Genomic DNA, 56,212 nt, shown 5'->3' on the forward strand with positions numbered 1-56,212 from the left:
GTAATTGGTCTTGGCCTGGGCGACGGCCTTCTCGGCGAACTCGCGCAGAGCCGCCGGGATCTCGGCTTCGGTCAGCGCGGTGACGTCGAACTTGGGAACGTCGAACTTGGGCAGGTCGAAGGTCGGGAACTCGAACTTCGGCAGGTCGAACTTGGGCAGCTCGAACTTCGGGAACTCGAACCCGGCGAAGGGCGCGGCCGCCGCCTTGGGCGCGGCCGCGGCGGGAGCCGCGACGACCGGAGCGGGCGCGGGCACGGGCGCCGGCGCCTCGACGGCCTCGGGGGCCGGGGCGGCGGCGGAGACTTCCGCCGGCTTGGCGGCCGGAGCGGCCTTGGTGGTGCGCTTGATCGGGGTCTTCGCCTGGGTCGTCATGCCTCGTCTCTCCTGAATGTCGTTCTGGTTCGGGCTCGGTGATCGGATCGTCCGCCGCCGGACGTCGTCGGAGGGGGCGCCCGCTGGGGCACGCCGGGCGTCGCGAGCCCGTTCATCCGCGCGAGGAGAACCGAGCTCCTCGAGGACGGTCGGATTCTACGGCAACCAATATTGCGTTGCAACAATATATTGCATCGCAATATCTACATCCGGGTTACTCCGTATTCGGAACGACCCGCCGAAAGACGTGAAGGGCGGAGGCATCCGCGATGCCCCCGCCCTTCCGAAATCCCCCGAAGGGACCGGCAGAACCGAGAGCCTCAGCCCTTGGTGACCTTCTCGGTGATCGAGGAGACGGTCTTGGCGGCGGCGTCGCCGATCTGACGGACCTGCTCGCCGAAGGAGGCGGCCTGGGCCTTCAGGAACTCGCCCTGGAGGGTCAGCAGTTCCTGGGCGTCCTTGGCCTTGATCAGCTTCTGCGCATGGTCGAACGCGGCCGAAAGGTTGGCCTCGGCCAGCGACAGGACCTTCTTGTTGAGATCGAGCGCGCCGGACTGAACTTCCGCGGACGAGGTCTCGACCTTGTCGACCGCCTTGTGGGACGCGGCGAGGAACTCGTCGACCGCCTTCTTGGCCTGCTCGACGCTCTTCTCGGCGAAGGTGCGGATCTGCTCGGGGATCTCGAAGGTCTTCTCAGCAGCCATGTGTCTCTCCTCGGCCGGTCTCCGCCGGCGCGCGTCCCGGGTTCGAAACACCGTTCGAACCGATCGTTTTCGTTCGGCGGTCTCGATCCGCCCGTCGCTCGCGAAGCCTACGCCCCGACCGACGGGAAGATCACTAGCAGATCTCATGCTGCAGTGCAACATAATCTTCCGTCGGGGCGTATTTTTCTCGAGGCCCTCACGCCGATTAACCCTTCGACGCGAAGCTCGGGGGCGGACCGCCCTGCCAGGTGGACCCGACGGCGGTTTAGACTATATTAACGGGAGGTTAATGACATCATCATGATGGGCGGGACGTCTCGACGAGATCGCTCCCACCGACGTCTCGGCAGGCCCGAGACGTCTCGAGACGAAGGCGGCGACGTCTGTTCCGAACACTTCGGACCGGCCGCCGGTGTAGAGGCGTTGGCGACGATGGTCGATGGATTCGCTGAAGTGTGGCCGGTCGTCGCCCTCGAGGGGGTGGGCGCGTTGATCGGCGATGCGCGCCCCGGCTTCGTCGCCGTCGATGCCGGCCGCCGCCTCGCCTTCGCCAATGCCGCCGCCGGGGCGATCCTGCCCGGCGCGGTCTGGGGCGCGGCGCTCGCGCTCGACCCGCGTCTCGCCGAACGCCTCGCCCGCTTCGCCGACCGCGCCGCTCCGGCCGAGGAGGCGCGCGAGCTCCTCCGCCTCGCCGAGCACGGCCGGCCCGTCCTGCGCACCGTCGTCTTCCGCCGCCCGATCGACGACGACGACGCGGTGATCGTCACGATCGACGGCGTCCGCGCCGATCCGAGCACCGCCGGCATCGAGGCGAGCCTCGCGCCCTTCGTCGCGACCGGCGGCCTCGCCGCCCTGTTCGATGCCGACGGCGGCGTCCTCGGTGCCCTCGGCGATCACACCCTGGTCGACGGCCGTGAGGCCGAGATCGAGACCATCCTCGCCGAGGCCGACGAGATCGCCGTGATCGAGCGCCGCCTCGACGGTGCCGCCCGCCCACTCGATCTCGCCCTGGTGCGCTTCGGCGATCGCCCCGACGCCCGCCGCCTGCTGTGGATCTCCCCCGTCGCCACCGCCGAGCCGGCGCCCCTCGAGTCGAGACCCGTCGCGCCGTCCCCGGCGGAACCCGCTCGACTCGCCGAGCCGGCGCCCGCACCGGCCGCCGCGATCGCCGACGTCGCCTCCGAGGACGAGACCACGAGCGCGGCCCTGCCGCTGCTCGCCGCCGCCCTCGCGCCCGAGGCCCCCGCCGCCGAGGCGGCCGAGATCCCGCCGGCCGCGCCCGTGACGGCGCCCACCGAGATCGAAGCTCCGGCCGAGCTCGCCGACGACGACCTCTTCGTCGCCGCGCCGCCCCTGCCGCTCGATCTCTTCTCCGATTTCGACGACGGCGAGACCGAACTCGCCGACGCCTGGTCGGCGACCGTCGCGCCCCCCGCCGTGACGTCGATCGAAGCCGAGACCGGAACCCTCTCGGCGGAAGCCGTGACCACGCCGGACGTGACGGACGAGCCCCCCGCCGCGAACCTCGAGGCCGAGGTGCCCGCGCCGCTCCCGCTCGAGACGCCGATCGCCGTGACGCCCGCCGCGTCGACGGTGTTGCCGCGCATCGAGGAGCGCGAGACCGACGAGGCGGACCTCGCGCCGTCCTTCGACGCCGCCCCCCTGCCGCTCGCCGCCGCCGCGATGCCGCTGCCGCTCGCCGCCCAGCCGATCGAAGCCGAGCACGACGCCGCCCCCGTCGCGCCGGTGAATTTCGCCCTCCCCCTCCCCGAGACGGCACGCGAAGCCGCGACCGAGGCCGCCGAAATCGAGCCCGAGGTCGGGGAGACGGAGCCCGAGGCCGTCGAAGTCGAAGCCGAGCCCGCCGCTCCCGTCACGGACGTCGCCGCCCCGAGCGAGACCACCCCGGCCGCGGCCACCGCGCTCCCCCCCGAACCGGCGCCGGCGCCCGGCCGTCGTTTCCAATTCACGCCGCCCGAACGGGCGGTGAAGTTCGTCTGGCAGATGGACGCCGACCATCGCTTCACGCTGGTGTCGGAGGAATTCGCCGCCGTGGTCGGCCCCGCCGCCGCCGATCTCGTGGGACGCCGCTGGTCGGAGGTCGCCGAGGATTTCGATCTCGATCGCGACGGCACCATCGCCGGGGCGCTCGCCCGCCGCGACACCTGGAGCGGCCGCACGCTGCCGTGGCCGATCGAAGGCGAGGCGCTGCGCATCCTCGTCGATCTCGCCGCCCTGCCCGCCTTCGCGCGGGGCCGCACCTTCTCCGGCTTCCGCGGCTTCGGCACCTGCCGCACCGACGCCCCGCTGCCCGACCCGACCGGCATCGGCCTGAGGCTCGCCGCGCGCGCGCCGGACGAACCCGTCGCCGTCACGGACGAACCGCTCGTCCCCGTCGCGCCGACGTCCGAGGCGGCGCCGACGCCCGACGTGGAACCGACCGTCGCCTGCGTCGTCGAGACGCTGGCCGAGCCGCCGCTCTATCCGGGCGACGGCGAGAGCGCCACCTCCGAGGTCGATCACCCGATCGAACCGGCCTTCGCCGGCGACATCGGCGACGATCCGATCTTCCATCCCGAGGCCGAGATCGCTCCCGCCGAGGCCGAGCCCGAGACGGCCCCCGCCGCGACCGAAGACGCGACACCCGACCTCGGCGCGACGACCGCTCCGGTCGTGGGTCTCGCGTCCCTGCCCGTCGACGACGTCCCGGCCGAACCCATCGCCGCCGAGCCGGCCGCCCTCGCGGCGAGCGAGCCGGCGCCCGCCGCCCCGAGCGAGCCCGCGCCCGCCGCTGCGCCGACGACGCCGGCCGAGCCCGCCCCACCGCGTGCCGAGGCGCGGTCCTCCGCCCGGGTCGTCGCCTTGTCCGGTGTCGCCCGCGTCGCCACCGACGCCGACCACCTCTCCGGCCCAGAGCGGCTGGCCTTCCGCCAGATCGCCGAGGCCCTCGGCGCCCGTATCGAGGGCGAGACCGAGGCGCCCGCCCCGCTCGCCGCTCCGGCCCGCCCGTTGCCCGCCGCCGGACCGCTCGCCACCCAGCCACGCGGCCCCGCGCCGGTCCTCGACGCGCGCCTGCTCGACCGTCTCCCGGTCGCGGTGGCGCTGCTGCGCGACGACACGCTGATCCACGCCAACGAGCGCTTCCTGTCGCTGCTGCGCTACCCCGATCTCGACGCACTGCGCGCCGCCGGTGGCGTCGATGCCCTCTTCGCCGGCTCCCACGTCGCGCGCCGTTTCGAGACCGCGGCCGGCCGGATCACCCCGCTGATCGCCCAGGACGGCACCGTGGTGCCCTGCGAGGCGCGGCTGGCGACGGTGCCGGTCGAGGGCGGCTCGGCGGCGATGCTGACCCTGATCGAACGCCCGGCCGCCGCCGCCGCCGAACAGGATCGCGAGCGCATCGCCGAGCTTCAGGCGATCGTCGACACCGCCACCGACGGCGTCCTGATCCTCGACGCGAGCGGCCTCGTGCTCTCCGCCAACACCGCCGCCGAGGTTCTGTTCGGCGTCGAACGCCGCGCCATGGTCGGCCGCCCGCTGACGGAACGGCTCGCCCCGGAGAGCCGCCGCTCGGCGATCGACTATCTCGACGGCCTCGCCGCCAACGGCGTCGCCTCGGTCCTCAACGACGGCCGCGAGGTCATCGGCGCGGTCGCGCCCGAGGGGCTGATCCCGCTGTTCATGACCATCGGCCGGGTCTCGTCCGGGCCCGTCGCCAAATATTGCGCGGTGCTGCGCGACATCACCCAATGGAAGAAGTCGGAGGAGGAACTGACCTCCGCCCGCCGCCGCGCCGAGGAGGCGTCGATCCACAAGTCCGACTTCCTCGCCAAGATCAGCCACGAGATCCGCACGCCGCTGAACGCCATCATCGGCTTCTCCGAGCTGATGCTCGACGAGCGGTTCGGGCCGGTCGGCAACGAGCGCTACAAGGACTATCTGCGCGACATCCACGTCTCCGGCAGCCACATCATGAGCCTGGTCAACGACCTGCTCGACCTCTCCAAGGTCGAGGCCGGCAAGATGGACCTGCGCTTCGAGGCGGTGCCGCTCGCCGACGTGGTCTCCGAATGCGTCGCCATGATGCAGCCCCAGGCCAATCGCGAGCGCATCATCATCCGCTCGTCGCTGCCCGCCGGCGTGCCGCCGGTGGTCGCCGACAGCCGCTCGATGCGTCAGGTGGTGCTGAACCTCCTCTCCAACGCCATCAAGTTCACCCCCGCCGGCGGCCAGGTGATCGTCTCGATCACGGCGGAGGACAACGGCGAGGTGATCCTGAGGGTCCGTGACACCGGCTACGGCATGTCCGACAAGGAACTCCAGACCGCGCTCGAGCCCTTCCGCCAGCTCCACACCACCCGCTCGCGCGCCGGCGGCACCGGCCTCGGCCTGCCGCTGACCAAAGCGCTGACGGAGGCGAACCGCGCCGTCTTCCGGATCGATTCCACCGTCGGTCAGGGCACCCTGGTGTCGATCGCCTTCCCGGTCACGCGGGTCCTCGCCGGCTGAAAAACGATTTCTCCATCGGCCCGCTTCATGGAATTCATGACCAGGATTGATCGATCCAAGGCCTTTCGGAGTTTGATTTCTCGCGCGCCGAGGCACTAGATTCCTCGCCGAGACCCCCGTCTCGCCGAGGAACCGAGAGACCGACCCCATGCCCACGCTCGCCGACTTCGAGACCGCCGCCCGTCTGGTCGCGCGCCACGTCCCGCCGACCCCGCAATATGCTTGGCCGCTCCTCGCCGAGGCGCTCGGGGTCGAGACCTGGATCAAGCACGAGAACCACACCCCGACCGGCGCCTTCAAGGTGCGCGGCGGGCTGGTCTACGTCGAGCGCCTGCTCGCGAACCGTCCCGACGCGCGCGGCATCGTCTCGGCGACGCGCGGCAATCACGGCCAGTCGCTCGCCTTCGCCGCCCGCGCCCATGGGCTCGCCTGCACCATCGTCGTGCCGCGCGGCAATTCGGTCGAGAAGAACGCCGCCATGCGCGCCTTCGGCGCGGAACTGCTGGAGATCGGCGCCGACTTCGACGAGGCCAAGGCCGCCGTCCCCGCCGTCGCCGCCGAACGCGGCTTCGAGGTCGTTCCCTCCTTCCATCCCGATCTGGTGCTCGGCGTCGGCACCTATGCGGTCGAACTGTTCCGTGCCGTGCCCGATCTCGCCGTGGTGTTCTGCCCGATCGGCCTCGGCTCCGGCGTCTGCGGCCTGATCGAGGCCAAGGCCGCGCTCGGCCACGGCGTCGAGATCGTCGGCGTCGTCTCGACCCGCGCCGATGCCTACAAACAGTCGCTCGAAGGCACGACCCTGGTCGAGACGAGCCACCCCGCCGACACCTTCGCCGACGGCATGGCGGTGCGCTGCCCCTCGCCCGACGCGCTGGCGATCATGCGGCGCGGCCTCTCGCGCATCGTCGCCGTCGACGATGCCGCCGTCGCCGAGGCCGTGCGCCTCCTCTTCACCGCCACCCACAACGCCGCCGAGGGCGCCGGCGCCGCCGCCCTCGCCGCGCTGGCGGGCGAAAGGGAACGCTGGAAGGGCCGCCGCGCCGCCGCGATCCTCACCGGCGGCAACATCGATCGCGACTGGTATCGCGCGGTTCTGGCGGGGGAAATCCCCCGCCCCGCGCTCGGCTGATCGAACCGCACCAGCCCCGGCGAAACGCCCGGCGTGACCGCGAATCCTCGCGCGGAGCGGATAATCCGGTTCGCAACTCCGCCCGCCCGTTGCATCGCCCCCGCCGGCCGGTTAACCCGGTAACATGAACGATCTTCGCCCCCACGGTGGAGCCTCGCCATGAGGCGCGCGCTCCTCGCCCTGATCGTCCTCGCCGGTGCGATCGCCGCCGCGCTCTTCGTGCGCGGCGCCGTCGCTCCCGAGGTGGTGCGCGAACGCATCGAGGCGACGCTGTCCGCCTGGGCCGGAACCCCGCTGCGTCTCGGCGGAACCGTCGAGACCCATCTCCTGCCGACACCCGGTCTGCGCTGGAGCCGGGTCACCCTGACCGATCCCTCCGGCACCATCCTCGCCGACGCCGACGCGATCGACGTCGGCCTCGCCGTCCTGCCTCTGTTGAAGGGCCGGTCGGAGATGACCGGCCTCGCCGCCCACGGCGCCTCGGGGCGGCTGCGCCTCGCCGATCTGCCGGCGGCGACGGCCCTTCTCGCCCGCCTCGCCGCCCTGCCGCCGATCGACCTGCGCTTCGACGGCGCCGGCCTCGCCGTCGAGGCCCGCGACGGCGCGGTCGAGCGCCTCGACCGGCTCGAGGGGCGCCTCACGCGCGGCGACGGCGGCCGTCTCGATCTCACCCTCGCCGGTCGCCTGCGCGGCGAGACCATCGGCCTGAGCCTCACCCTGCCGACCGATCCCGCCACCTCGCCGCGCTGGCGCCTCGCCGCCACCGGCCCCGGCGCCGAGATCGAGGCCGGCGGCACCCGCGGCGTCGATGCCGAACACCGCTTCGGCGGCACCGTCTCGATCGACGCCACCGACCCCGCCCGCTTCGCCGCCTGGACCGGGATCGGCTCGATCGCCGACCTGATCCGCGCGCCGCTGCGCCTCGACGCGACCCTCACCGCCGGCGCCGCCACCACCACCCTGACCGACCTGCGCCTGTCGCTCGCCGACGCCGCCGCCACCGGCTCCCTCGTCATCTCCCACGGCGACGGCGAACCGGCGCTGAGCGGCACCCTCGCCTTCGACACGCTCGACTTCGCCGGCCCCACCCCGCTCTTCGGCGAGGGCTGGAAACGGATCTCCCTCGATCGGCGGCGCCTGCCGGTCGCGCTCGACCTGCGCCTCTCGGCCAAGCGGCTGAAGACCGCCCACCTCGACGTCGCCAAACTCGCCGCCTCCCTCAACCTCGCCGACGGGCGGCTCAACGCCGAGATCGGCGAAGCGGGCCTGTGGGGCCGCACCGTCTCCGCCGTGGTCGTCGGCGATCTCGACGACGCCGGCCTCTCCGGCCGCCTGCGCGCCGGCGCGAAGGACCTGCCCGCGACCGAATTCGGCACGCTCTTCGCCATCGAGGGGATCGAGGCGGGCACCGTCGGGATCGGGTTCGAGGGCGAGACCGTCTGCGCCCGGCTCGGAGACTGTGTCGACGCGATCGCCGGCCGCCTGCGCCTCTCCGCCCGGGCCCTCACCGTCACCGGCGCCTCGCCCTTCGGCGACGTCACCCGCTTCCACCCGATCGTCGTCGCTCCGAAGGCGGCGGCGCGCAAGGCGGTGTGGTCGCAGGCGGAAGCCGACATACGCCTCCAGGGCCGCGACGCCCGCATCGAGAGCCTCGAGATGACCTCGACGGACGCCCGCTTCGCCCTGCGCGGCGTCGGCGATCTCTCCACCGGCGGCGTCGATCTCTCCGGTCACGCCTTCTTCCGCAATCTCCGGGCGACCGCGCCCGGTGGGCCGGCCGAGGAGATCCGCATCCCCTTGAGCGTGCGCGGCACCCTGCGCAAGCTCGAGGTGACGCCGGCCATGCCCGAGGCGATCCCGGCCGACCCGATCGCCGTGCCGCTGGCGCCGATCCCGATCGTCCCGCCGATCGGCGCGCCGGCGCAGCGATGAGGTCCCGGGCTCGATCGAGCCCGTCGTCTCGACGGCCCGGCGGAAACGGTCAGGTCGCGATCGCGTAGATCTTGCGGCAGGGCTCCAGCGTCTCCCAGACGCCGGAAAAGCCCTTGGGGACGACGAAGGCCTCGCCCGGCCCATAGGTCTCGCTCGACCCGTCGTCCGATACCAGCCGCGCCCGGCCGGCCAGCATCACGCAGAGTTCGGTCTCCTCGTAGGCGACGCGCCAAGCGCCGACCTCCGATTCCCAGACGCCCGACCAGAACCCCGCCGCCTCGTCGTCGTGAGTGGCGCGAAACCCGGTCATCGGCCGGCCGGAGACGAGCTTCTCCGCCGCGATCGGCTGATCGAGGGGCGAGACCGGGCTGGTGTCCACGCGGATCGTCACGACCATCGTCTTCTCCTCATGCCAAAGGCCGGAGGTGCGGACGCACCCGGCCTTTGAAGACACGCGAATTTCTCATCTGCGTCGGAGGCATGAGAAATTCGCGTCGGGAATCCCATCGGTCATGTTCATTGGCCCGATGGGATCAGCCGCCGGCGAAGGCGGCGCGTTCGGCCTTCTCGCGCTCGACCTCCTGACGCTTGGTCAGGATCGAGGCGACGATGACGGCGATCGAGATGATCGCGATCACCAGGGTACAGACCGCGTTGATCTCCGGCTTCACCCCGAGGCGCACGTCCGAATAGATCTTCATCGGCAGCGTCGTCGCCCCCGGCCCGGTGGCGAAGGAGGCGATGACGAGATCGTCGAGCGACAGCGTGAAGGCGAGCATCCAGCCCGACACCACCGCCGGCCAGATGATCGGCAGGGTGATGCGGAAGAAGGTCGCCGTCGGCCGGCAGCCGAGATCCATCGCCGCCTCCTCGAGGCTCCGGTCGAAGCCGACCAGCCGCGACTGCACCACCACCGCCACGAAACACATGGTGAAGGTGATGTGGGCGAGCGTGATCGTCCAGAAGCCGCGATCGAAGTCGACGGCGACGAAGAGGAGCAGCAGCGACAGGCCGGTGATCACCTCCGGCATGACGAGCGGCGCATAGATCATGCCGGAGAACAGCAACCGCCCGGGAAACCGCCCGAGCCGCGCCATCGCCAGCGCCGCCATGGTGCCGAGCACCGTCGCCACGCTCGCCGAGACGAGCCCGACCTTCAGCGTCACCCAGGCCGCGTCGAGCAGTTGCTGGTCGTCGAAGACCTCGACGTACCAGCGCACCGACCACCCCTGCCACACCGCGACGTTGCGTCCGGCGTTGAAGGAATAGATCACCAGGATCAGGATCGGGATGTAGAGAAAGGCGAAGCCGAGCGTCAGCGACACCACGTTGAACCAGGAGAACCGTCTCATCGACCCGCCTCCTGCGCCTTGGCCTGAGCGTTCTGGAAGATCACGATCGGCACCACGAGGAGGAGCAGCAGCGTGATCGCCACCGCCGAGGCCGCCGGCCAGTCGCGATTGTTGAAGAACTCCTCCCACAACGTCTTGCCGATCATCACCGTGTCGGACCCGCCGAGCAGATCCGGGATGACGAACTCGCCGACGGCGGGGATGAAGACCAGGAACGAACCGGCGATCACGCCCGGGATCGACAGCGGGAAGGTCACCCGCCAGAACGCCTGGAACGACGTGCAGCCGAGATCCTGCGCCGCCTCGAGCAGGGTCTCGTCCATCTTCTCGAGGCTCGAATAGAGCGGCAGCACCATGAACGGCAGGTAGGAATAGATGATGCCGATATAGACCGCGCGCTGGGTCGCCAGGAACGTGATCGGCTCGTCGACGACGCGCAGCGACACCAGCAACCAGTTGAGCAGCCCCTCGTCGGCGAGGATGCCGATCCAGGCGTAGACCCGGATCAGGAAGCTCGTCCAGAACGGCAGGATCACCAGCATCAACAGCGTCGGCCGCCACGCCTTCGGCGCCCGCGCCATGCCGTAGGCGAGCGGATAGGCGATGAAGAGCATGATCACCGTCGAGGAGAAGGCGATCCACAGGCTGGAGAGATAGCTCTCCACATAGATGCTCTCCTGCACCAGCCTGAGATAGTTGAAGAAGGAGAATTCGCCGATCTTCCGCCAGAGGTCGGTCAGGCTCTCCACCACCGGGGCATAGGGCGGCAGCGCCATGACGCTGGTCGACAGCGAGATCTTGGCGACGATCAGGAACGGCACCAGGAAGAAGACCAGCATCCACGCATAGGGGATGCCGACCAGGAGGAAGCGACCGCTTCGGGATTTCTCCGTGCTCATGCGCCGATCTCCCCTCACGCGGTCAGAACCACACCCGCCGTCTTCGACCAGGTGAGCCACACCCGGTCGTCCCAGCCGATCGGCCGTTCCACCGTGCGGCTGACGTTGGCGACGGCGGCGCGGAAGGTGCCGCCGTCGTCGAGCTTGACGTGATAGACCGAGGTGTCGCCGATGTAGCCGATGTCCCAGACCTCGCCATGGACCGCGTTCACGCCGGTCTCGATCGGCGCGTCGTGCGAGATCCGCACCTTTTCCGGCCGCACCGCCATCCACGCCGTCGCCCCGACCGAGGTCGCCGCGTCGTCCTCCATGACGATCGAGACGCGGGGCGCCGCCGCCTCCATCCGGATCAGCCCCCCGTCGATCGCCGTCACCCGGCCCTCGACGATGTTGATGTCGCCGATGAAGTCGGCGACGTAGCGCGAATTGGGCTGTTCGTAGATCTCGGACGGACCGGCCACCTGGATCAGCTTGCCGTGGTCCATGACGGCGATCCGGTCGGCCACCGTCATCGCCTCCTCCTGATCGTGGGTGACGATCAGGAAGGTCATGCCGAGTTCCTGCTGCAGGTCCATCAGCTCGAACTGGGTCTCCTCGCGCAGCTTCTTGTCGAGCGCGCCGAGCGGTTCGTCGAGCAGCAGCACCTTGGGCCGCTTGGCGAGAGAGCGCGCCAGCGCCACGCGCTGACGCTGGCCGCCGGAGAGCTGATGCGGCTTGCGCTTGGCGAATTTCTCCAGCTTGACGAGCTTCAGCATCTCCTGGACGCGGGTCTCGATCTCGCCCTTCGGCATCTTGTCCATGACCAGACCGAAGGCGATGTTCTTCTCCACGCTCATGTGCGGGAAGAGCGCGTAGGACTGGAACATCATGTTGACCGGCCGCTCGTAGGGCTGCTTGCCGGCGAGACTCGCCCCGGCCAACCGGATCTCGCCCTCGCTCGGATGCTCGAACCCGGCGAGCATCCGCATCAGGGTCGTCTTGCCGCAGCCCGAGGGGCCGAGCAGCGCGAAGAACTCGCGCTCGTAGATGCCGAGAGAGACGTCGTCGACCGCGGTGAAGTCACCGAAGCGCTTGACCACGTTGCGGAACTCGATCAGCGGCTTGGCCGTCGGATCGTTCCAGGGCGAAAACTTGCGGCGGACCGGACCGAGTGTCTTGGCCATGGGAACCTCACTCCAAGAGCGAACGGGCGACGAGAACGATCGCGGGTCGGTGGAAACCGAGGCCCAGAACGGGCGAGGGGCGGTCTCGCCGCCCCTCGCTTCACCCCCTCGGGGGTCTCACTTGCGCTTCATGTCGCGCCACACCTGGGTGAGGACGCGCTGCGATTTCTGATCGAACGGCGAGATCACGTAGAGCTTCTTCATCGTCTCCAGCGACGGATAGACGCTCTTGTCCTCGAGCACCGCCTTGTCGACGTACTTCTGGGACTCCAGATTGCCGTTCGGATACTTGACGTAGTTCGACGCCTTGGCGATCACCTCGGGCTTCATCATGTAGTTGATGAAGGCGTAGGCCTCCTCGACGTTCTTCGCATCCTTCGGGATGACGAAGTTGTCGAAGAACATATAGGCGCCTTCCTTCGGGATGATGTAGCCGATCTCGACCTTCTTCTTCGGATCGGTGACGGTCTTGTTCTTCTCCTCGGCGCGGCTGGCGGCCTGCTTGATGTCGCCGGACCAGCCGATCACCAGACAGACGTCGCCGTTGGCGAGCGCGTTGATGTATTCGGAAGAATGGAACTTGCGGATCGCCGGGCGGATCTTCTTGAAGTATTCCGCGGCCTTCTTCAGGTCCTCGGGCTTCTTGCTGTCGGGATCGATGCCGAGATAGTTCATCACCGCCGGGACGATCTCGTCCGGGGCGTCGAGCATCATCACGCCGCAGTCCTTGAGCTTGAGGACATACTCGGGATCGAGCGCCAACTTCCAGCTGTCGAGCGGCGCATCCGGAATGCGCTCCTTGACCTTGGCGACGTTGTAGCCGATGCCGGTCGTGCCCCACATGTAGTTGACGGAATACTTGTTGCCGGGATCGTACTTGGCGAGGATGTCGGTCACCACCGGCCACATGTATTTGAGGTTCGGCAGCTTGGACTTGTCGAGGGGGGTGAACACGCCGGTCTGGATCTGGCGGCCGAGGAAGTTGCCCGACGGCACCACCACGTCGTAGCCGGTCTTGCCGGCGAGCAGCTTGGTCTCGAGCAACTCGTTGGAATCGAAGACGTCGTATTTGACCTTGATCCCGGTCTCCTTGGTGAAGTCCTCCAGGATCGACTCGTCGATGTAGTCCGACCAGTTGTAGACGTTGACCACCTTCTCCTGCGCCGCCGCGCCGGTCGCCATGGCGACGCCCGAGACGAACACCGATGCGATGAGATGCTTCTTCATGGTTGTGCGTCCTCTCGTCCAATTCGGCCCAGGTGGTTCCCCGATGAACCGAGCCTAGACCTGTTTCGATCGATCTGTCAGCCCCTTGCCCTGTCGCCGCTGCCCAAATCGCAGGCTGCCCGGAAGGGGATCACAGATAGGTGGTGCGCTCCAGCGGGGTGATCTCCGCCTCGAAGGCGGCGACCTCCGCCTTCTTGAGATGAGCGAACAACGAGCGGTATTCGACGCCCATCGCGCGTCGAATGAATTCGGACCGTTCGAACAGACGGATGGCGTCGTCCATCGCGTCCGGCAGGCGCTGGGCCGGTTCGTCGTAGGCGTTGCGCACGATCGCCGGGGGCGGGGTGATCTCCCGCTCGAGCCCCTCGATCATGCCGGCGAAGATCGCCGCCAGCACCAGATAGGGGTTGGCGTCGGCGCCGGCGATGCGATGCTCGAGCCGCCGCGCCTCCGCCGGGCTCGCCGGGATCCTGACCCCGACCGAGCGGTTGTTGTAGCCCCACGAGGCCGTGGTCGGCGCGTAGGAGCCCGGCTGCATGCGCCGATAGCCGTTCCAGGTCGGCACGAACAGGAGCGTCGCCGCGTTCATCGTGTCGATCAGGCCGCCGATGCAGTGCTTGAGCTTGCCCTCGCCCGTCACCGGATCGGCGAAGACGTTGTGGCCGAGCGCGTCGAGCAGGGAGACGTGGACATGGAAGCCGTTGCCGGCGACGTCCATGAAGGGCTTGGCCATGAACGAGGCCTTGAGCCCGTGCTTGCGCGCCACCTCGACCACCAGACGGCGCAGCATCACCCCGTCGTCGGCCGCCGCCATCGGCTCGGCGCGATGCTTCAGATTGACCTCGAACTGACCCGGCGCGGCCTCGCTGACCATCGTGTCGATCGGCAGGCCCTGCTGCTTGCCGTAGTCCCAGATGTCGGAGAAGACGGCGCGATATTCGGCGAGATCCTCGAGCGCGTACATGTTCTGCGGCGTCGGCCCCGAGGTCGCCCGATAGACCGGGGACATCATGCCGTTGGGCATCGGCGGCAGTTTCGGATCGAGCAGATAGAATTCGAGCTCGATCGCGCAACACGGCGTCAGCCCCATCGCCGTCATCCGGTCGACGATCCGTTGCAGGCAGACGCGCGGATCGCCGTCGAAGGGTTCGCCGCGCTCGGCGTGCATGGTCAGCAGCACCTGCGCCGTCGGCCGCTCCGCCCAGGGCACGATCCGGAGCGATCCCGGCACCGCCTTGCAGAACCCGTCGCGGTCGCCGGTCTCCACATGGAGCCCGGTCTCCATCACCTCGCGGCCCCACACGTCGAGACCGAACATCGAGACGGGGAAGTTGATGCCGTCGGTGAAGGCCTTCTTGAGGCTCTCCACCGGGGCCCATTTGCCACGCAGGACACCGTTGGAATCGGTGATGAGATATTCCACCGCCTCGATGTCGGGATGAGCGGCGAGAAACCGCTCCAGTTCCGAGGCCCCGTCGAGATGCGCCGCGGTCGGCTCGCTCAAGATGTCCACTCCGTCGATCGAAGCCCGCCCACCCTCCTCGCGAGGTCCGGTTCGAGCGATCGAGTTGCAAGTCGGCAAAATTGTGATCACATTGACATCGGACTGTCAATCACGGTCGCCGGACCCGTCCGGCGCAATCCCCGAGCGAGGCCCGACATGGTGAAACGAACGAGCGACCTCGGCGCGCCGGCGGACCCCTCCCCCGACGACGACCCCGGATCCGACGACGGACCGCTGCACGATCGGGTCTATCGGGCCTTGCGTGACGCGCTCGTGACGGGCCGGATCGTGCCCGGCCGCGCGGTCACTCTGCGCGGCCTCGCCCAGTCGCTCGGCGTCTCGCCGATGCCGGTGCGCGAGGCGATTCGCCGCGTGTCCGCCGAGGGCGGTCTCGTCGTCGGCGCCAACCGCCGAGTCTGGGTGCCCGACATGGACGCCGCCCGCTTCGACGAACTGGTCCGCGCCCGCATCCTGCTGGAGCCGGAGGCCGCCGTTCGCGCGCTCCCCCACATCGACGCCGCCCGCCTCGACCGCCTGCGCGCCATCGACGAGGCGATCGACCGGGCGCTGGCCGAGGGCGACGTCGAGGCCTACATGGCCGGCAATCATCGCTTCCATTTCGAGATCTACGCCGCCGGCCCGTCGCGCGTCCTACTGCCGCTGATCGAGAGCCTGTGGCTCCAGTTCGGGCCCTTCATGCGCTCGGTCTACGGCCGCGTCGGCACCGCCATCCTGGTCGACCATCACGTCCACGCCGTCGAGGCCATCGCCGCCCGCGACGCCGACCGCCTCGCCGAGGCGATCCGCGCCGACATCCTCGACGGCATGGAGGTCATCGACGACACCGTCCTGCGCCGTCCCACCGGCTCCGAGACGTCGTCGTCCCCCGAAAGCGATCCCTGTCTCCACGTCCCCGGTTGACGGACGCGGCCGCACCGACCAGAATGTGATCACATTTTTCGAAAAGGTGGCCCATGGCCAAGAAGAAGAAATCGTCTGCTTCGACCTCCGACTTGCGCGGCGTCGCCGACGCGTCCGCCGCCGCCGACTGGCTCGAGGATCGCGGCCTCGAGGACATCGAGTGCATCGTGCCCGACATGTCGGGCGTGGCGCGCGGCAAGATGATGCCGGTCTCGAAGTTCATCGACGCCCCGACCATGTCGATCCCGGGCTCGATCTTCACCCAGACCATCACCGGCGACTACCCGGACGACGACGACGCCTTCCAGATCGACGCCGCCGACAGCGACATCAAGCTGGTGCCGGACTATTCGACCCTCGCGGTCGTGCCCTGGGCCTCCGACCCGACCGGCCAGATCATCCACGACGCCTATCACCAGGACGGACGGCCGGTGGAGATCGCGCCCCGTCAGCTCCTGCGCCGGATCATCGGCCTCTACGAGCACAAGGGCTGGAAGCCGGTGGTGGCGCCCGAGCTCGAGTTCTATCTGGTCGAGCGCAATCAGGATCCCGACTATCCCCTGAAGCCCCCGGTCGGCCGCTCCGGCCGTCCCGAGAGCGGGCGCCAGTCCTATTCGATCGCCGCCGTCAACGAGTTCGACGATCTCTTCGACGACATCTACGACTTCTCCGAGGCCCAGGGGCTCGAGATCGACACCCTCATCCACGAGGAGGGCGTCGCCCAGATGGAGATCAACCTGCGCCACGGCGACCCGCTGGCGCTGGCCGATCAGGTCTTCCTGTTCAAGCGCACCATCCGCGAGGCGGCGGTGCGCCACGACATGTACGCGACCTTCATGGCCAAGCCGATCGCCGACGAGCCCGGCTCGGCCATGCACATCCACCAGTCGGTGGTCGACCTCGAGACCGGCGAGAACATCTTCTCCAACGCCGACGGCGGCCCGACCCGCGAGTTCTTCCACTTCATCGGCGGCCAGCAGAAGTTCCTGCCCAACGTGATGTGCATGCTCGCGCCCTACGTGAACTCCTATCGCCGCCTGATGCGCAAGTCGGCCGCCCCGGTGAACGTCCACTGGGGTTACGACAACCGCACCGTGGGCCTGCGCATCCCCAATTCCGGCCCCGGCGCCCGCCGCGTCGAGAACCGGGTGCCGTCGTCGGACGCCAACCCCTATCTGGCGCTCGCCGCCTCGCTCGCCTGCGGCTACATCGGCATGGTCAACGGGTTGAACCCCGGTGATCCCGTCGAGGGCTCGGCCTACGACCTCGACTTCGGCCTACCGCGCGGCCTGCTCGAGGCCGTCGCCCTGTTCGAGGAGAGCGAGGAACTGGTCGAGATCTTCGGCAACAGCTTCTCCTCGACCTATCGGGCGATCAAACAGGCCGAATTCGAGACCTTCATGCGGGTGATCAGCCCGTGGGAACGCGAATATCTGCTGCTGAACGTGTGAGGCTCGTAGGGCGGATCAGGCGAAGCCGTAATCCGCCCTCGACGCCCGAGGTGGACCGTGGCTTCGCCTGATCCGCCCTACGGTTTTGAAGCCGACCCTGCCCTCCCCCGCCGAGCTCCGTTCGGCGGAACCGTCTCTCGTCGTCCTCTCTTCGGAGACCCACCCCGAAATGACCGCCTCCAACGTCTATCCGACCGCAGAACTCCAGGCCCTCGACAGCGCCCATTACCTGCACCCCTTCACCGACTTCGGCGCCCTGGCGAAAGAGGGCAGCCGCGTCATGGTCAAGGGCGACGGCGTCTGGCTGACGGATTCCGACGGCAACCGCTATCTCGACGGCATGGCCGGGCTCTGGTGCACCAACGTCGGCCACGGCCGCGCCGAGATCGCGGAAGCCGCGCACGAACAGATGCTCGAACTCGCCTATTACAATTCCTTCTTCAAGACCTCGAACGCGCCCGCCATCCGCCTCGCCGACAAGCTCGCCTCGATCGCGCCCGCGCATATCGAGCGCGTCTTCTTCTGCGGCTCCGGCTCGGAGGCCAACGACACGGTCTTCCGCATGGTCCGCCACTATTGGGCGATCAAGGGCGAGCCCGCGAAGCAGCACTTCATCTCGCGGCGCAACGGCTACCACGGCTCCACCGTCGCCGCCGCCTCGCTCGGCGGCATGAAGCCGATGCACGGCCAGGGCGGCCTGATCCCCGGCATCTCCCACATCCCCCAGCCCTATTGGTTCGGCGAGGGCGGCGACATGTCGCCGGCCGAATTCGGCCTGTGGGCCGCCCGCGAGCTCGAGCGCGAGATCGAGCGGATCGGCGAGGAGAACGTCGCCGCCTTCATCGCCGAGCCGATTCAAGGCGCCGGCGGCGTCATCATCCCGCCCGAGACCTATTGGCCCGAGATCAAGCGCATCTGCGCGCGCCACGAGATCCTCTTGGTGGTCGACGAGGTCATCTGCGGCTTCGGCCGCACCGGGTCGTGGTTCGGCGCCGACACCTACGACGTCCAGGCCGATCTGCAGCCGATCGCCAAGGGCCTCACCTCCGGCTATCTGCCGATGGGCGGCGTCATGGTCTCCGGCAAGGTCGCGAGCGTGCTCGATCAGGGCGGCGAGTTCTATCACGGCTACACCTATTCCGGTCACCCGACCTGCGCCGCCGCGGCGCTGGCCAACCTCGCCATCATCGAGCGCGAGAACCTGGTCGCCCGCGTCCGCGACGACATCGGCCCCTATCTCCAGAGCCGCTGGGCGAAGCTCGGCGATCACCCGCTGGTCGGCGAAGCCCGCATGAAGGGCCTGATGGGCGCCCTCGAACTGGTTCCCGCCAAGCCCTCGCGCAGCGAGAAGTTCGCCGACGAGGGCAAGGTCGGCACCATCGCCCGCGACCTCTCCTTCAAGAACGGCCTGATCATGCGCGCGGTGCGCGACAGCCTGATCCTGTCGCCGCCCTTGACGCTCTCCCACGACGAGGCCGACCAGTTGGTCGCCCTCGCCGAGAAGACTCTGAACGACACCTGGATGGTCTTGAAGAAGGACGGCCTCGTGAAATGATGCCTTCGGCCGGGCGGCTCCCCGCCCGGCCGCGCCCCGAGGATCCGGCCCACGGAACCCGATCGATGACCGCGACCGCCTATCCGCCCTCCTACTACGCCGCCACCGCCCACGAGGCTCCCGAGCGGCCGCCCCTCGACGGCGACGTCTCCTGCGACGTCTGCGTGATCGGCGCCGGCTACACCGGCCTCTCGACGGCGCTGCATCTGGCGAAGAAGGGCCGCAGGGTGGTGGTGATCGAGGCCGAGCGGGTCGGCTGGGGCGCCTCCGGGCGCAACGGCGGCCAGCTCCATTCCGGCCAGCGCCGCGACCAGGAGACGCTCGAGGCGTGGTTCGGCGAGGCCCGCGCCCATGCCCTCTTCGAACTGGCGGAAGAGGCCAAGCGTACCGTCAAGTCGCTGATCGCCACTCACGCCATCGACTGCGACTGGCGCGACGGACTGATCCACGCGGTCCACAAGAAGTCGTGGCTGCACTCCGCCAATGCCGAGGTCGAGCATCTGATGGCGCGCTACGGTTACGAGGGCACGTCCTTCCTCGACGCCGAGGCGCTGACGCGCGCGATCGGCACCGACGTCTACCACGGCGGCTGGCGCGACGGCACCGCCGGCCATCTCCACCCGCTCAACTACGCCCTCGGCCTCGCCCGCGCCTGCGAGGAGGCCGGCGTGCGCATCTGCGAGGGCACCCGCGCCACCGCGATCGAATCCGACGGCGGCGGCCACCGCCGCGTCGTCACGCCGACCGGGGCGATCGCCTCGCCCGACGTGGTGATCGCCGCCAACGGCTATCTCGAAGGGCTCGAGCGCGACGTCGACGCCCACGTCATGCCGATCCGCAACTACGTGCTGGCGACCGAGCCGCTCGGCCACCGCGCCTCGCGTCTGATCCCCTTCCGCGAGGCGGTCGCCGACAGCCGCTTCGTCGTGCACTATTGGCGCATTTCCAGCGACGGCCGCATGATCTTCGGCGGCGGCGAGACCTATGGCCGAACCGAGCCGAAGGATCTGAAGGGCTTCGTCCGCGCCCACATGCTGAAGGTTTACCCCGACCTCGCCGACGTCGCGATCGACTACGCCTGGGGCGGCACGCTCGCGGTCACCATGAACCGCATGCCCTATTTCCGGCGGCTGCGCCCGGGCGTCTACACCGCCTCGGGCTATTCCGGCCACGGGGTGGCGATCGCCACCTTCGCCGGCAAGCTTCTCGCCGAGGCGATCGAGGGCGACACCTCGCGCTTCGACCTGATGGCCTCGATCCCCGCCAAGACCTTCCCGGGCGGGCGCTGGCTGCGCCACCCCACCCTGGTGCTGGCGATGAGCTGGTTCGCCCTGCGCGATCGGCTCGGCTGAGCCGATCGCGCAGGGCGAGAAGAGGGGGATCGGCTCGGACGAGCCGATCGCGCAACCGCGAGAAGAAGCGATCGGGACGGGCCCGCCTCAGCGCACGTAGCGGATCGAGGCATCACCCGGATCGCGGTGCCAATGGCACCGAACCGTGCGATGGAACGCCATCTCCTCGGTCGGCCAGGCGTGATAGTGGCAATTCTCCGCCTGCGGTGCCCGCTGCATCGCCTCGCGCGGCGGCGGCTCCTCGAACGACCGCAATACCGGACCACGCGGACCACCGTCGAAGAACGGCGGGATGAAGCCCCAGCGGCGCGGCCGCGGCGGCTCGACCACGATCACCTCCTCGTCGTCGTAGGCGGGCGGCGGCGGCGGGGCCGCCTCCACCGCGCGACGGCTCTCGGCCCGGCGGATCGCCGCCAGCCGATCGGCGAAGTCGTTGTTGCCGGTCGTGGGAGCCGCGCGTGTCGCGGTCTCGCGCTTGGGCGGCAGCGGCACCTTGACGGTCTCCGGCGCGCTCGGCCGCGCGACCGTGACCTTGGGCTCGGCCGGCTTCGCCGGAGCGGTCTCCACGGCGGCCGGCGGCGTCGACCGCGCCGCCTCGACGGGCTTCTGTTCGGCAGGCCTCGCTTCGACGGGTTTGGGCTCCGCCGCCTTCGCCTCGGCCGGCTTCGGGGCGATCACCACCGCCTCGGGGGCGACCGACTTCGGCGCGGCCGGCGCGGCCTCGGCCGCTTTCGGCGCCGCCGGAACCGTGGGCTCAGGATCGGCCTTCACCACCGTCGGCGCGGCCGGAGCCGCGGCCGGCGGGGCCGCGACGACGGGAGCGGCCGCCGGAAGGGGAGCGGCGGCGGGGGCGGGAGCGGTCTCGGCCTTGCGTTCGGCCGGTTCGGTGATCGTTCCGCGCGGCGTCGCCGCCTCGATCGCCTCGACCGGCTTGGCCGGAGCCGGGGCGGCGACCGTCGGCGCGGGCGCGGGGGTCTCGGCGGCGGTCGTGGCGGCCGGCTTCTTCTCCGCCGGCAGCACCACGGTCGGTTCTTGATCGTCGGAACGGCGATCGAGGCCGATCACCCGCACAGGACGCCCGTCGGGACCGACGGCACGCGGCGTCTCGGTCGAGGCGGCCTCCGCCTTCGGCGCGGGCTCGGCCTTCGTCTGGGGGATCGGCGCGGCCATATAGGGTTGATTGCCGCCGGACGTGTCGGGCGCGGGGCCGACCGACGTCGGCGCGGCGGCCGGCGCGTCCTGCGCCGCCACCTTCAGCGGCGGCTTCGGCGCGGCCGGAGCGAGCGTCGCCGCAGCCGGCTCGATCGTCGCGGGACGGACCGGCGCATCGCCCGACTTGGCGTTTTCGCCGAACACCGCCACGGCGAGCAGCGGCGTCGCCAGGATCGCCACCGCCGCCAGCAGCACACCCTTGTTGCCGCGCCGCTTCGGCGGACGCTCGTCGGGATCGGGCGGCGGAACCGGCGGGACCCAGAGCACGGGGAGATTGGACATGAGAGGAGATCTCCGATGCGGCACGATCGAGGGGGCGACGTCGGTCAGCCCCTGGTCTTCCGATCAGACTACGCAGCAGAAATCGGCGAGACGAGGGCACGGTTTCGGCAGCATCGCGGCGGCCCCCCGCCACCCGCGCGCCCGGCGCGACTGGACAGACCCCCGTGCCCGGGGCCAAGGTGGCCGCTCCCTCGACCGGAGTCCCTCCCTTGTCCGACCCCACGACGTCCGCCTCCCCGCCGCCCGGCCTCGCCGAGGCGCTCGCCCGCCTCGACCGCCTGGAGGCGACCGTCGCCGATCAGGACCGCGTCCTCGAGGACCTCAATGCCGTCGTCCTCGATCAGTGGAAGCACATCGAGGAGCTGAAGCGCCGCGCCGCCGTGCTCACCGACCAACTCCTGGAAATGGAGAGCCGGTCCGGTCTGCGCGGGGCGCCCGAACCGCCCCCGCCGCATTGGTGAGAAGATCCTGCGACGCGTCCTCGTCGGGTCGGTTGGCGATCGTGGTGAAGCGCTTGCGCAGCCGGAGGAACGGCAACTCGAGCCCGTGGTAGGAGACCATCGCCATCACCACCACGATCGGCAGCGCGGCGAGATCGATCACCTCGAGCGGCGTCCGGAACGGCAGGTAGGAAAAGAGCTTCTTCGAGATCCACATCGCCAGGACGTGAAACACGTAGAGGCCGAAGGAGATCTTGCCGAGATGGACGAGGACCGGCGGAAACCGCCAGGGCGCGTCGACCACGGCGATCACCGACACCACGCAGCCGAGCGCCACCACCGCGTATCCCGCGGCGATCGGAAGACCCGAGGGCGCCGGACCGACCGTCTTGATGCCGAACACCGTCGTGGCGAGAGCGAAGGCCGCGACCACCACCGGCACCGCGGCGAGACGCATCGCGCCGCTCACCGGCGCGATGCCGCGACGATGAGCCACCGCCAGAAGCATCCCGGCGCCGAAGAAGATCGCCTGTGACGCCGTGTTGGTCCAGATCGCCGTGTCGACCTCCATGTGCCGTTCGCCCTGGAGATGAAGCGCGACCAGCGAGGCGATCGTCACCATTGCCGCCGCCGGCCCGAGACGGCGGGCGCCGACGGCGACCGTCAGCAACGGCAGCACCAGATAGAACTGCTCCTCGATCGAAATGCTCCACAACGGGAAGAACGGACTGCCGGCCCAGGGGTGATCGAAGAAGTACCAATTGCCGACGAAGCCGCTGAAATAGGCGAACATGGTCAGGCTGGCGCCGTCGCGCAGCGCCAACGCCAGCGCCACCCCGAGCGCGATCGCGAAGAAATAGAGCGGCCAGATCCGCAACAGCCGGCGCATGTAGAAATCACCGATGCGGATCCTTCCCGTCTTCTCCATCTCCATCGTCAACAGGGTCGTGATCAGATAGGCGCTGAGGAAGAAGAAGAGACAGAGGCCGAAACTCATGGCGGTGACCGCCTCGGCCAGGATCGTCGCCGCGGTCGGCCCGAACCAGCCGAGATAGGCCTCCGGGACGCGCGGCAGGGCATGATGCAGAAACACCATCAGGAAGGCGACGAACCGCAGGACATCCAATTCCGGCCGATAGTAGCGACCCACGACCTGCGACATGCTCGCCTCCACACTCCACTCGGACGACCGGACCGTACGAGCGATCGACACCACTCAAAGTAGAGCAGCGGACACGCGGAGGAAACATCGAGGTGACCGAATGCTTAACGCCCGCCGCTCCGGCCATCGCCCGGCGTGTCGCTTGCCCTTCGGCGCGAAACCGATGAAGCTGACCGAACGACATCGTGGGGGGGACGAGATGGAGCGGACGATCCGGAGTGGACTTCTGGCCGTGGCCATGCTCGCCGCCGGTCTCGGGACGGCCGCCGCGCAGAGCTTCGCCTGCATGGGCCGGCTCACGATCGACGAGACCACCGTCTGCGACGACGCCGAGCTGCGCGAGGCCGACGAGCGCGTCGCCGCCGCCTATACCCGGCTCCTCGACATCCTGAAGCGCGCCGATCGCGGCTTCATCCCCGAAGTACGCCGGCACCAGCGCGACTTCCTCGCCCGCCGCAAGGCCTGCCGCGCCGACGTCGCCTGTATCCAGGACGCCTACGACGAGCAGTACACCTTCCTGCGCCGCATGGGGAACAACGCCCAAAACCCGTGAACGCGACGACCGTCGCGGCTCACGCCGCCGCGCGCTCCCGCACCGTCCAGCGCTCGATGTCGGCCTCCGCGCCGATCAGCGCCAATCCATAGGCGATCGACAGGAGCTGATCGCCGGTCTCGAGCCGCGCCGCGCCGAAACGATCCTCGAACATGCGCCGGACCGCCGGCACGAAGGACGTGCCGCCGGTGAGGAACACCCGGTCGATCTCGCCGTCGGTGACCCCGGCCCGCGTGATCGCCTCCTCGAAGGAGACGCGGATCCGCTCGAGATCGTCGGCGATCCAGGTTTCGAAGTCGGCGCGCCGCACCACCTCCTCGATGGCGATGTCGCGATGGCGGAAGACGAGCGTCGCCTCCTCCGACTTCGACAGCGCCGTCTTGACCTCCGACACCGCCCGATAGAGCGGATAGCCGAGATCCTCCTCGATCACCTCGATCAACTGCTCGAGCCCGGTCGGATCCTCGCAGGCCGCCGCCAGCCGCGCGAGTTCGCGCAAGGTCTCGCCGGTCTTCATCACCGCCAGCCGATTCCAGCGGGCGAAATCCGCGAAATAATGGTTGGGCACGTCGAGCCACTTGCCGAAGCTCTCGTAGCGCGAGCCCTTGCCGAGATGCGGGCTCACCACCTTGTCGAGAATGCGGAAGTCGAACCCGTCGCCGGCCACCCCGACGCCGGTCTGGGCGAGCGGATGGGCATGGACCCCGTCGGCGCCGACCGTGAAACGCACCACCGAGAAGTCCGAGGTGCCGCCGCCGAAGTCGGCGACGAGAACCGTCGCGTCGCGCTTCAGCCCGCGCGCGAACCAGAACGCCGCCGCGACCGGCTCGTGGACGTAGTGGACCTCCTCGAACCCCGCCGTGCGAAAGGCGGTGTCGTAGCGCGTCTGCGCCAGCAACGGATCGGGCGCGGCGCCGGCGAAGGTCACGGGACGGCCGACGATCAGCCGCTTCGGCAGCGGCGCGACCTCGGCCGCCGCATGCGCGCCGAAACGCTCGAGGAAGGTCGCCAGCAGATCCTCGAAACGGAACGACTTGCCGTGGATGTTGGTGGAACGGAACGAGGCGCTCGCCGCGAAGGTCTTGAACGACTGCAGGAAGCGCGACCCTTCCGGGCTCTCGATGAAATGCGCGATCGCCCAGGGGCCGGCTTCCACCAGGGTCCGGCGCGCGTCGCGCGCGCCCTCGGTCCAGAAGTCGAGCGCAGTGCGGAACACCGAATGGGTGACGTCGCCGTCGGGAAAGGTCACCGGCACGACCGAGCCCGGCCGGCCGGGATCGGAGAGGGCCGCGACCGAATTGGTGGTCCCGAAATCGAGGCCGAGAGTGACGGGAGCTTTCGAGGAGAGGGACACGCGCGCGACTCGCAAGGCAAAAACCCGAGCCCTCGCCCGCGCGGCGAGGCGCGGCGAGCCCGGATCGAGAGGGGGCGGACGAAGAACCGCCGATCCCGGGGACCGGCGTGCGGGCGGCTCGCTTAGCACGCGCGGCCGCCCTGGTCACCCCCTCGCGCCGCCGGCGCGGCTCGGGCCTGCGCGAAACGCCGCCCTCGCCGCGCGGTCGCCGTCGCCGGTCACGCCGCGTCGGAGCGCTTCGGCAGCTTCCAGCCCGGACGGACGAAATGGCAGGTGTAGCCGAACGGGTAGCGCTCCAGATAATCCTGGTGCTCCGGCTCCGCCTCCCAGAAATCGCCCGCCGGCGCCAGTTCGGTGACGACCTTGCCCGGCCACAGACCGGAGGCATCGACGTCGGCGATCGTATCGAGCGCCACCTGCTTCTGCACCGCGCTCTCGTAGAAGATCGCCGAGCGATAGCTCGGTCCGAGATCGTTGCCCTGCCGGTTCGGCGTGGTCGGATCGTGGATCTGGAAGAAGAACTCGAGCAGATCGCGGTAGGTCGTCGCCTCGGGATCGAACACGATCTCCACCGCCTCGGCGTGGGTACCGTGGTTGCGATAGGTGGCATGCGCCACCTCGCCGCCGGAATAGCCGACCCGCGTCGAGACGACCCCGGGCAGCCGCCGGATGAGCTGCTGCATGCCCCAAAAACAGCCTCCGGCCAGAAGGGCGCGTTCCGTCGTCATGGCGTCAGTCCTCCACCTGGTCGAGATAATCGCCGTAGCCTTCCGCCGCCATCGCCGCCTTCGGCACGAAGCGCAGCGACGCGGAATTGATGCAGTAGCGCAGGCCCCCCCGGTCGCGCGGCCCGTCGGGGAAGACGTGGCCGAGATGACTGTCGCCATGGGCCGAGCGCACCTCGGTGCGGACCATGCCGTAGGTCGTGTCGCGCAGCTCGGTGACGTTGGCCGGCGCCACCGGCTTGGAGAAGCTCGGCCAGCCGCAGCCGGATTCGAACTTGTCGGTCGAGACGAACAGCGGCTCGCCGGAGACGACGTCGACATAGATCCCCGGCTCGAACGTGTGGACGTGTTCGCCCGTGCCCGGCCGTTCGGTGCCGTTCTCCTGGGTGACCCGGTACTGCTCCGGGGTCAGCCGGGCGATCGCGTCGGGATCCTTGCGGTACATGAGTGCCCTCCTCGATGGTCGAGACCATGACATGTGGGACGAGATCACCCGACGGAAAGGGGTCGCGCCCGCAATCCGATCGAAAGGACGGCGGCACGCGCTCTCGTCACGGCGGAAACGAACCGCCGGCGGTGGAGCCCGCCGGCAGTCTCGCCATCCACTACGTCGGAGGGAAGAGGTTCGTTACGGAAGACGCGAGACGCGCGGGCCCGAGGATCGGGCGTCCCGGCTCGCCGAGCCGGGACCCCGGCTCAACTCTCGACCTTGAGAACCTGGATGAAGGCTTCCTGCGGGATCTCGACCTTGCCGAACTGCCGCATGCGCTTCTTGCCCTCTTTCTGCTTGTCGAGGAGCTTGCGCTTGCGGGTGGCGTCGCCGCCGTAGCACTTCGCGGTCACGTCCTTGCGCAGCGCCCGGATCGTCTCGCGCGCGACGATCTTACCACCGATCGCCGCCTGGACCGGGATCTGGAACATGTGCGGCGGGATCACGTCCTTGAGCTTCTCGCAGATGGCGCGACCTCGGCTTTCGGCGCGGGTCTTGTGGACCAGCATCGAGAGCGCGTCGACCGCCTCGCCGTTGACCAGGATCTGCAGGCGGACGAGGTCGGATTCGCGATAGTCGGCGATGTGATAGTCGAACGAGGCATAGCCCTTCGACACCGACTTCAGCCGGTCGTAGAAGTCGAACACCACCTCGTTGAGCGGCAGCTCGTAGACCACCAGCGCCCGCGACCCGGCATAGGAGAGGTCGAGCTGGATGCCGCGTTTGTCCTGACAGAGCTTGAGGACCGAGCCCAGATACTCGTCCGGCGTCATGATCGTCGCCTTGATCCAAGGCTCCTCGATCTCGCGGATGCGGGTCACGTCCGGCATGTCGACCGGATTGTGCAGCTCGATCTCCGAACCGTCGACCAGCTTCATCTTGTAGACGACCGAGGGCGCGGTCGCGATCAGGTCGAGGTTGAACTCGCGCTCGAGCCGCTCCTGGATGATCTCGAGATGCAACAGGCCGAGGAAGCCGCAGCGGAAGCCGAAGCCGAGCGCGGCGGAGGTCTCCATCTCGAAGGTGAAGGAGGCGTCGTTGAGCCGCAGCTTGCCGACGGCGGTCCTGAGGTCCTCGAAATCGGCCGCGTCGACGGGGAAGAGCCCGCAGAACACCACCGGCTGAGTCGGGCGGAAGCCCGGCAGCTTCTCGGCGCAGGGCTTGCGCTCGTCGGTGATGGTGTCGCCGACCTGGGTGTCGGCCACTTCCTTGATCGAGGCGTTGATGAAGCCGATCTCGCCGGGGCCGAGTTCCTTGAGCTCGACCATCTTCGGGGTGAAGACGCCCATGCGCTCGACCTCGTAGGTGGCGCCGGCCTCCATCATGCGGATCTTCTGGCCCTTCCTCATCACGCCGTCGACGATGCGCACCAGCACCACGACGCCGAGATAGGTGTCGTACCAACTGTCGACCAGCATCGCCTTCAAGGACGCGTCACGGTCGCCCTTGGGCGGCGGCAGACGGGTGACGATCGCCTCGAGAACGTCGGGAATGCCGAGGCCGGTCTTGGCCGAGATCGGCACCGCGTCGGAGGCGTCGATGCCGATCACCTCCTCGATCTGCTCCTTGACGCGGTCGGTGTCCGCCGCCGGCAGGTCGACCTTGTTGAGGATCGGCACGATCTCGTGGTGATTGTCGATCGCCTGATAGACGTTGGCGAGCGTCTGGGCTTCCACCCCCTGCGAGGCGTCGACGACCAGCAGCGAACCCTCGCAGGCGGCGAGCGAGCGCGACACCTCGTAGGCGAAGTCGACGTGGCCGGGCGTGTCCATCAGATTGAGGACATAGGTCTCCCCGTCCTTGGCCTTGTAGGAGAGGCGCACGGTCTGCGCCTTGATGGTGATCCCGCGCTCGCGTTCGATGTCCATGCTGTCGAGCACCTGCTCGACCATCTCGCGGGTCTCGAGACCGCCGGTCGTCTGAATGAGTCGGTCCGCCAACGTCGACTTGCCATGGTCGATGTGGGCGATGATCGAGAAGTTGCGGATGTGGTCGAGCGCTGTCGTCATGGCGCCGTGATTAGCAGTGCGGACGGCCGAAAGAAAGGCCCGTTTCACGTCTCGAGAGGGGTTCCGATCGCCGTTCGGTACGCGATGTCGCACCCCGCGTCCACGATGTCACATGTGACCCCGCGGACACTTCAGAATTGGTATTTCAGAACGTATTCATATTCTCATCTGGCTCCGGCGCGCGGAGGGACTATCGTGCTGGGCAGGTCGCCGATCGAAGAGCGGCCACGGACGGGCACTCGATCGCTCGGCCCCATACGGAGGACGTCCCATGCATTTGAAACATCTCGGTCTCGCCGCCGTCCTGGCCTTCGTCGCCGCGCCGGCTCTCGCGGCCGGACCCGATGGAGTCTATGCCCGCCCCAACGGCACCACCGCCAAGGTGTGGACCTGCGGCGGCAAGCTCTGCGCCAAGGTGCAGGAGAGCAATTTCGACATGTTCCTGTCGGGCATCGCCGCCGCCGGTGACGGCAAGTGGCAGGGCGACATGAAACATCCCGACATGCCCGGCTTCATGACCTTCAACGGCACCGTCACCACCACCGCCAAGGGCCTCAAGGTCCAGGGCTGCGCGGTCGGTCAGTCGATGTGCGATTCGGAAGCCTGGACCCGCAAGTGACCGGATCGGGGACGCCGTAGGCGTGGCCCCATGCTTCCGGCGAGCCTCGGCGATCCGGGCGTCCCCGCGCCCGGATCGTACTTCCGCGTCGTGCGAGGGATGCGCGCTCAGGGCTTGCGCCGGAGACGCACCACCACGTCCCAGCCGACGATCTCCATGCCCTCGGGCGGCTCCGGCAGACGCGAAATTTCGACCGTGTCCCGGCTCACGTCGATCATCGAGCCCTCCCCCTCCACATAGAAGTGGTGATGGGGATCGACGCGCGTGTCGAAGAAGGATTTCGCCCCCGACACCGCCAGCTCGTTGAGGAGCCCGGCCTCGGTGAACTGTTTCAGCGTGTTGTAGACGGTGGCGAGCGACACCGAGACGCCGTGTCCGAGCGCCTCCTCGTAGACCGCCTCGGCCGAGACGTGCCGATCACCCTTGGAATAGAGCACGTGAGCGAGATCGATGCGCTGGCGCGTCGGCCGCAGCCCGTGCGACCGCAGACGGTCGGCGATGATCGCCGCGTCGCCCGGCGCCGTGGCGAGCCGCCCCCGGCCGGGCCGCGCGCTCGACGCGGCCACCGCGCCGGGCTCCGGACGAAGCGAATCGACGGGATCGAGATCGAACATGGCGCAGGTCTCCGACGCGGTAGGGGGATCGAACCACCGTTCTTCAATAATGCGAGGCATTCGCAAAATCAAGTCCGCCACCGTTCTCTCGCGCCCAGCGACTGGCCGAGCGCCCTGGAGCACGCGCGCGTCGCGCGTCGATCGCCCCCACCCCGCCCCAGCGTCACCCGATCGGCGGCATCGGGCCCTCGGGGCGACGAAAGGCCGTCATACCCGTGTCTCATCCGATCTTTCGGCCGCATCGCGCCTATGTTAGGAAGTCCGCGACTTCGAGGGTCCGCACCCGCGACCGTTCCGTCGCGTGGTGTCGAGAGGACCCCGCCAAACCCGATCGGGGGAAGAAGAAGAAACGATGTCGGACCGGCGCTCCAGCTTCACCTATGAAGACCTGCTCACCTGCGGCCGCGGGGAACTGTTCGGCCCGGGCAACGCCCAGCTGCCGCTTCCCCCGATGTTGATGTTCGACCGTATCGTCGAGATCTCCGAGACCGGCGGCGCCGCCGGCGTCGGCTTGGTCCGCGCCGAATTCGACATCCGTCCCGACCTCTGGTTCTTCCCCTGCCACTTCCAGGGCGACCCCGTCATGCCCGGCTGCCTCGGCCTCGACGCGCTGTGGCAGCTGACCGGCTTCTACCTCGGCTGGCTCGGCCTGCCCGGCCGCGGCCGCGCGCTCGGCGTCGGCGAGGTCAAGTTCTCCGATCAGGTCCTGCCGACCACCAAACTGGTGGAATACCGCGTCGAACTGAAGCGCGTCTTCAAGACCAAGCTCAAGATGGGCATCGCCGACGGCACGCTTCTGGCCGACGGCAAGCCGATCTACGAGGTCAAGGACATGCGCGTCGGCCTGTTCCAGGCCTGACGCCACCACGGATTCGCGACCGCCGCGCCCTCGTGTCGCCACGGTCCGAGTGCCATCCGTGTTAGAATTCATGTGCGCCGTCGCGACGACGGCGGTCGGGGCCACCGATGGGTGGCACGAGAGGACCAGAGCGGGCGCCGGTGGGCGACCCCGCCAGGACGAGAGGACATCCCCATGAGGCGGGTCGTCGTGACGGGTATGGGCATCGTTTCCTCGATCGGAAACGACACGGCTGCGGTTCTGACCAGCCTGCGCGAGGCGAAGTCCGGCATCATCCGGGCCGACGACTATGCGGCGATGAACTTCCGCTGCCAGGTCCACGGCGCCCCGCAGATCGACGTCACCGCCCTGGTCGACCGTCGCGCCATGCGCTTCCACGGCGGCGGCACCGCCTGGAACCACGTCGCCATGGATCAGGCGATCGCCGATTCCGGTCTCACCAAGGAGGACGTCTCCAACGAGCGCACCGGCATCGTCATGGGCTCGGGCGGCCCCTCGACCCGCGTCATCGTCGACGCCGCCGCCATCACCCGCGACAAGGGCCCCAAGCGCATCGGCCCGTTCGCGGTGCCGAAGGCGATGTCCTCGACCGCGTCGGCGACGCTCGCCACCTGGTTCGAGATCAAGGGCGTCAACTATTCGATCTCCTCCGCCTGCGCGACCTCCAACCACTGCATCGGCAACGCCTACGAGCTGATCCAGTGGGGCAAGCAGGACGTCATGTTCGCCGGCGGCTGCGAGGATCTCGACTGGTCGCTGTCCGACCTCTTCGACGCCATGGGCGCGATGTCCTCGAAGTTCAACGACACGCCCGCCACCGCGTCCCGCGCCTACGACAAGAACCGTGACGGCTTCGTCATCGCCGGCGGCGCCGGTGTGCTGGTGCTCGAGGAACTCGAGCACGCCAAGGCGCGCGGCGCCAAGATCTACGCCGAGATCGTCGGCTACGGCGCCACCTCCGACGGCTACGACATGGTCGCCCCCTCGGGCGAGGGCGCGATCCGCTGCATGAAGCAGGCGATGGCCTCGGTGAAGACCAAGATCGACTACATCAACCCGCACGCCACCTCCACGCCGGTCGGCGACCAGAAGGAGATCGAGGCGATTCGCGCGGTGTTCGGCGCCGACTGCCCGCCGATCTCGGCGACCAAGTCGCTGACCGGCCACTCGCTCGGCGCGACCGGCGTCCAGGAGGCGATCTATTCGCTCCTGATGATGCAGAACGACTTCATCTGCGAGAGCGCGAACATCGAGGAGATCGACCCCGAGTTCGCCGACATGCCGATCGTGCGCAAGCGCATCGACGGGGTGAAGCTCGGCACCGTCCTGTCGAATTCCTTCGGCTTCGGCGGCACCAACGCGACCCTGGTGTTCTCGCGCCACGACATCTGACCGGACGACGACGCCCGGTCCGCGTGAAAATTTCCACGGCTTTCTCCGAGGGCACTCGTCTTGCCCGGAGAAAGCCGTCATCTTTCTGCAACGAGATCGGATGAGCAGTGTCCGTCGCGCGACCGCCCCTCGTGAGGGAAGCGCCGCGACGGACCGACGAGAGTATGTGAGGGGACTATATGAGCGGGATCATGGCGGGTAAGCGCGGCCTCGTGATGGGCGTCGCCAACGATCATTCCATCGCCTGGGGCATCGCCAAGAAGCTCGCCGAACACGGCGCCGAACTCGCCTTCACCTATCAGGGCGAAGCCTTCGGACGCCGCCTGAAGCCGCTCGCCGAGAGCGTCGGCTCGAACCTGCTCCTGCCCTGCGACGTCGAGGACATCGTCTCGGTCGACGCCGTCTTCGAACGTCTCGCCGCCGAATGGGGCAAGATCGACTTCCTGGTCCACTCGATCGGCTTCTCCGACAAGAACGAGCTGAAGGGCCGCTACGCCGACACCACCCGCGAGAACTTCTCGCGCACCATGGTGATCTCGTGCTTCTCCTTCACCGAGGTCGCCAAGCGCGCCGCGGCGATGATGAACCGTGGCGGCTCGATCATCACCCTGACCTACGGGGGCTCGACCCGGGTGATGCCGAACTACAACGTCATGGGCGTCGCCAAGGCGGCGCTGGAGTCCTCGGTGCGCTATCTCGCCATGGACTTCGGCCTCGACGACATCCGCGTCAACGCCATCTCCGCCGGTCCCGTCCGCACCCTCGCCGGTGCCGGCGTCTCCGATGCCCGGCTGATGTACAATTTCCAGAAGCGCAACTCGCCGCTCGGCCGCACCGTGACCATCGAGGAGGTCGGCGGCACCGCCCTCTATCTCCTCTCCGATCTGTCGACGGGCGTCACCGGCGAGGTCCACTTCGTCGATTCCGGCTATTCGATCGTCTCGATGCCGCGCCTCGAGGAGCTGAAGGCCCAGGAGAGCCGCGAGGCCGAGGTCGCCAAGGCCTCCGCCGCCGAGTGATCCCGAGCTCATGAAGTCTCGACTTCCTCGAGGCTTCATGAGCGAAGGCGAGCCCGAACGGGCGTCGGCCGGTCAGGCCGTAACGCTCACGATATTCGGACGTGTCCGAATATCGTGAGCCCAGGATGAGCCGCCTACGGTCTTCCCCCGAACCCGTGCTATGAACCACGGCCGCGCCGAGCCCCGCTCGCGCGGCCGTCGTCGTCTCGCCGGAGCCCGCCCCCCGTGTTCGCCTCGCTGTGGATCTTCACCACCATCACCGCCGCCGGCGCCCAGTCGCTGCGCAACGCCCTCCAGCGCGGCCTGACGACGAGCCTCGGCACCCTCGGCGCCACCAACGTGCGCTTCCTCTTCGGCCTGCCCTTCGCGATTCTGTTCCTGGCCGGACTGATCATTGCGACCGGCGACCGGCCGGTGCCGCAGGACCTGTTCTGGCTGTGGGCCGCGCTCGGCGGCATCGGTCAGATCCTGGCGACCGCCTGCATGCTCGCCGCCATGCGCGATCGCTCCTTCCTGGTGACGATCGCCTACACCAAGACCGAGCCGGTCCAGGTGGCGCTGTTCTCGCTCGCCTTCCTCGGCGAGGTCCCCACGCCCATGCTGATCGGCGCCATCCTGATGGCGACCGTCGGCGTGATGATCCTGTCCTGGCCGAAGGCCTCACCCGCGCCCACCTCGGAGACGGCGACGAGCGCCCCGGAGCCCGGCCGCCTCGCCCGCTGGCGCCCGGCCCTGCTCGGCATCGCCTCGGGCGGCTTCTTCGGCCTCGCCGCCGTCTTCTTCAAGGGAGCGATCCGCGCCGCCGATTCCGGGGGCTTCCTGGTCGATGCCGCCACCGCCCTGGTCGCCTCGCTGACGGTCCAGACCGCGATCCTGACCGGCTGGCTGGCGTGGCGCTCGCCGTCGGTCCTGGTGGCGACGCTCAGGGAATGGCGACCCTCGATCGGCGCCGGCTTTCTCGGCGCCTTCGCCTCGCAGATGTGGTTCGTCGGCTTCGCCACCGCCCCGGTCGCCGCCGTGCGCACCCTCGGGCTGGTCGAGATCCTGTTCGCGCAGGCCCTGTCGCGCGGCCTCCTGAAGGAGCGCCCGACCGCCCGCGAACTCGTCGGCGTCGGCCTCCTGATCCTCGGCGTGGCGATGGTGCTGCGGTCCTGAAGGCCGGGCGCCACCCGGCCCCGGCGTTCGAGCCTCAGAAGCCGCCGCCCGAGGAATGGTCGCCGTCGCCGCCAAAGCCGCCGCCGGTCGAGAAGCCGCCGCCGTCGCCGCCGAAGCCGCCCGACGATCCGCCGCCGCCGAACCAGTCGCCGCCGTCCGGCACGCGCGGTCCGCCGCCGATCCAACCGCCGTCGTGGCCGCGCGGCGCCTGATAGCCGCCGAGGATCACCCGCCACAATTCCGGGCTCGAGATCACCCCGCCGATGATGCCGCCGATCACGCTGCCGATCATGTTCTCGTTGTTGAACGACACGCCCGGCCGGTCGTAACCGGAGCGACGGAACTTCTCGCGCGTCTCTTCGAGGTCGCCGCGTCGCCGCGCCGCTTCGCGGATCGCCGCGCGCGTCGTCGCGATCTCGTGCTCGGCCTTGTCGAGCCCCTTGGAGATCTCCTCGATCCGGCGGACGATCTTCTCGTCCTCCGGCGTCGGCGTGGCGAAGGCGTCGGCGTAGAGCGTCTTCAGATCGGTGCCCGCGAGCGAGGCCGCGACCCCGTCGAGCGCCTGGGCGAGCGTCGGATCGTCGCCGCCGACCAGCGCCTCGTGGCTGGCGTCGAGCGTGGTGAGATCGGACTGGGTCGCGGCGATGCCCCGATTGCCCACGTCGATCTCCGCCTTGACGGACGCGAATTCCGCCTCGAGCGCCTTGATGCCGTCGGCCTCGAGCGCGGTCCGCTCGATCGCGGTGCGCTCGGCCGCGATCTCCGCCACCTCGGCCCTGAGCCGCTCGGCATGGGCCTTCAGCCGCACCGGGATCTCCGTCAGCATGGCGTAGTTCGGCCGTGCCTCGACGAAGTTGCAGAGCCGCGCCACCTTGCGGTCGAAATAGCGCGTGAAGAACGAGGCCGCATAGGCCGAGGTGCCGAACCCCTTCGTCCACAGATACATGAAAAGCCGATCGCTCTCGAAGGGCTCGCCCTTGGAGACGCGATCCTCCTCCGCCTGTTTCGCCTTGGCCTCGGCGCGGGCGGCGGTCGCCTCCGCCGCCTTCACCCGCCCGTCGGCCGCGACCCAGGCGGAATTGCTCGGCAGCCGCCGCCGCGTCGCCTCGTCGAGCGCCGTCAGCCGATCGGCGACCGCCTCGAGACGGCCGGCGATCTCGTGGCGGGTGCCCTGCGCCTCGGCCAGTTTCGCCGCCGCCGCCTTGCGCTTGGCGGCGATCTCGGCGAGCGACTTGCGCTTCTCGGAGAGGATCGCCAGGGCCTCGCTCTCGGCCCGGTCGAGCCGTTGGCCGATCGCCCCCTCGGCGAGCGAATCGAGCCGCACCTTGGCGAGGCGGCGGAAGGCGTCGGCCTGTTGGGCACGCAGCCGTTCCGCGTCCTCGGTCGCCGAGGCGAGCGCGTCGTCGAGACGGGTCTCGTCGTCGCGGCTGGTGGCAATGGCTCGCTCCAACTGGGCGAGTGCGTCACGTCCGGAAATCATGGGGGTCACCACTCGGTGATGGCGCCGGTCTCGACCGGCAGGGTCCAACGGACGTCGAGTTCGCCGCGACGCTTCTCACCCAGACGCGGCTGCTGGATGATGTCGTCGTCCCGTTTGTCGGCGGCGACCCGGTCGTAGGTCGCCTGCGGCACCCGTTGACCCCAGATCGTCACCGTCTTCTTCACCTGGTTTTCTTCGTTGGTGATCTCGCGCGGCAGCGCCTTGCCGTCCGGGCCGATCGCCTCGACGATCAGATAGTAGTTGCGCGACTGCTTGCCCGGCGGCAGCCGATAGACGCCGGAGCGCACGCCCGAGCGCGACACCACCCGGATCTCGTAGCTCTGCCGGAGCGTCGCCGTCAGCCCATCGAGTTCGCCGATCGCCGCCTTCGCCGCGGGCGCGTCGGAGCGCGCGATCGCAGCCCGACCGCGCTTGGCGACCTCGTCGATCCACGCCGTCGCCGCCGGCACCTTGGCCTCGTCGCGCGCCGCCTGCGCCGCCTTGGCGAGCGCCTGCGGCAGGGTCTGGGCGATCTCCACCCGCGCCGCCTCGGCCGCGCGCTCGGCGCCGCCGACCACGAAATAGGAATAACCGCCGATACCGACCGCCAACGCCACGACGACGCCGGCGACGATCGCCGCCCAGCGACCGCGATCGATCCACATCAGCGCCAGCGTCCGGGCGAAGCTCGGCGGCGTCGGCGTATAGGAGAAGCGGCTCTCCTCGAGCCCCTTCACGCCCTGCTCGATGATCGAATCCGGCACCGAGATGCCCTGATCGGCATAGAGCTTCTTCAGCCGCTCCACGAGCGCCGCCTTGCGGGCGTCGTCGTCGAGTTCCCGGAGCGCCACCGTCTCCTGGTGGCGCAGGGTGTCGACGACGTCCATCGCCAACATCAGATCGTCGAGCTTCTGGGGCGCCGGGGGCGTGGCCGGGGAAACCCCGGCCACGGTCGGCGACGTCATGGCGACGTCGGTCATCGCATGCACCTTCGCGTCAGGAGGCCTTGTCCAGCTCGGCACCGGCCGTGATCAGCCGCGCCATGCGGCGCTTGCCGTCCTCGACCGCGTCGCGGATCTCGGCCGAGTTCCTGGTCGACTGATCGCGCATCTCGGCGATGATCTCGGTCGACTTGATCTGGAAGTTGACGACCGAGTCGACCAGCTTCTTGACCGCGTCGGCGCGGATGGTCGGGCCGTAGCCGGCGCGCACCGCCGCCTCCTGGACCTTGTCGCCGATCTCGGCGAGCGACTCCAGGCTCTTGGAGACGCCCTCCTTCATCGCGTTGAGGGTCTGGGTCGATTCGTGCAGGCCGAACATGCCGGTGAACGAGGCCTTCAGCGCCGTCAGCACCGAATCGTTGGTCGAGAAGAAGCTGACCGACTGCTGATAGACCCGCTCCTTGGCGTTGGTCGTCTGCATCAGACGCGCCATGATGACCTCGGAGGTGTTGTAGCCGATGGTCAGATTGTCGGAGAGATCCTTGGCGATCTGATAGCGCTTCTCCTCGTCCTGGGTGCGGCGCACGTGTTCGTCGCGCTCGAGCTCGAGCCGCGCCTTCTCGGCCGGCTCGCCCTGGAAGGCGGCGACCTTGTCGGCGGCGGCGGCGAGATCGGCCTTGGTCTTGTTCCAGTGATCCTCGGCCTGCTTCAGCACCTCGAGGGCGAGCACCTCGGCCTGCTTGAGGGCGCCGCGATAGTCGCGATAGGCCTCGAGGATGGTGCCCTCGCGCTCGATCTGGTTCTTGGTCTCCTTGGAGACGTCGAGATAGATCGCACGCACCTTGTCGAAACGGTCGGCGATGTCGCCGCGCGACAGCTTCATCCAGGCGTTGGTGGCGCGCTCGAACATGTCGATCTTACCGTCGGCGATCTGATCGACCATCTTCTTGGCGTCGTCGCGGATCGAGTCGAAACCGGAGGTGATCGCCTTGTAGCGCTCGCCGATCTCCATCTGCGAGACTTGATTGCGCACCACCTCGTTGAACACCTCGGCCTGACCGAGGGTGCGGGTGATGATCACGATCTTGTCGGGGGAGAGATCGGAGATCTTCTCGAGCAGCCCGACGATCGGCGCCTCGGCGGTGGTCGGCGGGGCGAGACCGAGGTCGCGCAGGGCGCCCATGGCCTTGTCGAGATACTGCATCGGCGTTTTGACGAGGACGTCGGACACGGGGCTTCTCCCAGTTTCGTGACACGGCGGACGGACCCACCCGCGTCGACAGATGGGGTCGACGGTCGTGAGTCTCCAGGGCCTGACCTTACGACAGTTCCGCCGAAGCTCCATGACGCCCGCACTTCGCGGCGCCATTCGACACCCGCGCCCGGGCCTTTGTCCACCGCTCTCGCATGCGTGAGGGGCAGACACGCGCCACCTCCCCTGGCGTCCGGACGGCAAGTCGATACTGTCTAATCGATCGAAATCGGAAAATGCGCCCGTGCCCACCCTCGTCGTCCTGGTCTTCGGCTATCTCCTCAGCCAGTTCTATCGCTCCTTCCTCGCGATCATCGCCCCTGAACTCGCCACCGACGTCGGCCTCGACGCGGCTTGGCTCGGCGTCGTCTCGGCCGCCTTCTTCGCCGCCTTCGCCGCGGTGCAGATCCCGGTCGGCGCCTCGCTCGACCGTTTCGGCGCGCGGCGCACCGTCGCCGGGCCGATGCTGCTCGCCATGATCGGATCGATCGTCTTCGCCACCTCGCACACGCCCTGGGTCTCGGTCGCCGGCATGGCGCTGATCGGCTTCGGCTGCGCCCCGATCTTCATGGGCGCGCTGTGGGTGATCGGCCGCACCAGCACGCCGGCCCGTTTCGCGCTGTTCTCCTCGGTGATCGTCGGCATCGGCTCGCTCGGCAATCTCGCCGCCGCCACGCCGCTCGCCGCCGTCGCCCAGGCCTGGGGCTGGCGCGCGACCATGCTCGCCATCGCCGCCGCGACCCTCCTCGCCGCCGCCCTGGTCTTCTTCGTGGTGCGCGATCCCCCGCCCCTGATCGAGAAGACCGAGACCCGGGAGCGCGCCCCCGGCCTCGTCGACGTCCTGAAGATCCGCCAGTTGTGGCCGCTCTATCCGATCGCGCTCCTCTCCTACCCGATCGTCGTGGCGGTGCGCGGTCTCTGGGTCGGCCCCTATTTCTCCGACGTCCACCATCTCGCCCCCGTCGAGCGCGGCAACGCGGTCTCGGTGATGGTCTTCGCCATGATCTTCGCCTCCTTCGCCTACGGTCCGCTCGACCGCTGGTTCCGCACCCGCAAATGGGTGGTGGTGGCCGGCACGGTGCTGACCATCGGCGGCCTCGCCGCCCTGGCGCTGATCCCGGCCATGGGCGTCGGCCCGGCGAGCCTCGCCTTCGGCGCCATCGGCGGCTTCGGCATGACCTACGGCGTATTGATGGCGCACACCCGCGCCTTCCTGCCCGCCCCCCTGCTCGGCCGCGGCCTGACCTTGATGAACATGGCCCTGATCGGCGGCGCCGCGGTGATCCAGCCGCTCTCCGGCGCCTTCATGAAACATCTCGCCGCCCAAGGCCTCTCGCCGGCGGCGGCGCACGCGAGCCTCTACGGCGTCTTCGCCCTGGGGCTCGGTGTGACGCTGGTCGTCTATCTCCTCTCCGAGGACGCCCGCCCCCACTGAGCCCACGCTCGAGCCGGCGCCGAACACCCTCTCGCGGGAGGCTTTCCCCGCGCCGTTTCGCGCGGGCGCCGAAGCAGGAAAATCTGTTTCGCCGCCTCCCGCGATTTCGCAAACGCGAACGGCGCGGGCCGATCCCGCCTCCTCTAGAAACGAGGTCGAGCCGCCCGGATCCGGAGATCCGGACCCCGTCCCCGTCGTTTCGAGAGGCCGCGCCATGCAGGTCGTCACCGCCAACCGCCTGATCGACGGCCGCGTCGTCTTCCGCGATGCCGAGGGCCGTTGGGTCGAGGCCTTCGCCGCCGCCGCCGTGCTCACGCCCGAGGCCGCCGCCGCCGCGATCGCCGCGGCGGGCGAGGACGTCGCCGCCCGCCGCATCGTCGATCCCTATGCGGTCGCGCTGATCGACCTCGACGGCCGGCCGACGCCGGCGACCATGCGCGAGCGCATCCGCGCCTCCGGCCCGACCTCCGGGTCCGAGGCGGCGGCCCGCGCCGACCGCGCCCGCGCCGCCTGAGGCGAGATCGAAGGAGACCCGCCATGTACGTCTACGACGATTTCGACCACCAGTTCGTCGCCGCCCGCGTCGCCCAGTTCCGCGATCAGGTGGCCCGGCGCCTGTCGGGCGATCTGACCGAGGAGCAGTTCCGCCCGCTCCGTCTGATGAACGGCGTCTATCTCCAGCTCCATTCCTACATGCTGCGGGTCGCCATCCCCTACGGCACCCTGTCGAGCCGCCAGTTGCGCTCCCTCGCCCGCATCGCCCGGGTCTACGACAAGGGCTACGGCCATTTCACCACCCGCCAGAACATTCAGTTCAATTGGCCGGCGCTGAAGGATCTGCCCGACATCCTCGAGGAGCTGGCGGCGGTCGAGATGCACGCCATCCAGACCTCGGGCAACTGCATCCGCAACGTCACCGCCGATCATTTCGCCGGTGCCGCTCCCGACGAGATCGCCGATCCGCGCCCCTACGCGGAGATCCTGCGCCAATGGTCGTCGCTCCACCCGGAGTTCACCTACCTGCCGCGCAAGTTCAAGATCGCCGTCACCGGCGCCACCGAGGACCGCGCCGCCATCCGCTTCCACGACATCGGCTTCGCGGTGAAGAAGAACGCGGCCGGCGAGATCGGCTTCGAGGTCCACGTCGGCGGCGGTCTCGGCCGTTCGCCCTTCGTCGCCTGGAAGCTGCGCGACTTCCTGCCCGAGGCGGATCTGCTCGCCTATACCCAGGCGATCCTGCGCGTCTACAATCTCTACGGACGCCGCGACAACAAGTACAAGGCCCGCATCAAGATCCTCCTGCACGAGGCGGGACGCGAGACCATCCGCGACGAGGTCGAGGCCGAATTCGCCGCCCTCGGCGATCGCGCCCTGACGCTGCGCCCCGACGACGTCGCCCGCATCGCCGCCCATTTCGCGCCCCCCGCCTTCGAGACCCTCGCCGCAGAGAGCGCGATCGAGGCGGCCGCCGCCGCCCGCGATCCCGCCTTCGCCCGCTGGACCGGCGCCAACGTCTCCGCCCACAAGGTCGCGGGCTACGCCTCGGTGACGATCTCGCTGAAGCCGGAGGACGGCGTGCCGGGCGACGCCACCGCGACCGAGATGGAGGCGATCGCCGACCTCGCCGACCGCTTCGCCTTCGGCCATCTCCGCATCTCCCACCGTCAGAATGTGGTGTTCCCGCACGTGAAGCGCGACGATCTGCCGGCGCTCCACGCCGGGCTGGTCGCCGCCGGGCTCGCCACCGCCAACGCCGGTCTCGTCACCGACACCATCACCTGCCCCGGCCTCGACTTCTGCGCGCTCGCCAACGCCCGCTCGATCCCGATCGCGAAAGACATTTCGCGCCGCTTCGCCGACCCCGCCCGCGCTGCCGAAATCGGCCCGCTCGACGTCAAGATCTCCGGCTGCATCAACGCCTGCGGCCATCACCACGTCGGCGCGATCGGCATCCTCGGCGTCGACCGCAAGGGCAGGGAATTCTACCAGATCACCCTCGGCGGCGACGCCGGTGATGCCGCCCGCATCGGCGATGCCGCCGGCCCCGGCTTCTGGCCCGATCAGGTCGCCGACGCGGTCGAGACCATCGTCGACACCTATCTCAGCCTCAGGTCGTCGCCGCGCGAGACCTTCCTCGAGGCCTATGGCCGCGTCGGCGTCGCCCCCTTCAAGGCCGCCCTGGCGACGCTCGGAGAGCGGACATGACGGCGATCGAGATCGTCTCCGCCGAGGCCCGGCGCCGGCTGGCGGCGGCGGAGGCGGCCGAATTCCGCGCCGCCGCTCTCGACGGGCTCCACGCCGGCCTGCCGACGGCCGAGCTGATCGATCTCGCGATCCACCGCCTCTTCCCCGGCCGGATCGCGGTCGTCTCCTCGTTCGGGGCGGAATCCGCCGTGCTGCTCGATCTCGTGGCGGAGGTCTCGACCTCGGTGCCGATCCTCTTCGTGGACACCGAGAAGCTCTTCGAGGAGACGCTTCGTCACCGCGACCGTCTCGTCGAGCGGCTCGGCTTCACCGACGTGCGGACCCTGCGCCCCGATCCGGTCGCCGTCGCCGCGACCGACGCCGACGGCTGGCTCTGGCACACCGACCCCGACGCCTGCTGCGCCCTGCGCAAGGTGGCGCCGCTCGCTCGTGCCATCGAGGGGTTCGATGCCTGGATCTCCGGCCGCAAGCGCTTCCAGGCCGCGACCCGGACGGCCATTCCGACTTTCGAGGCCGACGGTCGCCGCATCAAGGTGAACCCGCTCGCCGCCTGGACGCCCGAGGCGATCGCCGAGCGCGTCCGCGCCCGCGATCTGCCCGCCCATCCGCTGGTCGAGAAGGGCTTTCCCTCGATCGGCTGCCTGCCCTGCACCAGCCGCGTCGCGCCCGGCGAGGATCCGCGCGCCGGACGGTGGCGGGGCAAGGCCAAGACCGAATGCGGCATCCACCTCGGCCTCGGAGCCGGTGACGACAACGACGGCAGTGGGATCTGAACGATGAAGGACGTCTTCCGCAAGACCGGGTTCACCCTCGACGCCCGCGTCGTCGTCGCCGACGGCGAGACGATCGGCAATCGCGCCTTCTTCGTCTCCAAGGCCCGCTTCCTCGCCGAGCGCGAGGCGCTGCTGGCGCGCGGCTCCGACCTCGGCATCGTCCTCGATCCCGGCGATCGCCTCGACGATCTCGCCGCCGATCTGGCGGTGATCGGCGCCCTGGCGATCCGCTTTCCGAAGTTCGGCGACGGCCGCGGCTCCTCGCTCGCCCGCCTCGCCCGCGAGCGCCACGGCTTCACCGGCGAATTGCGCGCCGTCGGCGACATCCTGTGGGACCAGCTCGAGGCGCTCTGCCGCTGCGGCTTCGACACGATCGAGGTCGAGGACGAGCCGACCCGCCGCCGCCTCGAGCGCGGCGAGCGCCCCGCCCTGCCGGTGCGCTATCAGCCGACCGGCGCCGGCGACGGCTTCGCCCCCCTCCAGCATCGCCCCTGGGTGTCGACCGCCTGGCGCGACGCCTGGTGCGGCGCGTGATACCGAGCGCACGACGTTTCGACCCGTTCGAGACGTCGTGCGCCGAGGCGAGCCCGACCGGACGTCGGCCGGTCGGGCCGTAACGCTCATGAAATTCGGACGCGTCCGAATTTCATGAGCCCAGTAGGACAGGAGCTTCGCCGAACGATGGAGCGCGTGACGATTGAACCGGACGAGGCGGTGCGCTATGCCCCCGGCACGGCGGAATTGCGCGGCGCGAAAGACGACATCATGACCGACACCCCCCAGCCGATCTTCGAGGAGGATCCGTTCGATCCCTTCGACGAAGGCTCGATCAAGATCACCGTGGTCGACCGCGACGGCGTCGAACACACGCTCGCCGCCCTCGACGGCTGGCGCGTGATGGAGGTGATCCGCGACTGGGGTCTGCCGATCAAGGCCGAATGCGGCGGCGCCTGCGCCTGCGGCACCTGCCACGTCTACGTCGATCCCGAATGGATGGACCAACTCCCGCCGCCGACCGACGAGGAGATGGATCAGCTCGACCAGATCTTCGAGGTTCAGGAGAATTCCCGCCTCGCCTGCCAGATCCTCACCGCCGAGAACCTCGAGGGCCTGCGCCTGACGCTCGCCCCCGGTTCCGAGCTCGACGGATGAGCGCGCCCGACGACGCATCCGGCGCCCGGCCCTACCGGATCCTCTCGCGCGAGACCATGTGGAAGGGCTTCTGCAGCCTTGAGCGCGTCACCTTCGCCACCCGCCGCCGCGACGGACGCGACCACACCCAGACCTTCGAGATCGAGAACCACGGCTGGGCCGCCGCCGTGCTCGCCTATGATCCCGCCCGCCGGGAAGCGGTGCTGGTGCGCCAGTTGCGCCTGCCCCAGGCGCTCCAGGGCGACGATCCCCTCAGCCTCGAGGTCGTCGCCGGCCTCCTCGACGGCGACGGCGAGGGCCCCGAGGCGACCGCTCGCCGCGAGGCCATGGAAGAGGCCGGGCTCGACCTCGGCCGCATCGAGGCGATCGGCGCGTTCCGCCCCTCCCCCGGCCTCGTCGGCGAGAAGGTGTGGCTCTACCTCGCCGAGGTCGACCTCGCCGCCGCCCGTGTCGGCGACGGCGGCGGCCTCGCCCACGAGGGCGAGGACATCGAGGTGGTGGTGATCGCTCTGTCGGACCTCGCCGCGCTCGTCGACCGGGGCGAGGGCCTCGATCTGAAGACCGCCCATGCGGTCCAGACGCTCAGGGTTCGGCGGCCCGAACTCTTCGCCTAACCGCGCGCCTCGGCGCCCGCCGCCCGCCGCCACGCCCCCGGCGCGAGCCCGGTCGCGGCGCGGAAGGCACGGGTGAAATGGCTCTGGTGCGACCAGCCGCAGGCGCTCGCCACCTCCGCCAGCCCGACGCCCGCCCGCATCAACCGCCGCGCCTCCGCGACCCGCGCCGCCTCGAGAAACCCGTGCGGGCTGAGACCGTGGCTCACCCGGAACATCCGCTGGAAATGAAACGGGCTGAGCCCCGCCTCCGCCGCCAGATCCTCGAGGCTCGGCGGCGCATCGAGCCGCGCCCGCAGCCGCTCGACCGCCCGCCGCGAGACAGCCGGCGCGAGCCCGCCCCGCAACGGCCGCGCGGCGGCGGCCCCGTGCGCCGGCGAGGTGAGGAGCCGGTGACAGAGATCGGCGAGCACCGCCTCGGCGGCGAAGACGTCGTCCCGCTCGCAACAGGCGGCGAGCGCCGTCATCGCGGCGGCGAGCCCCGGCTCGCGGTAATAGGTGAGGTCGGGCAGCGACAAGGTCGCCGGTTCCCGGTCGAGCGTCTCCGCCATGAAGGCGCGCAGCCGCTCGTCGGAGAGATAGAGATGGACGAAGCGGAAGCGGCCGCCGATCGCCCAGTCCGATCCCGAGCCCTGCGGCAGGAGACAGAGCGCGCCGGGCCGCCCGCGCACCGCGCCGCGATCCATCCGCCGGCTCTCCTCGCCGCCCTCGAGATAGAGGCTCAGCGTGTGGAGGCGCGTGTTCTCGTAGCGCACCCGATCGGCGTCGTTGGTCCAGATCGCGACGCCGCGCCCGCGCCCGACGTCGAGCCGCCCCTGCAACCGGGCCGCCGAACGCGACAGTTGATCGAAGACGGAGAGCGCGGCGGACATCGAGGCTCGGTCGGCGGAGGAGATCCCGCCCACTGTGGCAGCCGCCGCGACCCGGGACAACCCGTCCGCCGTGCGCCGTCGACGTTTCACCGCAAGATCGTGCAAGCCGGCGCCGGCCGATCGCGGCATGGTCCTCGCCCAATCGAGGAACCTTTCCGATGAACGCCCTTCTCTTCGCCACCACCGTCTTCGTCTGGGGCACCACCTGGATCGCCATCGCGATGCAGCTGGGGCCGGTGCCCGTGCTGACGTCGATCTTCTACCGCTTCGCGCTCGCCGCGCTCCTGCTCCTGCCGGTGCTGGCGCTCCTCGGCCGCCTCGCCCCGACACGGCCGCGCGACCATCTCTTCATGGCGCTGCAGGGGCTCTGCCTCTTCAGCCTCAACTTCGTCTGTTTCTACAACGCCACCCGCTTCATCCCGAGCGGGCTCGTCTCGGTCGTCTTCTCGCTGGCGACGATCTACAACGCCGTCAACGCCCGCCTCTTCTTCGGCGAACGCATCGCCGCGCGCACCCTCCTCGCCACCGCGATCGGCGTCGGCGGCCTCGCCGTGCTCTTCGCCCCGGCGGTGCGCGAGGGGATCCTCGGCCCCGACGCGCCGCTCGGCCTCGCCTTGGCGGCGCTCGGCACCCTGTTCTTCTCCTTCGGCAACATGGTCTCGCGCCGCAACTCCGCCGCCGGCGTCCCCCCGCTCACCGCCAACGCCTATGGCATGACCTACGCGAGCCTGTTCCTCCTCGCCGTCCTCGCCGCGACCGGAACCCCGCTCGTCGCCCCGCCCGACACGCGCTACCTGCTCGCCCTCGGGTGGCTCGCGGTCTTCGGCTCGGTGATCGGCTTCACCACCTATCTGATGCTGGTCGCCCGCATCGGCTCCGGCCGCGCCGCCTATGCGACGGTGATGTTCCCGGTGATCGCCCTGCTGCTCTCCGCGCTCTACGAGGGCTACGTCTTCGATCTGCGCACCGCGATCGGCCTCGGTCTGACCATCCTCGGCAATCTCGTGATCTTCGGCGGCCTTCGCTGGCCGGGCGCGCGGGCCTCCGTCGCGCCCCCGCTCCCCGGCCGATCCTGACCGGGGAGGACGCGAAGACGGCCGTGCCTGTGGGGAGAAGCGCCTCCCCTCTTGCCTTTTCGCCGTTCATCCCCGATATGAAGCCCTGGGAGGTCGGCGGTGGACGTTGTCACTCGCCGACCGGGTCAGGTCCGGAAGGAAGCAGCCCAGACGAGTCGGACGCGGGTCGCGCGTCGGCCTCCTTCTTCGCTTTCGAGAGCGGCCCCGATCGATCGGGTTCTTGAGGTTTCTTCGAGAGAGGCGCCCGCATGGACGGTCTGTTTCCGCCCGACGCCGCCGAGAAGCCCGCCGCCTCCGGCGCCTATCGCGTCCTCGCCCGCAAATATCGCCCGCAGAACTTCGACGACCTGATCGGCCAGGAGCCGATGGTCCGCACCCTCTCGAACGCCTTCCAGATCGGCCGCATCGCCCAAGGCTGGATGCTGACCGGCGTGCGCGGTGTCGGCAAGACCACCACCGCCCGCATCCTGGCGCGCGCGCTCAACTACGAGATCCCCGGCGAGATCGACCGCCCGACCATCGAGATGCCGAAGCTCGGCGTCCACTGCAAGGCGATCATGGAAGGCCGCCACGTCGACGTCATCGAGATGGACGCCGCCTCCCACACCGGCATCGGCGACATCCGCGAGATCATCGAGGCGGTGCGCTACAAGCCGGTCTCGGCGCGGATGAAGGTCTACATCATCGACGAGGTGCACATGCTCTCGTCGCAGGCCTTCAACGGCCTCCTCAAGACGCTCGAGGAGCCGCCCGAGCACGTCAAGTTCATCTTCGCCACCACCGAGATCCGCAAGGTCCCGATCACCATCCTGTCGCGCTGCCAGCGCTTCGACCTCAGGCGCATCGAGGCCGAGGTCCTGGTGCGCCACCTGCGCCGGATCGCCGACGCCGAGGCCGTCGAGATCGACGACGAGGCGCTGCGGCTGGTCGCCCGCGCGGCGGAGGGCTCGGTCCGCGACAGCCTCTCCCTGCTCGATCAGGCGATCGCCCACGGCGACGGCCGCATCGAGGTGGCGGAAGTGCGCCAGATGCTCGGGCTCGCCGATCGCGCCCGCATCATCGATCTCTTCGAGCATCTCATGAAGGGCGACGCCGCCGGCGCCCTCGCCGAGCTGCGCGCCCAATGGAACGTCGGCGCCGACCCGGCCGTGGTGATCGCCGATCTCGCCGACTTCACCCATTTCGTCACCCGCCTGAAACTGGTGCCGGAGGCCGCCGCCGACGCCGGCATCTCCGAGGACGAGCGCGTGCGCGGCGGCGCCTTCGCCGCCGGCCTGTCGCTGCGGGTGCTGTCGCGCGCCTGGCAGATGCTGCTGAAGGGTCACGACGAGGTCAAGAACGCCCCCAAGGCGCTCGCCGCCGCCGAGATGCTGCTGGTCCGCCTCGCCTATGCCGCCGACCTGCCGACCCCGGACGAGGCGCTGAAGATGCTGCGCCAGGGTGCCGCGCCCGCCGGCACGCCCGCCCCGTCGGCGCCGCGCGGCCCGGGCGGTGGTGCCGCGCCGACCGGCCAGACCACCACCATGGCGGTCTCCGGATCCGGCGGCGCCCAGGCTCGCCAGGCCGATCCGTCGCCCGTCGCGCGCCTCGCCGAACCCGATCCGACGCCCCGCGTCGAGCCGGAGAGCCCACCCCCGCCCGGCCCGCGCCTCGTCGCCAGCAACGCCACGCCGACGCCGCCCGCGCCGAAGCCCGCCGTCACCCGGCGCGGACCGGCGCTCACCCAACTCGCCGACGTCGCCGCGCTCGCCGCCGAACATCGCGACATCCGCCTGAAGATCGCGGTCGAGCGGCAGATGCGCCCGGTCGCCTTCCAGCCCGGCCGCATCGACGTGTCGCTGGAACCCGGCGCCGCCTTCGACCTGCCTCAGGATCTCGCTCGCAAACTGTCGGAATGGACCGGCGAGCGCTGGATCGTCGCGGTCTCGCGCGAGGCCGGCGGCGCCACCGTCGCCGAGGAGCGCGAGCAGTTGCGCGATCGCCTCGTCACCGACGCCCGCGCCGAACCGCTGGTCGCCGCCGTGCTGAAGCGCTTCCCCGGCGCCGCCATCGTCGACGTGCGCGTCCGCAGCGAGGCGACCGAGGAGACCGGCGACACCGAACTCGCCTGGGACGCCCCGCCGGCCGGCGACGAGGGCGATCCCGGCTGGACCCCCGACGACTGATCGCGGCACGAAGAGCGATCCCGAGCCCGAGGAGCACGCCATGGACTTCATGAAGATGATGAGCAAGGCCAAGGAGATGCAGGCCAAGATGGCCGGTCTTCAGGACGATCTCGCCCAGATCGAGGTGACCGGCGTCGCCGGCGCCGGCCTCGTCTCCGTCACCATCACCGGCAAGGGCGAGCTGAAGCGCGTCGCCATCGATCCCTCGCTGATGAAGCCCGAGGAGGCCGAGATCGTCGAGGACCTGATCGTCGCCGCCCACCGCGACGCCCACGCCAAGGCCGAAGCCGCGATCGCCGAGAAGATGGCCGAGATGACCGGCGGCATGGGCCTGCCCGGCGGCTTCAAGCTTCCGTTCTGAGCGAAGGCGCCCACACCTCTCGCCCCCCGACGCGTCCCCCGCGGGACGCCCCGCGCCGGCGGGGTCGAGGTGGAAACCGGCGAAATCGATGCGCTCATGGCGGACGGTCCCTCGTGACGTCGTGCCGGCCGACCTTGGCCGGAAAAGGTTCGGAAACACTTTCGGAGATCACGGAAATCTTCCGCGATCCCACGCGTCGCAGCGAAACCCCGCCCGAGGGGGCTCGGGCGGGGCTCGGTGCATCGAGGAGGAAGCGAACATCGAGGCGCCGGGTGTGACGACGCCGGGCGATGCCGGGATGGTAGTCGGGGTAGTCGGGGTGGTCGTTCGGGGTAGCTCGTCGGGGTGACGATGGGGGGTCCAGGGTCTCCTCTGCCGGGGGCACGGGTCTCTCGCATGACCATGTCGAGCCGTTCGATACCTCGATAAGCCCGCCCGCCTTGTCGACGCGTTTCCTCCGGTCGCGCAATTTTAATCGTTTGAATTTTTCTCCGGCGTCCGACGCCGACGGTTCGCGACCCCGGCCCGGAACCTTGGCGCGCGCCTGCCGCGCCGGGCTAGACTGGCGCTCCGATTCGCTCCGCCTCCGAGAGATTCCATGGCCAGACACGTCGCCGGACCCGAGATCGAGCGCCTGATTCAGCTCCTCGCCAAACTGCCCGGCCTCGGGCCGCGCTCGGCCCGCCGCGCCGCGCTGCATCTGATCGAGAAGAAGGAGAGCCTGCTCGCCCCGTTGACGCGGGCGATGGAGGTGGCGCTCGAGAAGGTCGGCGTCTGCTCGGTCTGCGGCAACATCGACACGCTCGACCCCTGCACCGTCTGCCGCGACGAGCGTCGCGACGCCTCGGTTCTGGTGGTGGTGGAGGGCGTCTCGGATCTTTGGGCGCTGGAGCGGGCCGGCGCCATCTCCGCCCGCTATCATGTTCTCGGCGGCGTCCTGTCGCCGCTCGACGGGGTCGGTCCGTCCGATCTCACCATCGACGCCCTGGTCGAGCGCTGCCGCTCCGGCGAGATCCGCGAGGTGATCCTGGCGGTCAACGCCACCGTCGAAGGCCAGACCACCGCCCATTACGTCACCGACCAGCTCGCCCGCCTCGCCGAGGAGGGCCACGAGGTCACGGTGACCCGGCTCGCCCACGGCGTCCCCGTCGGCGGCGAACTCGATCATCTCGACGACGGCACGATCGCCCAGGCGATGCGAGCGCGGACGAAGTTCTGAAACCGTGATGACGACGTTTCGACCTCTTCGAAACGTCGTCGGTGAAGGCAAGCCCGAACGGGCGTCGGCCGGTCAGGCCGTAACCTCATGAAATGCCGACGAGTCGGGATCTCATGAGACCGGAAGGCCCCCTCACGCCCGCCCGGGGGCGAGGCGCGGCCCGAACACGTTGACCACCAGCCCGGCGATCACCAGACCGGCGCCGATCGCCTCGAGCCCACCGACCGGCTCGCCCAGCACCGCCCAGGCGCTGGTCATGCCGAACACCGGCACGAGCAGCGAGAACGGCGCCACCGTCGCCGTCGCGTGCCGGCTCATCAGCCACGACCAGACGCCGAAGCCGAGCACCGTCGTCGGCCAGGCGAGATAGGCGACCGCGCCGATCGCCGTCCAGCTCGGATGGGCGAGCGCCGCACCGATCGCCGCCGGCCCCTCGATCGTCCAGGAGAGCGCGAAGAGTGGCAGCGGCGCCACCAGGCTCGCCCACACGACGAAGCCGAGCATGTCGACCCGGCCGGCCTTCTTGGTGACGATGTTGGCGAGGCCCCAACAGGCCGCCGCCGCCAGAACCATCAGGAACGGCCCGAGTGCCGCCCCCCCGCCCGAGCGCGTCGAGGCGATCACCCCGACGCCGATCGCCGCGATCGCCGCGCCGACGATCTGCACCCCGAGCGGCCGTTCGCCGAGCAGCAGGAACGCGAGCGCCATCGTGAAGAAGGCCTGCATCTGCAGCACCAGCGAGGAGAGCCCGGCGGGCATGCCGAGCTTCATCGCCGTGAACAGGAGGCCGAACTTCACCACCCCGAGCACCAGCCCGAAGGTCACCACCCAGTGCCACGCGCAGGCCGGTCGCTTCACGAAGAAGACAGCCGGCACCGCCGCGAACAGGAAGCGCAGGCCGGTCAGCAACAAGGGCGGCACGTCGGCGACGCCGATCTTGATGACGACGAAGTTGAACCCCCAGATCGCCACCACCAGGACGGCGAGAAGGACGTCGCGAAACGGCATGACGCCCTCCTCCCACCGCTCACGCCATCGAGCGCGCGATCAGCCGTCCGAGCCGGGCGATGCCTTCGGCGATCTCCGCCTCGTTCGGCGAGGAGAAGTTGAGGCGGATGGTGTTGGTCATGGCGTCGACCGCGAAGAAGGCGCTGCCGGGCACGAAGGCGATGCGCTCCTCGGCGATCGCCCGGGCGAGCAGATCCGCCCCGTCGAGCCCGACCGGCAGCGTCACCCAGACGAAGAGACCGCCCTCCGGCTTGGTCCACTCGACACCCTTCGGCATCGAGGTGGCGAGCGCCGCCATCATCGCGTCGCGACGGCCTCGATAGAGCGCGATCGCCCGTTCGACGTTGGCGTCGTAGGTGGTCTCGGCGACCCGCGCCATCACCATCTGATTGAGGGTGGAGGAATGGAGATCGCCGGCCTGTTTGGTCAGGACGAGCTTCTGGATCAGCGGCTGCGCCGCGACGATCCAACCGATCCTGAGCGCCGGCACCAGCGTCTTGGAGAAGGTGCCGCAATAGACCGTCCGGGTCTTCTCGATGTCGCCGCCGTTGGCCGCGCAGTCGAGCGCCAGGATCGACGGCACCCCCTCGCCCTCGAAGCGCAGCGCCTGATAGGCGCTGTCCTCGATCACCGGGATCTCGAGATCGGCGGCGAGCGCGAGCAGCTTGCGGCGGTTCTCGACCGACATGGTGATGCCGGTCGGATTGGCGAAATCGGGCACGCAATAGGCGAACTTGACCCGGCCGCCGTTGGCCGCCGCCGCGGACGCATAGGCCGCCGGCGTGACGTTGCCGCCCTCGAGCGTCAGACGGTCGTAGCGCGGCTCGTAGGCGTTGAAGGCCTGGAGCGCGCCGAGATAGGTCGGCGCCTCGACCAGCGCGGTGTCGCCCGGCGTCAGCAGCATCTTGGCCAGGAAGTCGAGCCCCTGCTGCGAACCGCAGGTGATCAGCACGTTGTCGAGCGTGCAGGGAACGCCGTTCTTCGCCATGAAGTCGATGATCCACTGCCGGAGCGGCACGTAGCCTTCCGAGATCGAATATTGCAGCGCCTGAGCGGCGGTCTTGGGATCGGAGAGGATCGCGTCCTGCGCCTCGCGGATCGCCGCTACCGGGAACAACGCGGGATCGGGGATGCCGCCGGCGAAGGAGATGATGTCGGGCTGGTCGAGCAGCTTCAGCAATTCGCGAATCTCGGACGCGCGCATGCGTTCCGAACGGGTGGCGAAGACATGGGACCAATCGAGCGCGGACATCGGATCTGCCTTGACGTATGAGAAGGCCCGCACGCTACGCCCGCCCCGAATAAGGGTCAACAGTGCTGACCTAAAAATCGTCCGAAAATCGCCGATTTTCGGATGGATCTTCCGAAAATCGATGCTGCGGCGCGAGATGAGGAAAATCTGTTCGCCGACTTTGGGCTTGCGTGGCCGCGCGTCCTCGATCACAGTCGAGGCGTTCCGAGGGGTGCTCTCGAAGGAGAGCTGAGATGGCGCGATCCCCGTGCCGAACCCTTCGAACCTGATCCGGGTCATGCCGGCGAAGGGACGGGAACCATGAAGAACGCCATAGCACCCCCTCCCGGATCCCCCTCCTGCCCCGCCCCCGATCGGGTCGAGCGATGGAGATCCGCGTGCCCCCGTCCCTGAACCGCTTCGCGCGCCGCCTCGCCGCCGCCCTCCTGCCGCTCGCCCTGCTGGTCGCGGCCTGGGGCGTCGCCGTCGCCGTCCTCGCGCCGCCGCCCTATCTCCTGCCCGGTCCCGATCGCGTCGTCCTCGCCCTGATCCGTCAGGCCGGGCCGCTCGCCGAGAACGGCGCAATCACCGCGCTCGAGATCGTCCTCGGCCTCCTCGGCGGGGTCGTCCTCGGCGTCGGCACGGCGGTGATCATGACGCTGATCCCCTGGACCGCGCGCCTCTTGATGCCGGCGATCGTGGTGATCCAGGCGTTGCCGGTCTTCGCCATCGCCCCGGTGCTGGTGTTGTGGTTCGGCTTCGGCCTCGCCTCCAAGATCGTCATGGCGACGCTGGTGATCTTCTTCCCCGTCACCGCGAGCCTGCACGACGGCCTCTCCCGCCTCGATCCCGGCCTCGTCGATCTCGCCCGCCTGCACAAGGCGACGCGTTTCGACACGTTTCGCTTCCTGCGCCTGCCCGCCGCCGTGCCGGCGCTCGTCTCGGGCCTGCGCATGGCCGCGACCGTCGCCCCGATCGGCGCGATCATCGGCGAATGGGTCGGCGCCTCCAAGGGCCTCGGCCTCCTGATGATGCACGCCAACGCCCGCCTCCAGACCGACGTGATGTTCGCAGCCCTCCTCGTCCTCGCCGTGATGGCGGTGGCGCTGCGCGGCCTCGTCGAGATCCTCACCCGCCGTTGGGCGCCCTGGGCGCCCGAAACCGGCCCCGCCTTCCTCTGAACACCCCCTCCTCTGACCGACGGAACCCCCCAGTGTCGCGCAAACTCCCTCTCCTCGCTCTCGCCGCCGCCCTCTTCGTCACCCCGGCCGCCGCCGCCGAGAAGATGACCGTGGTGCTCGACTGGTTCCTGAACCCCGACCACGCCACCCTGGTGGTGGCGCGCGACCGGGGCTTCTTCGCCAAGGAGGGCCTCGACGTCGAGCTGATCGCCCCGGCCGACCCGTCCGCCCCTCCGCGTCTCGTCGCCGCCGGTCAGGCCGACGTGGCCGTGACCTACCAACCCGATCTCCATCTCTCGGTGAAGGAAGGCCTGCCGCTGACCCGCTTCGCCACTCTGATCGAGACCCCGCTCAACACGGTGATGGCGCTGGAGGGCGGGCCGGTGAAGGCGCTGGCGGATCTGAAGGGCAAGAAGATCGGCTATTCGGTGTCGGGCTTCGAGGACGCGATTCTCGCCGCCATGCTCGCCGAGGCCGGGCTGAAGCTCTCCGACGTCGAGCTGATCAACGTCAACTTCGCGCTGACCGCCGCGCTGATGTCGGGTCAGGTCGACGCCGCCGTCGGTGGCTATCGCAATTTCGAGGCGACCGAACTGGAGCTCGCCGGCAAGAAGGCCGTCACCTTCTTCCCCGAGGAGCACGGCGTGCCGCCCTATGACGAGCTGATCCTCGCCGCCCGTAGCGACAAGGCGAAGGAGCCCCGCTTCGCCCGCTTCACCGCCGCTCTCGAGGCCGCGACCCTGTGGGCGACCAACCATCCGGCCGAGACCGCCGCGATCCTGAAGGCGGCCGACGCCAAGCTCGACGACGAGCTGAACCGCCGCGCCCTCGTCGACACCATGCCCCGCTTCGCCAAACGCCCCGGCGCCCTCGACCGCGTCCGCACCGAGCGCTTCGCCGCCTTCCTGAAGGCGCGCGGTCTGATCGACACCATCCCGCCGATCGACACCTACGCCATCGAGCCGAAGTGAGCCGCCGACCCGAGCGGGCGCGTCCTCCCGCCCGTTCGGGTCGGCACCGAAAGTCGAAGCCTCGACGGCGAAAATTCGTGTGGCCTCGAACAGGTATCGGTTATGTTTCGACGTCGTCGACCGAGGCCGGGGAGGAGGGGGCGGCATGGACGTCGGAGAGACCATTCACGACGCGGTTCGTTCGATCTACGACGCCGCGACGAGGCCCGATCTGTGGCCCGACGCGTTGCAGGCGATCGCCGCCTGCTCGGGCGACGTCGGGACCGTCCTCATATGGCGCCGCGACGACGGCAGCCTCGGCACCATCGTCTCGCCGGCACTGGAGGCGAGCCACGCCGAGTACGTCGCCCGTTGGGCCTCGAGCGACACCCGCGCCTTCAGAGTATTGGAACGCGGATTCGACCTCACCACCGACGCCGTGACCGATCGCGACGTCGTCGAGGACGACGAAGTCGCCACTCTGCCGATCTATACCGACTATCTGGTGCCCCAGGGTCTGGGCTGGTTCGCCGCCGTCAACGTGGCGCCGAATCCACGCGTCACCGTGTTCATTTCGGTTCAACGCCGGTTCGACAAGCCCCGCTTCGGCGACGACGAGCTTCGTCTGGTCGCCCATCTCGGCCGCCACGTCGAGCAATCGCTGCGTCTCGGCATTCGTCTCTTCGACGCGGAAATGCGCGCCGACGGCTTGGCGCGCGTGCTCTCCTCCATGAACATCGGCGTCTTCGGCCTGGATTCCCTGGGTCGCGTGACCATGTCCAATCCGGCGGGAGGCGCCCTGCGCGGCGCTCTGCTCGACATCCGTGAGGGCCGGCTCGCCCCCACCACCCGAGCCGAGCGCGCGGCCTTCGCGGCAGAGTTCGCGCGCTGCCTCGACGCCTCGTCATCCACCCCCAAGCCGGTCCTGCTCGGCGCCGACGGGGGCGGCGATCGCGTCGTCCTCCACGTCCTGCCGCTCACCACGCCGGACATGTTGGCCGACGCGATGCTCGCCGACACGCGGGTGCTCGTCCTCGCCGTACCGCTCGACCGAGGCGCTCCGGTCGACCCGACCGTGCTGCGCGACCTGCTCGGACTGACCCTGAACGAAGCCCGCATCGCCTCCCTGGTCGGCACCGGCCTGCAACCGCGCGCCGTCGCCGAGCGACTCGGCATCGCCGAAGACACCGCCCGGACGGTATTGAAGCGGGTCTTCGCGAAGATCGGCGTCTCACGTCAAGCCGAATTGGTCGGCCTTCTCGCCCGTCTGTCGATCAAGTCTTGACGGGAGCCGCCGGGTTGATCGAACCGCGCCGGTTTCGAACCGAGCGACATACCCCAATTGGGAGATGTGGCCGCGCATCGAATCCAACATCTTTTCGATATGGCTGTCGCCGTCCGTCGGAGGGGTGGGATCCAATGGCGTTTCTGTCGATCAAGGAGGTCGTATCGCGAGCGATCACCCCTGCGGCCGCTGTGGCGACCGTCATGGGCATCGTCTATTTCGAGACCATGATTCCGATCGTCCTCAAAACGACCGTCGCCGCCGCTCTCGCTCTCGTCGGCTACGCGTCCTGGACGGGATATCGGCAGAACAAGGGCGTCAACGGCGAATGGCCCTTCAACCTGGCCCTGACCGGGGCCTGTGGCGCCGGGGCGATCGTCCTCGTCGCGTCGCTCGCCCTCTGACGAGACCACGAGACCGGCACGCCGGCCTCGGTCCGTGCAAGCCGTCCACCGGACGTCTTCGTTCGTCTTCGCCGGAGGCGAAGACGAACCGCCGCTCACCCCTCGATCTCTTCCTTCAGCATCTCGAGCGCCAGCCACTCGTCCTCGGCGGCGGCGAGCGCCGTCTGGGTGTCGTCGACCGCCTTGGAGACCTTGGCGAACCGCGCGGGATCGCGGGCGTAGAGACCCGGATCGGCGAGCAGGTCGTGCAGCTTCGCCAGATCCTTCTGCATCGCCTCGATCTTGCCCGGCAGCGTCTCCAGCGCGTGCTTCTCCTTGAAGGAGAGCCGCCGCTTCTTCGGCGCCTCCTCGGCCGCCGGCGCCGCCTTGGCCGGCTTCGGCTGCGCCTCCGCCTTCTCCACCCGCCGCGCCGCCACGCCGGCCCCGCGCTGCGCCACCATGTCGGAATAGCCGCCGGCATATTCGACCCAGCGCCCCTCGCCCTCCGACATCAGCACCGACGAACACACCCGGTCGAGGAAGTCGCGGTCATGGCTGACCACGATCACCGTGCCGGGATGATCCCCCAGCATCTCCTCGAGCAGATCGAGCGTCTCGAGGTCGAGATCGTTGGTCGGCTCGTCGAGCACCATCAGATTGGCCGTGCGCGCCAGGGC

At 69.4% G+C, this 56,212-nt stretch carries 51 protein-coding genes, 1 other RNA gene and 1 riboswitch (2 of these 53 cut by a window edge); of the genes, 30 read left to right on the forward strand and 22 right to left on the reverse strand.

The window, feature by feature from the left end:
- Positions 1-372: the 5' portion of a phasin gene (locus J3S89_RS05340; RefSeq protein ID WP_217926439.1), read on the reverse strand. 333 nt of this gene lie to the left of the window's left edge; the window shows 372 of its 705 coding nt (coding positions 1-372); it begins with the start codon at positions 370-372; its stop codon lies beyond the left edge, outside the window.
- 320 nt (positions 373-692) lie between these two features.
- Positions 693-1,076, reverse strand: coding sequence for a phasin family protein (locus J3S89_RS05345; protein WP_217926440.1), 384 nt, complete (start codon positions 1,074-1,076; stop codon positions 693-695).
- Positions 1,077-1,508: 432 nt separating this feature from the next.
- Here J3S89_RS05345 and J3S89_RS05350 point away from each other — a divergent pair, with 432 nt between their 5' ends.
- From J3S89_RS05350 to J3S89_RS05360, 3 genes are all read left to right on the forward strand, one after another.
- Entirely contained in the window at positions 1,509-5,585 is a 4,077-nt protein-coding gene (locus J3S89_RS05350; RefSeq protein ID WP_217926441.1) for a PAS domain-containing sensor histidine kinase, read from the forward strand.
- 148 nt (positions 5,586-5,733) lie between these two features.
- Positions 5,734-6,714, forward strand: coding sequence for a threonine dehydratase (locus J3S89_RS05355; protein ID WP_217926442.1), 981 nt, complete (start codon positions 5,734-5,736; stop codon positions 6,712-6,714).
- A gap of 159 nt (positions 6,715-6,873) precedes the next feature.
- Positions 6,874-8,646: an AsmA family protein gene (locus J3S89_RS05360; RefSeq protein ID WP_217926443.1), complete on the forward strand. Its 1,773-nt coding sequence runs from the start codon at positions 6,874-6,876 to the stop codon at positions 8,644-8,646.
- Between the two features lie 49 nt (positions 8,647-8,695).
- Here the strand turns inward: J3S89_RS05360 and J3S89_RS05365 are convergent, their stop codons facing one another.
- The 6 genes from J3S89_RS05365 to J3S89_RS05390 all read right to left on the reverse strand — a co-directional run bounded on the left by J3S89_RS05365 (position 8,696) and on the right by J3S89_RS05390 (position 14,800).
- A complete protein-coding gene (locus tag J3S89_RS05365; protein WP_217926444.1) occupies positions 8,696-9,037 on the reverse strand; it encodes a cupin domain-containing protein in 342 nt (113 codons plus the stop codon).
- A 142-nt stretch (positions 9,038-9,179) separates the two neighbouring features.
- Positions 9,180-9,998, reverse strand: a complete 819-nt coding sequence (locus tag J3S89_RS05370; protein ID WP_217926445.1) for an ABC transporter permease — start codon at positions 9,996-9,998, stop codon at positions 9,180-9,182.
- A complete protein-coding gene (locus J3S89_RS05375; protein WP_217926446.1) occupies positions 9,995-10,897 on the reverse strand; it encodes an ABC transporter permease in 903 nt (300 codons plus the stop codon). The genes J3S89_RS05370 and J3S89_RS05375 overlap by 4 nt, the downstream gene beginning before the upstream one ends.
- Positions 10,898-10,911: 14 nt before the next feature.
- Positions 10,912-12,060 carry an ABC transporter ATP-binding protein gene (locus tag J3S89_RS05380; RefSeq protein ID WP_217926447.1) on the reverse strand — a complete coding sequence of 383 codons (1,149 nt, stop codon included), beginning with the start codon at positions 12,058-12,060 and terminating at the stop codon, positions 10,912-10,914.
- 117 nt (positions 12,061-12,177) lie between these two features.
- Positions 12,178-13,287, reverse strand: coding sequence for a polyamine ABC transporter substrate-binding protein (locus tag J3S89_RS05385; protein WP_217926448.1), 1,110 nt, complete (start codon positions 13,285-13,287; stop codon positions 12,178-12,180).
- Between the two features lie 130 nt (positions 13,288-13,417).
- Positions 13,418-14,800 (reverse strand): glutamine synthetase family protein, encoded by a 1,383-nt coding sequence (locus J3S89_RS05390; RefSeq protein ID WP_420801353.1) that lies wholly within the window; start codon positions 14,798-14,800, stop codon positions 13,418-13,420.
- A gap of 147 nt (positions 14,801-14,947) precedes the next feature.
- Here J3S89_RS05390 and J3S89_RS05395 point away from each other — a divergent pair, with 147 nt between their 5' ends.
- The 4 genes from J3S89_RS05395 (at position 14,948) to J3S89_RS05410 (ending at position 20,070) form a co-directional block, all read left to right on the forward strand.
- Positions 14,948-15,712, forward strand: coding sequence for a GntR family transcriptional regulator (locus J3S89_RS05395; RefSeq protein WP_217926449.1), 765 nt, complete (start codon positions 14,948-14,950; stop codon positions 15,710-15,712).
- A gap of 53 nt (positions 15,713-15,765) precedes the next feature.
- Complete coding sequence (locus tag J3S89_RS05400) at positions 15,766-17,163, forward strand: glutamine synthetase family protein (protein WP_217926450.1); 1,398 nt, start codon at positions 15,766-15,768, stop codon at positions 17,161-17,163.
- A 169-nt stretch (positions 17,164-17,332) separates the two neighbouring features.
- Complete coding sequence (locus J3S89_RS05405) at positions 17,333-18,718, forward strand: aspartate aminotransferase family protein (RefSeq protein WP_217926451.1); 1,386 nt, start codon at positions 17,333-17,335, stop codon at positions 18,716-18,718.
- A 65-nt stretch (positions 18,719-18,783) separates the two neighbouring features.
- Positions 18,784-20,070 carry an NAD(P)/FAD-dependent oxidoreductase gene (locus J3S89_RS05410; RefSeq protein WP_230489123.1) on the forward strand — a complete coding sequence of 429 codons (1,287 nt, stop codon included), beginning with the start codon at positions 18,784-18,786 and terminating at the stop codon, positions 20,068-20,070.
- Between the two features lie 87 nt (positions 20,071-20,157).
- On the opposite strand, the gene J3S89_RS05415 is transcribed toward J3S89_RS05410, so the two are convergent.
- Positions 20,158-21,564 carry a hypothetical protein gene (locus tag J3S89_RS05415; protein ID WP_217926453.1) on the reverse strand — a complete coding sequence of 469 codons (1,407 nt, stop codon included), beginning with the start codon at positions 21,562-21,564 and terminating at the stop codon, positions 20,158-20,160.
- A 209-nt stretch (positions 21,565-21,773) separates the two neighbouring features.
- On the opposite strand from J3S89_RS05415, the gene J3S89_RS05420 reads away from it, so the two are divergent.
- Positions 21,774-22,025, forward strand: coding sequence for a SlyX family protein (locus J3S89_RS05420; RefSeq protein WP_217926454.1), 252 nt, complete (start codon positions 21,774-21,776; stop codon positions 22,023-22,025).
- Here the strand turns inward: J3S89_RS05420 and J3S89_RS05425 are convergent.
- Positions 21,949-23,166 (reverse strand): acyltransferase family protein, encoded by a 1,218-nt coding sequence (locus tag J3S89_RS05425; RefSeq protein ID WP_217926455.1) that lies wholly within the window; start codon positions 23,164-23,166, stop codon positions 21,949-21,951. The genes J3S89_RS05420 and J3S89_RS05425 overlap by 77 nt on opposite strands.
- A gap of 199 nt (positions 23,167-23,365) precedes the next feature.
- Between J3S89_RS05425 and J3S89_RS05430 the strand changes: the two genes are divergently transcribed.
- Entirely contained in the window at positions 23,366-23,719 is a 354-nt protein-coding gene (locus J3S89_RS05430; protein ID WP_217926456.1) for a lysozyme inhibitor LprI family protein, read from the forward strand.
- 19 nt (positions 23,720-23,738) lie between these two features.
- On the opposite strand, the gene J3S89_RS05435 is transcribed toward J3S89_RS05430, so the two are convergent.
- From J3S89_RS05435 to lepA, 4 genes are all read right to left on the reverse strand, one after another.
- Positions 23,739-25,073 (reverse strand): Hsp70 family protein, encoded by a 1,335-nt coding sequence (locus J3S89_RS05435; RefSeq protein WP_217926457.1) that lies wholly within the window; start codon positions 25,071-25,073, stop codon positions 23,739-23,741.
- Positions 25,074-25,291: 218 nt separating this feature from the next.
- Positions 25,292-25,801, reverse strand: coding sequence for a peptide-methionine (S)-S-oxide reductase MsrA (gene msrA, locus J3S89_RS05440; protein WP_217926458.1), 510 nt, complete (start codon positions 25,799-25,801; stop codon positions 25,292-25,294).
- A 4-nt stretch (positions 25,802-25,805) separates the two neighbouring features.
- Positions 25,806-26,243 carry a peptide-methionine (R)-S-oxide reductase MsrB gene (msrB, locus tag J3S89_RS05445; protein ID WP_420801330.1) on the reverse strand — a complete coding sequence of 146 codons (438 nt, stop codon included), beginning with the start codon at positions 26,241-26,243 and terminating at the stop codon, positions 25,806-25,808.
- A 251-nt stretch (positions 26,244-26,494) separates the two neighbouring features.
- A complete protein-coding gene (gene lepA / locus J3S89_RS05450; RefSeq protein WP_217926460.1) occupies positions 26,495-28,297 on the reverse strand; it encodes a translation elongation factor 4 in 1,803 nt (600 codons plus the stop codon).
- Between the two features lie 271 nt (positions 28,298-28,568).
- Here lepA and J3S89_RS05455 point away from each other — a divergent pair, with 271 nt between their 5' ends.
- A complete protein-coding gene (locus tag J3S89_RS05455; protein WP_217926461.1) occupies positions 28,569-28,916 on the forward strand; it encodes a DUF2147 domain-containing protein in 348 nt (115 codons plus the stop codon).
- Between the two features lie 107 nt (positions 28,917-29,023).
- On the opposite strand, the gene irrA is transcribed toward J3S89_RS05455, so the two are convergent.
- Positions 29,024-29,530 (reverse strand): iron response transcriptional regulator IrrA, encoded by a 507-nt coding sequence (irrA, locus tag J3S89_RS05460; RefSeq protein WP_217926462.1) that lies wholly within the window; start codon positions 29,528-29,530, stop codon positions 29,024-29,026.
- Between the two features lie 352 nt (positions 29,531-29,882).
- Here irrA and fabA point away from each other — a divergent pair, with 352 nt between their 5' ends.
- From fabA to J3S89_RS05480, 4 genes are all read left to right on the forward strand, one after another.
- Positions 29,883-30,389: a 3-hydroxyacyl-[acyl-carrier-protein] dehydratase FabA gene (fabA, locus tag J3S89_RS05465; RefSeq protein WP_217926463.1), complete on the forward strand. Its 507-nt coding sequence runs from the start codon at positions 29,883-29,885 to the stop codon at positions 30,387-30,389.
- Positions 30,390-30,563: 174 nt separating this feature from the next.
- Positions 30,564-31,781 carry a beta-ketoacyl-ACP synthase I gene (fabB, locus tag J3S89_RS05470; protein ID WP_217926464.1) on the forward strand — a complete coding sequence of 406 codons (1,218 nt, stop codon included), beginning with the start codon at positions 30,564-30,566 and terminating at the stop codon, positions 31,779-31,781.
- Positions 31,782-31,960: 179 nt separating this feature from the next.
- Positions 31,961-32,800 (forward strand): enoyl-ACP reductase FabI, encoded by an 840-nt coding sequence (gene fabI, locus J3S89_RS05475; protein WP_217926465.1) that lies wholly within the window; start codon positions 31,961-31,963, stop codon positions 32,798-32,800.
- 225 nt (positions 32,801-33,025) lie between these two features.
- Positions 33,026-33,955, forward strand: a complete 930-nt coding sequence (locus J3S89_RS05480; RefSeq protein ID WP_217926466.1) for a DMT family transporter — start codon at positions 33,026-33,028, stop codon at positions 33,953-33,955.
- Positions 33,956-33,989: 34 nt separating this feature from the next.
- Here the strand turns inward: J3S89_RS05480 and J3S89_RS05485 are convergent, their stop codons facing one another.
- From J3S89_RS05485 to J3S89_RS05495, 3 genes are read right to left on the reverse strand one after another with little or no spacing between them, the layout of a single operon-like run.
- A complete protein-coding gene (locus J3S89_RS05485) occupies positions 33,990-35,435 on the reverse strand; it encodes a hypothetical protein (RefSeq protein WP_217926467.1) in 1,446 nt (481 codons plus the stop codon).
- 5 nt (positions 35,436-35,440) lie between these two features.
- Complete coding sequence (locus tag J3S89_RS05490) at positions 35,441-36,415, reverse strand: DUF6384 family protein (RefSeq protein ID WP_230489121.1); 975 nt, start codon at positions 36,413-36,415, stop codon at positions 35,441-35,443.
- A 16-nt stretch (positions 36,416-36,431) separates the two neighbouring features.
- Positions 36,432-37,580 (reverse strand): cell surface protein, encoded by a 1,149-nt coding sequence (locus J3S89_RS05495; RefSeq protein WP_238481965.1) that lies wholly within the window; start codon positions 37,578-37,580, stop codon positions 36,432-36,434.
- A gap of 292 nt (positions 37,581-37,872) precedes the next feature.
- Here J3S89_RS05495 and J3S89_RS05500 point away from each other — a divergent pair, with 292 nt between their 5' ends.
- The 7 genes from J3S89_RS05500 to J3S89_RS05530 all read left to right on the forward strand — a co-directional run bounded on the left by J3S89_RS05500 (position 37,873) and on the right by J3S89_RS05530 (position 43,807).
- Complete coding sequence (locus J3S89_RS05500) at positions 37,873-39,063, forward strand: MFS transporter (RefSeq protein ID WP_217926469.1); 1,191 nt, start codon at positions 37,873-37,875, stop codon at positions 39,061-39,063.
- 214 nt (positions 39,064-39,277) lie between these two features.
- Positions 39,278-39,577 (forward strand): DUF2849 domain-containing protein, encoded by a 300-nt coding sequence (locus J3S89_RS05505; RefSeq protein WP_217926470.1) that lies wholly within the window; start codon positions 39,278-39,280, stop codon positions 39,575-39,577.
- 23 nt (positions 39,578-39,600) lie between these two features.
- Positions 39,601-41,268 (forward strand): nitrite/sulfite reductase, encoded by a 1,668-nt coding sequence (locus J3S89_RS05510; protein ID WP_217926471.1) that lies wholly within the window; start codon positions 39,601-39,603, stop codon positions 41,266-41,268.
- Positions 41,265-42,041: a phosphoadenylyl-sulfate reductase gene (locus J3S89_RS05515; RefSeq protein ID WP_217926472.1), complete on the forward strand. Its 777-nt coding sequence runs from the start codon at positions 41,265-41,267 to the stop codon at positions 42,039-42,041. The genes J3S89_RS05510 and J3S89_RS05515 overlap by 4 nt, the downstream gene beginning before the upstream one ends.
- A gap of 3 nt (positions 42,042-42,044) precedes the next feature.
- Entirely contained in the window at positions 42,045-42,575 is a 531-nt protein-coding gene (locus J3S89_RS05520; RefSeq protein ID WP_217926473.1) for a DUF934 domain-containing protein, read from the forward strand.
- Positions 42,576-42,869: 294 nt separating this feature from the next.
- Entirely contained in the window at positions 42,870-43,193 is a 324-nt protein-coding gene (locus J3S89_RS05525; RefSeq protein ID WP_217926829.1) for a 2Fe-2S iron-sulfur cluster-binding protein, read from the forward strand.
- Entirely contained in the window at positions 43,190-43,807 is a 618-nt protein-coding gene (locus tag J3S89_RS05530) for an NUDIX domain-containing protein (protein ID WP_217926474.1), read from the forward strand. Before J3S89_RS05525 ends, J3S89_RS05530 begins: the two co-directional genes overlap by 4 nt.
- Here J3S89_RS05530 and J3S89_RS05535 read toward each other — a convergent pair.
- On the reverse strand, positions 43,804-44,676 hold the full coding sequence (locus J3S89_RS05535) for an AraC family transcriptional regulator (protein ID WP_217926475.1): 873 nt from the start codon (positions 44,674-44,676) through the stop codon (positions 43,804-43,806). The two genes, J3S89_RS05530 and J3S89_RS05535, sit on opposite strands and share 4 nt — an antisense overlap.
- A 158-nt stretch (positions 44,677-44,834) precedes the next feature.
- Between J3S89_RS05535 and J3S89_RS05540 the strand changes: the two genes are divergently transcribed.
- The 5 genes from J3S89_RS05540 to recR all read left to right on the forward strand — a co-directional run bounded on the left by J3S89_RS05540 (position 44,835) and on the right by recR (position 49,497).
- Positions 44,835-45,752: a DMT family transporter gene (locus J3S89_RS05540; RefSeq protein WP_217926476.1), complete on the forward strand. Its 918-nt coding sequence runs from the start codon at positions 44,835-44,837 to the stop codon at positions 45,750-45,752.
- Positions 45,753-45,840: 88 nt separating this feature from the next.
- An RNA gene (gene ffs / locus J3S89_RS05545) (signal recognition particle sRNA small type) lies at positions 45,841-45,937 on the forward strand.
- A 63-nt stretch (positions 45,938-46,000) separates the two neighbouring features.
- A complete protein-coding gene (locus J3S89_RS05550) occupies positions 46,001-47,917 on the forward strand; it encodes a DNA polymerase III subunit gamma/tau (protein WP_217926477.1) in 1,917 nt (638 codons plus the stop codon).
- 40 nt (positions 47,918-47,957) lie between these two features.
- Positions 47,958-48,278 (forward strand): YbaB/EbfC family nucleoid-associated protein, encoded by a 321-nt coding sequence (locus J3S89_RS05555; protein ID WP_217926478.1) that lies wholly within the window; start codon positions 47,958-47,960, stop codon positions 48,276-48,278.
- A gap of 598 nt (positions 48,279-48,876) precedes the next feature.
- A complete protein-coding gene (recR, locus tag J3S89_RS05560) occupies positions 48,877-49,497 on the forward strand; it encodes a recombination mediator RecR (protein WP_217926479.1) in 621 nt (206 codons plus the stop codon).
- 132 nt (positions 49,498-49,629) lie between these two features.
- Here the strand turns inward: recR and J3S89_RS05565 are convergent, their stop codons facing one another.
- Together J3S89_RS05565 and J3S89_RS05570 are read right to left on the reverse strand one after the other, a co-directional pair.
- Positions 49,630-50,505 (reverse strand): EamA family transporter, encoded by an 876-nt coding sequence (locus tag J3S89_RS05565; RefSeq protein ID WP_217926480.1) that lies wholly within the window; start codon positions 50,503-50,505, stop codon positions 49,630-49,632.
- 19 nt (positions 50,506-50,524) lie between these two features.
- Complete coding sequence (locus J3S89_RS05570) at positions 50,525-51,757, reverse strand: aminotransferase-like domain-containing protein (RefSeq protein WP_217926481.1); 1,233 nt, start codon at positions 51,755-51,757, stop codon at positions 50,525-50,527.
- Positions 51,758-51,954: 197 nt separating this feature from the next.
- Positions 51,955-52,066, forward strand: a riboswitch (TPP riboswitch).
- Between the two features lie 68 nt (positions 52,067-52,134).
- Between J3S89_RS05570 and J3S89_RS05575 the strand changes: the two genes are divergently transcribed.
- The 4 genes from J3S89_RS05575 to J3S89_RS05590 all read left to right on the forward strand — a co-directional run bounded on the left by J3S89_RS05575 (position 52,135) and on the right by J3S89_RS05590 (position 55,556).
- Positions 52,135-52,917, forward strand: coding sequence for an ABC transporter permease (locus tag J3S89_RS05575; protein ID WP_230489258.1), 783 nt, complete (start codon positions 52,135-52,137; stop codon positions 52,915-52,917).
- A 32-nt stretch (positions 52,918-52,949) separates the two neighbouring features.
- On the forward strand, positions 52,950-53,888 hold the full coding sequence (locus J3S89_RS05580) for an ABC transporter substrate-binding protein (protein ID WP_230489257.1): 939 nt from the start codon (positions 52,950-52,952) through the stop codon (positions 53,886-53,888).
- A 145-nt stretch (positions 53,889-54,033) separates the two neighbouring features.
- Positions 54,034-55,152 (forward strand): helix-turn-helix transcriptional regulator, encoded by a 1,119-nt coding sequence (locus J3S89_RS05585; RefSeq protein ID WP_217926483.1) that lies wholly within the window; start codon positions 54,034-54,036, stop codon positions 55,150-55,152.
- 134 nt (positions 55,153-55,286) lie between these two features.
- Positions 55,287-55,556: a hypothetical protein gene (locus tag J3S89_RS05590; protein ID WP_217926484.1), complete on the forward strand. Its 270-nt coding sequence runs from the start codon at positions 55,287-55,289 to the stop codon at positions 55,554-55,556.
- 95 nt (positions 55,557-55,651) lie between these two features.
- On the opposite strand, the gene J3S89_RS05595 is transcribed toward J3S89_RS05590, so the two are convergent.
- On the reverse strand, positions 55,652-56,212 hold the 3' portion of the coding sequence (locus tag J3S89_RS05595; RefSeq protein WP_217926485.1) for an ABC-F family ATP-binding cassette domain-containing protein. It continues 1,248 nt past the right edge of the window; only the last 561 of its 1,809 coding nucleotides appear in the window; its start codon lies beyond the right edge, outside the window; it ends in the stop codon at positions 55,652-55,654.

Origin of the sequence: Pinisolibacter aquiterrae (assembly GCF_019160155.1) — a bacterium.
Taxonomy (GTDB): domain Bacteria; phylum Pseudomonadota; class Alphaproteobacteria; order Rhizobiales; family Ancalomicrobiaceae; genus Pinisolibacter; species Pinisolibacter aquiterrae.

Excerpts from the sequence above, each read along its gene's own strand:
- J3S89_RS05590 (WP_217926484.1), top strand. The coding sequence starts at position 55,287 with ATGGCGTTTCTGTCGATCAAGGAGGTCGTATCGCGAGCGATCACCCCT.
- J3S89_RS05485 (WP_217926467.1), bottom strand. The coding sequence starts at position 35,435 with ATGATTTCCGGACGTGACGCACTCGCCCAGTTGGAGCGAGCCATTGCC.
- J3S89_RS05540 (WP_217926476.1), top strand. The coding sequence starts at position 44,835 with ATGAACGCCCTTCTCTTCGCCACCACCGTCTTCGTCTGGGGCACCACC.
- J3S89_RS05375 (WP_217926446.1), bottom strand. The coding sequence starts at position 10,897 with ATGAGCACGGAGAAATCCCGAAGCGGTCGCTTCCTCCTGGTCGGCATC.
- msrA (WP_217926458.1), bottom strand. The coding sequence starts at position 25,801 with ATGACGACGGAACGCGCCCTTCTGGCCGGAGGCTGTTTTTGGGGCATG.
- J3S89_RS05515 (WP_217926472.1), top strand. The coding sequence starts at position 41,265 with ATGACGGCGATCGAGATCGTCTCCGCCGAGGCCCGGCGCCGGCTGGCG.
- J3S89_RS05385 (WP_217926448.1), bottom strand. The coding sequence starts at position 13,287 with ATGAAGAAGCATCTCATCGCATCGGTGTTCGTCTCGGGCGTCGCCATG.
- fabI (WP_217926465.1), top strand. The coding sequence starts at position 31,961 with ATGAGCGGGATCATGGCGGGTAAGCGCGGCCTCGTGATGGGCGTCGCC.
- J3S89_RS05425 (WP_217926455.1), bottom strand. The coding sequence starts at position 23,166 with ATGTCGCAGGTCGTGGGTCGCTACTATCGGCCGGAATTGGATGTCCTG.
- lepA (WP_217926460.1), bottom strand. The coding sequence starts at position 28,297 with ATGACGACAGCGCTCGACCACATCCGCAACTTCTCGATCATCGCCCAC.
- J3S89_RS05535 (WP_217926475.1), bottom strand. The coding sequence starts at position 44,676 with ATGTCCGCCGCGCTCTCCGTCTTCGATCAACTGTCGCGTTCGGCGGCC.
- J3S89_RS05565 (WP_217926480.1), bottom strand. The coding sequence starts at position 50,505 with ATGCCGTTTCGCGACGTCCTTCTCGCCGTCCTGGTGGTGGCGATCTGG.
- J3S89_RS05360 (WP_217926443.1), top strand. The coding sequence starts at position 6,874 with ATGAGGCGCGCGCTCCTCGCCCTGATCGTCCTCGCCGGTGCGATCGCC.
- irrA (WP_217926462.1), bottom strand. The coding sequence starts at position 29,530 with ATGTTCGATCTCGATCCCGTCGATTCGCTTCGTCCGGAGCCCGGCGCG.
- J3S89_RS05355 (WP_217926442.1), top strand. The coding sequence starts at position 5,734 with ATGCCCACGCTCGCCGACTTCGAGACCGCCGCCCGTCTGGTCGCGCGC.
- fabA (WP_217926463.1), top strand. The coding sequence starts at position 29,883 with ATGTCGGACCGGCGCTCCAGCTTCACCTATGAAGACCTGCTCACCTGC.
- fabB (WP_217926464.1), top strand. The coding sequence starts at position 30,564 with ATGAGGCGGGTCGTCGTGACGGGTATGGGCATCGTTTCCTCGATCGGA.
- J3S89_RS05415 (WP_217926453.1), bottom strand. The coding sequence starts at position 21,564 with ATGTCCAATCTCCCCGTGCTCTGGGTCCCGCCGGTTCCGCCGCCCGAT.
- msrB (WP_420801330.1), bottom strand. The coding sequence starts at position 26,243 with ATGTACCGCAAGGATCCCGACGCGATCGCCCGGCTGACCCCGGAGCAG.
- J3S89_RS05430 (WP_217926456.1), top strand. The coding sequence starts at position 23,366 with ATGGAGCGGACGATCCGGAGTGGACTTCTGGCCGTGGCCATGCTCGCC.
- J3S89_RS05520 (WP_217926473.1), top strand. The coding sequence starts at position 42,045 with ATGAAGGACGTCTTCCGCAAGACCGGGTTCACCCTCGACGCCCGCGTC.
- J3S89_RS05350 (WP_217926441.1), top strand. The coding sequence starts at position 1,509 with ATGGTCGATGGATTCGCTGAAGTGTGGCCGGTCGTCGCCCTCGAGGGG.
- J3S89_RS05530 (WP_217926474.1), top strand. The coding sequence starts at position 43,190 with ATGAGCGCGCCCGACGACGCATCCGGCGCCCGGCCCTACCGGATCCTC.
- J3S89_RS05400 (WP_217926450.1), top strand. The coding sequence starts at position 15,766 with ATGGCCAAGAAGAAGAAATCGTCTGCTTCGACCTCCGACTTGCGCGGC.
- J3S89_RS05495 (WP_238481965.1), bottom strand. The coding sequence starts at position 37,580 with ATGCAGTATCTCGACAAGGCCATGGGCGCCCTGCGCGACCTCGGTCTC.
- J3S89_RS05505 (WP_217926470.1), top strand. The coding sequence starts at position 39,278 with ATGCAGGTCGTCACCGCCAACCGCCTGATCGACGGCCGCGTCGTCTTC.
- J3S89_RS05410 (WP_230489123.1), top strand. The coding sequence starts at position 18,784 with ATGACCGCGACCGCCTATCCGCCCTCCTACTACGCCGCCACCGCCCAC.
- J3S89_RS05405 (WP_217926451.1), top strand. The coding sequence starts at position 17,333 with ATGACCGCCTCCAACGTCTATCCGACCGCAGAACTCCAGGCCCTCGAC.
- J3S89_RS05380 (WP_217926447.1), bottom strand. The coding sequence starts at position 12,060 with ATGGCCAAGACACTCGGTCCGGTCCGCCGCAAGTTTTCGCCCTGGAAC.
- J3S89_RS05370 (WP_217926445.1), bottom strand. The coding sequence starts at position 9,998 with ATGAGACGGTTCTCCTGGTTCAACGTGGTGTCGCTGACGCTCGGCTTC.
- J3S89_RS05570 (WP_217926481.1), bottom strand. The coding sequence starts at position 51,757 with ATGTCCGCGCTCGATTGGTCCCATGTCTTCGCCACCCGTTCGGAACGC.
- J3S89_RS05345 (WP_217926440.1), bottom strand. The coding sequence starts at position 1,076 with ATGGCTGCTGAGAAGACCTTCGAGATCCCCGAGCAGATCCGCACCTTC.
- J3S89_RS05555 (WP_217926478.1), top strand. The coding sequence starts at position 47,958 with ATGGACTTCATGAAGATGATGAGCAAGGCCAAGGAGATGCAGGCCAAG.
- J3S89_RS05585 (WP_217926483.1), top strand. The coding sequence starts at position 54,034 with ATGGACGTCGGAGAGACCATTCACGACGCGGTTCGTTCGATCTACGAC.
- J3S89_RS05395 (WP_217926449.1), top strand. The coding sequence starts at position 14,948 with ATGGTGAAACGAACGAGCGACCTCGGCGCGCCGGCGGACCCCTCCCCC.
- J3S89_RS05550 (WP_217926477.1), top strand. The coding sequence starts at position 46,001 with ATGGACGGTCTGTTTCCGCCCGACGCCGCCGAGAAGCCCGCCGCCTCC.
- J3S89_RS05455 (WP_217926461.1), top strand. The coding sequence starts at position 28,569 with ATGCATTTGAAACATCTCGGTCTCGCCGCCGTCCTGGCCTTCGTCGCC.
- J3S89_RS05490 (WP_230489121.1), bottom strand. The coding sequence starts at position 36,415 with ATGACCGACGTCGCCATGACGTCGCCGACCGTGGCCGGGGTTTCCCCG.
- J3S89_RS05510 (WP_217926471.1), top strand. The coding sequence starts at position 39,601 with ATGTACGTCTACGACGATTTCGACCACCAGTTCGTCGCCGCCCGCGTC.
- recR (WP_217926479.1), top strand. The coding sequence starts at position 48,877 with ATGGCCAGACACGTCGCCGGACCCGAGATCGAGCGCCTGATTCAGCTC.